Consider the following 51,229-nt stretch of genomic DNA (forward strand, 5'->3'; position numbering starts at 1 on the left):
AACTTTGTGCATGACGTTGTAGATTTTGAGGCGATACGCGATCGCATTTTATTTGAATTGAAGTTGGGACGGCAAGCTTCAGCTTACAAAGCAGCACAGAAAGCACTTAATCGATTTATTCAAGAAATAAAACATCTGGTTGACAGTTTCTGATTGCTGCCAAAACTGCTGCAAGAAGTCACGATTTCTCCAAATTGCCAAATTGATTGGTTTTTATCACTTTTTAATGTTAAGCAATATTTCGCCAACAGTGTCTTCTCTATATCTACCCCGACAAGCCGCTATGCTTTTACGCACCACTCAAGTAGCTGACTCTACCTGAGAATTAGCTTTTAAACCAGATAATACACTTTCCATTTTTGATAAAGGCACAGCACCCGAAAAAGTCTCGCCATTAATAAAAAAGAAAGGAGTACCTCGAAGTCCCAACTTTTGGGCCAACTGTTTATCTTTTGCGATCGCAGCATTGGCTTCTGCTGAATTGCGTTGTTGGTTGAACTGTGACAAATCTAGTTTCAGATTTTTAGCGATATCAACATATAATTTCTCGCCTAATTTGTCTTGCTTGACAAATAAAGCATCTTGATATTGCCAAAACTTTCCTTGTTTAGATGCAGCCCAGGCAGCTTTAGCCGCCGGCATTGCTTCAGGGTGAATCGCAGTCAAAGGAAAATGTTTGTACACTAATGTGACTTCATCTTGATGTTTTGCCATGAACTGCTTTAGAGTCTTATGAGCCTTAGCGCAAAAAGGACATTGAAAATCAGAGAATTCTATCAACACAATCTTTTGTTCTGTTGCGCCAGTCAGAGGAGATTCACCAATCACGCTGCTAGGATTTTCTTTAATTTCCTGCTTGATTAATTGTAGACCTTGTTGCTGTTTTTTTTGTTGCTGCTGCTGATAAGCTTCTAAAGCTTCCTTAACTATTTCTGGATGATTGCGGATAGCCTGCAAAACTTCAGCTTCAAATTTGGGATTAATGAGATTACTATTCTCGACTTCAGGAATATTAGTGTTGGCTTGTACGGGCATTGACCAACTAAGTAATATAATACAAAAAAATAAAATTCCTACTAAGTCGAACAAGCGTCTCCAGTAACGACGCAAAGCACAATGTATATTCATCATATTTATCATTCTTGAAAGATTTTTTATAATATTTCCCTAATTCAAAATTTTCGTCACAAACCCATCATTATCATTACTCCCACCAGCTAAACTTGGTTGAAAGGGCTTCTGGGTTGGAAAGTTACTAGAACTAGTAACCCCTGTAATATAAGCAGCATTACCCAAAAGGTTTAAAGGCTTGAAAGCGATGCCTTTACCGCGATCGCTTTCGCTACCTCCCAGATAAGTAGAATAAACTAACTCATTACCTAAAAAGCTTAGTGCTGTGACAAAGGCATCACCTTTGCCACCATAGGTATTTTGCAAAGCATTCTTGACGGGAAAGTTACTAGAAGTAGTATCACCTGTGATGTATGCGTTGCCAAAATTGTCCACAGCTATATCTAGGCCAAGTTCGCTATTACTACCTCCTAAATAGGTGGAGTAAACTAAACCATTACCTTGTAAATCGACCTTTGTGACAAACGCATCACTCTGACCACCTGCCCAATTTTGCAAGGGATTATTGAGAGGAAAGTTAGTAGAACTAGTGGTTCCTGCTACATACGCAAAACCAAGACTATCCACAGCTAAGGAAAAGCCATAGTCGTTGTCACTACCTCCTAAATAGGTAGAGTAAACTAAACCATCAGCATATTGATTTAATTTTGTAACAAACACATCATATCTACCAGGCGCTTTCCCCAGTAACGCATTATATAGAGGGAAATTAGCAGAGTTGGTATTCCCTGTGATGTAGGCATTGCCGAAAGTGTCGATATCTATATCCGTCGCACCATCACCATTACTGCCTCCCACGTAGGTAGAATACAGCAGAGCGTTACCTGTTGGGTTTAACTTCGTGACAAAGGCATCAAAACCCCCACCAATCTTACTTTGAAAAGCTTTGTAGAGTGGGAAATTATTAGAGTTAGTCAGACCTGCTACGTAAGTACAACCCAGAGAATCTACAGCTATGCCATAACTACCATCCGTGCCACTACCTCCCAGGAAAGTGGAGTAAAATAGTTTGCCGTCTGGCTTCAGCTTGGTGACAAAGGCATCAAAACCCCCACCAATCTTACTTTGAAAAGCTTTGTAGAGTGGGAAGTTAGCAGAAAAAGCGCTTCCTGTCACATAAGCATCACCCAAAGCGTCTACAGCTATGGAGCCAGCATAGTCTCTATTACTACCGCCCAGATAAGTAGAATAGACTAAACCATTGCCTAGTGGGTTCAGCTTAGTGACAAACACATTACCGAAGCCACCAATAGTACTTTGATAAGCGTTTTTGGTTGGGAAATTAACAGAACTAATTTCCCCAATAATGTAAGCATTGCCCAAAACGTCCACAGCTATCTGTCTGCCAGTGTCAAGTCTAGTACCTCCTAATTAAGTGGAATAGACTAGTACAGGGTCGATGACTAATGGCTCGTGGCTGTCATAGCTTGCCAGGGCTATCTCTACTGACTGCTGTTTTGACAGTACATACTTTGCTTCTACTAACTGTTTATGACCATTTATAACCTGATATACTATCGGCTTGTGCTGTTGTAGTACACCAGAGGATGTGTGTACCAATAACTGTCCTTGGTCATCGATTTCTAGCTGTTGCGCTCCCTCTAGCTTGAGCTTGATTAAATTCGGGTCTGCTCCTGGCGCAACCAGCAAGTCATATTCCAATTGCCCTTGATTACCGTAGTAAACTAGGTCGATGCCTGGATACAAGGAACTGTATTTTACTTGTGCATAAGTAGGTATATCCTGATGCCATTGCTGCGGGTTGCTACCAACAAAATAGTTAACTACTCCAGGCAAAGGCTGTACAGATGTTGGCTGAATATCAGGATTGCTACCTAGCCATTGCAGCTTAATTTGTGTACTTTTTACAGTCTTTTGGGACGAGGATGTTTGCTCTTTATTCTCTGGGTTAGAGAGTGCCAACACCGCTGATGATTGAGTCAGAAATAATGTATATCCATCACCACGGGAGAGAAATTTTACCTTATGGTCAGTTTGACCATAGTTTGGTTGAAAACTCAAAGGCAATTCACCATAAGCCTCAATGATTGGGCTTGTGTTTGTGGCCTTTTCAGTTGTTAATTGGCTATTGGCAAAAGCCTGTTGATTCCAACTAGTCAACAGCAACAGTAGTAAACAAAAACCAGTCAGAACTTTCTTAAAGATTTTCATCAGAATTTCCCAACAATTAATGTGATAACAATTAGTTAAGTACCCTTAGCCTACTTTTAGTGGAGACGCTGCACATAGATACGGCAAAGCTAACGCCCCCAGGACTAACGCAAAATTAAAAATCACTGTTTACGCAATGTCTGAACCTTGGTTGCTCAAACTCACCAAGAGTTAATATCGAGCCAGCCTACTGTACGCCAGAATTAGCAGAACAAGTACCCGGCTGACCTGCATAATCACATTCTTTTTTGATGTCATTCCACTCCAGAGGAGGGGTAGCAGGAGCGCAGGGCATCACAACAGGTGTACCTGTGACACCATTAGTATCTACTGTACACTGGATAAAAGTAGTACAATCGTCTGGATTTGGATATAAACAATCTTCTGGCCCTTTACATTGGGTTGCTGCTATATCCTTGGTTGGGCATACGAAACCAGCGTCTTGTGCTTGTACTTTATCTATGGTGACTCTACCTATTAAAAATCCTGCAACTGTCACAGTGAGCAATAAGCTCATCACAAAAAGTCCAACTATTTTCTTCATAATAAGTTGCTTCCTGAGAAATGAATTATTTCTGGATATTTTAGATAGTTAGCAAATATATTTGATTTTGCAGCAATTCTATAATTAATTGATACTTTATATGTTTACTAGATACGTCATCAAAAATCAAGCAAAAATCAAGTATTTATATAAACAACCTATTTTTCCGACTTTTCCTACTTTCTATAAATAGTCAAAGCTACATTTCTCTAATTTGTTAGCGTACAAAATTCCCAATTTGGCACAGTCTAGCCTTATTGACAGTGCAATCAAGATTTTTGAGTCTTTGATTACTCCTAAGCCTACAAGGTATTGAGCCGAGATACGCCCGAAATAGTGCCACTTCGCTCAAAAAGCTTACCCTGTATACATTTACGCTGTACTACTTTTTAGGGGTTTCATGTCCGCTAATTGACATTAGCAGACGTAAATTGGCTCAAAAAGGGGTTTTTTGTCTGCTAATGTAAGTGGCACTATTTCGGGGACATCCCGACTGAACCCCTAATTGATTCTAAAAATCCCAAGTGCAGTAATCTAAATAAGTTCTATTACTAGCCCACTTTCACCCTCTTTAGAATTACCCTCACATAAATACCAGCCCCAAATTGAACTATTTAAACTAGTCCAAGCCTCTTTAATACCAGTTGTGATATATGCCATTGGGGCTCCTATTAAAATTTCGCCAAGATGTGCCCCAGGATCTTCCATTGTCTTAAAATCCTCTGTAAGTTTGGCCAGAGTCATATTGTTAGTTTTTCCACTGTTCGGAACATAAGAGTAAAAATTTCCAGATTGACTTCTCAAAATTCCTACACCATTAACAAGTTCTACATTGTAAGTTCTCTTGGAACCCCCATATACTCCAATGTACTCGTTACGACTTCTATCCCACCACTTAGATCCCCACTTGGGATAACTTATATTGACTTCAAAACTATAATTTTTTGTTGCTCTTTGACTTAAATTTGCTATATCTTCATCGTTTCCATGTAAGTCAAACACTGATGTATCATCTTTTTCATCAGTAAATTTTCCCCATCCATCGTTTGTAATATAAACATATTTTTTTTCGTACCATAACCTTGCACTCACATGAGCCATTGATTTATTCTCCTTTTAACTGATTATGCTTATCGGTTTTCTACCGTTTTTTAGTCCAAACCTTTGGCTCTCCCCTATTTAGTACAAAACCTCCTTATTACTGATAGCTTTACAAAGTACGTGCCTTTATAAAATTTTTCATACAAGGTTTTCTAGAATAAATAGTTTTGCTTATCGCACTAGGTATAGGAGAGCCAATTCTTGTTTCTGTTTCTCGTTAAGCAGCTTCTTTCTCTGCTTCACTTACTTCTGCTGCAACTGCTTTGAGTATATCTGCAACCCTCAGTAATAAAGCAAAACTAGGTGTTCCATAAATTACTTCCTTTATCCATCCCAGTAGTTTTTGTTCCCCTGGATCAATAACTCCATTATCTTGCAGAAAAACCCCTATAAAAAACCCCATATCTTGATTCACAAGGGCTTTCTGCACTTGAAACTCACTAGCCCCCACTTCTAACGCATCCTCGAGGAGTTGTTTGTAATTAGTTTTATCTTGTTCAGTATTCCACATTTAAAGATTACACCTTTGGTACAACTATTTGTTGGAAAAATAAAAGTCAAAAAGCAATTGTATTTTTGTCACTCTAAGGTAGTAAGAGTTTCAAACGTTGTGTAGCGAATAGCAGCAGCTTCGCTACTTCCGCGCTTAATCTAAAACACTACAAAGTTATGTTTTAGGCAACCTTCATGTGTCTCGTTTGACAAATGCTTTAAGTAAATTGTTTGAAACTCATATCAACATACTTTTACTTTCATAATAAAAATGCAAGGACAGTTAAGAAAGTTAAGTAAATATTTACTTAAACTTCATATAACCGCTCAATTGCTTGATACAAGATTTATAATACCTGCTACGGGCATCCGTAAGAGGTTAAAAGAGGCAGGAATGTATGAAGAACCCGATTAATGCACCCATTCCCACACATCCGCAATTGTTGGGGAGAGGGCATCAGTGAGAGGTTGCAGTGGGGGATTGCGATTGTTGATGGGGTGTTGGTGAATTGGGAGGCGTAGCAATTGCTCATGTAACAGTGCCTTTCTGACTCCTGAATTCTTCAAAAAGTAACTATATATTTACTTTAGTTAAGTGGGAAAAGTGGGTTTAGTAGGATATTTTGTACTAACCCTTGATTATGCTGTTCTGTATAAATGCAATGGAGGTGATTAAACTTGGTTGAATCTCGGCAGCATCAGCAGTTAAAACATCTAGGCCAGAAAGTAACCGTGCAAATAGTGCCATCTGGTGTACCAGAAGAGGTCGCTGATTTTGACTTATTGCTGAAAAATACAACAGCTAAAATACTAAACTTATCTAGAATCCCTAATCAAGGAGAATGGATTGTTTGGCGTGACGAAAATTTTCGGATTACAAAGGTAATTCACTTGCTCGAAGGTAATATTGACGCACGAGTTGAGATGGAATGGCATGAAAGCCATTAAGTATTAAGTTGTTGATTGCCTCCACTGCTTTTAAACACTTCCTGCTCAAGGGTTCCTTCTCTACAAAACGCTTTTCTACCTTGGGTTACGCCAACTGTATCGCCCCCATAGAATCAGGAAACAATCGCCATCAAGGAGGTATTGGGGAAAAGAGGGTTTTCTTTATTCCTTTCCCCTTTAACATGAACCCAGGATTGTTTCTCAGTTCATATTGCGAAACTTAGCAGCACGCAAAGATTGAGTTTTCGCTGCAACCATAGGACTGCTAGCCCGTCGTGCGGTGGATGCCCAACCCTGCATACGCTCAACTGCCGCAGCGTCCTGAATTGCAAGTGGGGTAATGGTTTGACGACAGGTTTCGAGGTCAGCAAGCGTTATCTGCTGCGGTCTATCCTCATCGAATGCCAGCAGAGCAGCTTCTGAAGCAAGGGTTTCCAGTTCTGCCCCTGAAAATTTCGCGGTGTTGGCAGCGATCGCTTCGAGGTACTCCGATTCCAGATGAATGCCAAAGCGTTGTAGATGAATCCCTAGAATCTGTACACGCTCCGGTTCTGTGGGTAGATCAACAAAGAAAGATTCGTCAAATCTTCCTTTCCTCTTAAATTCACTTGGTAGTGCTGATGGGTCATTGCAGGTTGCAACGGGAGCAATGCGATTTTGTGAGATTGGCTAAAAAAGGTGCGATCGCTAATCATCTCTTACGTACTAGTTAAATATTTAATACAATAATAGTGGTAATATTAACTAGAAAATATAACCTGTACCAAAAACGAGGTTTCTGTAGATTGTTGCGACTAGAAAAAAGGTAAAATTTCCTTTCAGGAATAGTTTTGAAATAGGAAGTATCTACCTTTATGGAAAAAAACATATCTGCGAATCTAAATTTCGCCGATTCATTATCAGATTTCCAAGAGGATGTTACAAAACTTTTAGATTTTAAAAATATCGAGGAATGGTCTGGAAGAATAGTTAAAGAAAGAGAAGAAAAAATTAGACAGGCTGCGTTAGTTTTAGCGGGTCAATGTATTGCCATATTATTGCATAAGCTTTCTCAATCAGAGTCAGCTCATAAAACAGCAATTAATCAAACCAAAGGTTGGTGGCATACCGATACGCGAAGACACGGTTATACGAAGAGGGAAATATTAACCGTAGGTAATGTTGTGGTAACTCTCAAATTACCATACGTTGTTCAAAAAACAGAAAAAAAAGCGAAGAAAAAATCTACTAATGTTGGGTTCTGTCCCTTGTTAAAATGGTTAGGAATGTCAGAGGGCTTGACTCCATTAGTTTGGTCAGATATTGCCAAATATGGTGCCATAGCTAGTTCTTTTGAAGCTGCACATACAATCCTGGACGATTGGGGAATTAATATTAGTGTTAAACGAATTGAACGACTGACATATAAATTTGGTCAAATCGGCATTGATTTACGTCAAACTAAAATATCTAACTTGCAACAAGGTAAATTACCTGATGGGAATATACTTAAAGACCAAAGAGTTGTAATTGCTGTAGATGGTGGCAGGAGTAGAATTAGGATTAATAAAAAAGGTAGAAAAAATCCCAAAACAAACAAGCATGGCTTTATAGGGGAATGGGTTGAGCCAAAATTATTAACAATTTATGTGGTTGATGAACAAGGAAAAAAATTTAAAAATAACGAAATAAAGATTGTAAATGATGGCACTTATGAAGACTATAAAGGCTTTTTACCAATTTTAGAAATGCATCTGATTAGTTTGGGAATTAGTCAAGCAAAACAAGTTTTACTAATTGCTGACGGTGCTGAATGGATTTGGAAACATATCCCTCCTCTTTTAAAGAAATTGAAATCTCCCGATGCCACTTATCAATTATTTGATTTTTACCATGTTACTGAACGACTACATAAATTTGCTGATGTAGCTTTTAGTGATGATAAGGAGCGGAATCATTGGTTTAAAAAAGCACGGAAAACTTTAAAAAAAAGTAATGCCATGACCATAATTAGGCAGATGGATGAATTTATCTCTGAAGCCACGGGAGAATGTTGTAAAACTATGGTGATACAGAGAAATTACCTTTTACGTGCCTATCGTGAAAGGCGTTTAAATTACGCTAAAGTCATAACTCAAAAGCTACCTATTGGCAGTGGTGCAATTGAGAGTTTAATCCGCCAAGTTGTCAATTTAAGAATCAAAGGAAACAGTAAATTTTGGTTGAAAGACAATGCAGAAATTATATTACATCTGCGTTGTCAATGGATAGCTGGAAGTTGGGATAATTTTTGTGGTTCTATCTTTAATTCCTTTATTAAACCTCAAACTGCTTGATTAATTTTATACTTCAATTCTGACTTTACTTGATTTTCTGCCGTAATTGATACTAAGTATCAAAGACTGATTGTAGATATTTTTAAGAATAATCGTCAAAATACTTGCTAGTAATCTTTTTGAGATATCTCATCAAGATGAATTTTTGTGTAAACCAGTATTTTATTTGCAAATAAAATCACCTTGTACCTAAATATAATTTTTAGCGATCGCTTGTTTTTGACCAGACCTCACAAAATCGCATTGCTCCCATCGGGGATTTAGATGGTGTTTTAATTGAGGAAGCTGCCAAATACCAAAGCGATTGCCATTTCTGAAAGCTGGCTTTGAATGGCTCTGTATCATCTCCTCTGGGCAAGGAAGCCCAACCCAATCGCCGTCAATAATCCAAAGCTCAAAAGGACATTTTCCCACAACGATGATAAAGTCCTCACATGATTGACGTAAAGGATATCTTCGATCACACCTGGAATGCTAAAGCCAACAATAACCGAATACGCCCAGAACCACCAACGACCTGGGCCATCTCCACGACGGTAATAGTTACTAATCCACACCAAAATGTATCCTAACAAAATCGTGCCATGCAGTCCGAGACTCCGCCAGGGATTAGTGTAGGGAAGAGGACGAAAGTATATCCACCACACCCACCAGAACACCGCTAATACTGCAACTAGACCCCAACTCAACCACGAAAACCACCGATTATTGTTATTCACGGTCTGCACCCCAATTTCTTTATTCTCCCATCTTGCATGTAGAGAAATGAATGTCATTTGGATATTTGAATATAGTGTTGAAGCATTATATAGATTCACAACTCCAACACCAAATTCCTGAAAAATCTATAATCAGTTAAAAGGAAGTAACAGAGCATTCAGGATGATTCCGAATTTTTCTAGAACCAATTACTGCTCAAGAGAAATATTGTCCGAGTAACAATACCTTTGCCAAAAACAGAGGTAGTCTAACTTTTGCCGAAACAGCCCAACACAAAGGTGTGCTTAATTATTAGGCAAAACCTATAACCCTCACCCAGACGTACAAAAAAGTCAAAATTACTTCCGCAAAAACCATACAGGATTTTATTGACTCAGTTTTTTCTTAATGGCAAAAAGAAGCCTGTAAAATCTTAAGTTTGTTCTATATCAAGCCTCGTAAATTGGCAAAAGTATTGAAACAAAGACGGCAGTATTACCTTTGAAGAGTTAAAGTCAGCAGTTGAGAAAGCAAATAATTTAACCTAGCAGCCTAATCCCTAACACCCAATACCCAAAAATCCTAAAGCTGAAATTGCAGCAAGGTTTGGACAGCGCTGGTCAGTTCTACCAACGGCTAGTCTCCACAATAGGCTCGGCTGTCGGTGTTGCTGATGGGGAGCCTTACTGGAATGGCTATCTGGGGCAGTGGCAAGTTTGGGTTAAGTTTGCTTCGGGGTATAGGTCTGTGGTCTGTGATTGGTTGGTGACGGTGTAGATCGATAAAGCTTTGGTAAAGAGTTGAGTAATTCATGCTTGAGATTTCGTCTTCCCAGCTTTTTTAGAGACAGCAATTGCACCAACTCCAAACAATAGACCTAGTAGGGAAGTCGGTTCAGGTATTGATGTAGATAAAGAACTCAGGGTAATATTGGCAGCAGAATCTTGATAGATGTATGTTCCAGCCCGTCCCACTTCACCCGTCAAGGTAATTTCAGAGCTTGAAGTTTTTTCTAAGGTATATCTTGGAGCATCAAAAGCAATGCCAAAATCAACTACTAAATTCCAATTCGACCCAGAATCAAGCTCAAAGTCAACATCTGGGGTTAAGTTACCGCCATTACTAGATCCTGGATTCAAATTCAAGTCTAGATTGTTGACGGATAGCTCCCAATCGCTCAAAGTCCCGGACTCTGAGTAAACCACGAATCCTGAATATTCGCTCTTGAATGGCAAAGAGTTCATAAGGAATAGGCTAGTAGCATCGACTAAGGTAAAATCACCTGAAAATTCTTGTCTAGTTAGAATCGCTCCCAGTACGGGAGCAGTATGAAATACGCTTGCAACTACCAAACCAATCACGGCGACGCTAACTTTGGGGAGTCGAACTTGATTCATGGATTGGGTATGCTATCTAAAATTGTTGAAGGTATGCTATCACATCCTTGGCAACTTAAGATACATTCGGTACACCAAAAAGTTCTGCGATGCCTGCACCTCAAGAATTGGTGATGCAATCGGCGTGGGTGACGGTAAACTGTTTTGTCACAGATACCATAGCCTTAACTTCTCACTGATAGAAAAAGAAAGATTTGAACTCAGATTAATTAGAACATTCTCGACTCAATAGTAACTGCCCATTATTCAGCCGATATAAACCAGTTGGTTCGATAATCGGATCACCTTTTTTCCAGGGACGGGATGTAGTCTCTACACCTCTCACCTCACCAGTTGTATAGTTAGAAACCAAAACACCAGGACGATTAGTGGTCAAAGCACCAGAACCTGTAATGGTAAAAGAGTTTTCTTGTCGCTTGGTACCACGTGAAATGCAACTATTGGCGATGAGTGCATTGGTGTCGATGACTGGGGGTAATTCGGTGAAGCTGTTTTTGATGGAACTGGTATCAGGTGCGTTAATGTTGATTACACCTGCAACACCTTGTTCAGAACTTGCAGTAATATCACTTTTCTCGGTTGGTTTTGGGCGTGACTCAATACCGAAGATACCTTGTGAGTTAATTTCGACGTTTCCACCTGTTCCTGTGAAGGCATTGGCTGTGATGTCGCTGTTTTCTTCGGGGATAGCAATGATATATTTTGAATCGATCTTGATGTTACCACCATTGCCACCTGATTGCGCTGTACCTGCGGTAGTTGAAATTCCGCTCCCGCCACGCAATAGTAAAAGGTCATCGACAGTTAAATTGATATTCCCACCATCACCAGAGTTGCTTGCTGCTGCAATAAATCCTTGGTTATCAAGTGTCGCGGAACCAGAATTAATATTAATATCTCCGGCTTTCCCTTGTCCCTCGCTGCTGGTACTTACTCGCCCACCATTACTTAAAAAGAAATAATTTGTGTTCAGGTTAATATTACCGCCATAGCCTATTGAACCTTTTTCCGTGTTAGCAAATAATCCGGTATCTGTTCCAGATAATGTGATATCGTCACGGATTTGTAAGTTAATATTTCCGGCTTGGGCATTGCCGGAGGTTGCAGTTAATAATTGTGCGCCATTATTAGCTATTAAGTTATTAGCATTGACCTGAATATTGCCCCCTTTACCAATATTATTAGTAGAAGCTGATATTTTCACGCCATCATTAATGTTTAACTTTTGAGTGGTAATTTGAATATTGCCTGCATCACCTATACCTGTACTTTCTACTGTTAATTTACCAAGACCTGCAATGTTAATAGTTTCTGGTGCTGCGAGAATTAAGTCACCACCTTTACCACTGGCAGAAGTGGAAGCGGAAATAATGGAATTAGGGAAGAGGGTAATGTCTAAATCGGGCTGGTTTTCGTAAGGATTAAGTTTTAATGTGCCTGCGGGTGCTTCTCCTTGGGTTTCAGCAAAAACACCAACAATACCCGCTAGGTCTATTTTTGAGGCGTTTAAGGTGATGCTGCCACCACCTTGGGTATTAGTTGCTGTTTTTGTCGCTGTTGCAGTGATCCGGGCAGTATCGGATACGGTGAGGTTAGGAGTATTAACAATGATATCCCCGGCTTTCCCTGCACCACTGGTTTCCACGGACAGGATGGGGGAAAAGTCTTGGACACCAATACCGAGATTAACTTTATTGGGTGCGTTGACGGTTATTGTCCCGCCATCACCGATGCCTGTGGTTGTGGCGAAGATTTTTCCACCATTAGCTACTGTTAAGGTAGGAGTATTAAGGGTGATGTCTCCGGCTTTTCCATCTGCTGTCGTCGAAGCTGATATTTCTGATTCATCTGTTAGGACTAAGTTATTAGCATTGACCTGAATATTGCCAGCTTGACCTTGACTGCTAGTGTTGCTTGTAATTTTACTAGTATTATTGTTATTGAAGGTGACAGTACCAGGACTGGTGATAGTTATGTTTCCTGCGGGGTCGCTGCCTTTAGTGTCACTTTCAATGCGACTATTGTTAAAGGTGAGATTACCTATACTACTAACAGTTACATTCCCTGATTGACCTACTCCTCCGACATCTAGGGTAATGATGCCTTGTTCTAAAGATGGATTCCTGATAGTTACCTGTTTACTGGTAATAATGTCAGTATTTGTCAACGATAAATTCCCAAAACCCTTAATTTGAACATCTCCAGATTTGGAGCCAGAAGACAGAGTTAAGATTTCTAAATCTGTGATTTGATTTTTAGCCGCTAAAATAACGTTACCACCTTGTCCTGAAACTCTGGTTTCGGAAACAGAAAATGAATAAAAAACTGGGACATCATTAGTATCTTCATCTCTGATGCCCTTAATATCGCCCTGTGCAGTGAGTATAATCCTCCCAGCATTTCCTGCTGTGCCATAACCTGAAAATGAGTAAGAGTTGAGGGAATGAGTAGAGATATTGCCCTGTGCAGTCAGAGTAATATCTCCACCATTCCCTGCTGTGCCTGAATTTGAAGACGAGTAGGAATTAAGTTCATTAGTAAAGATATCGCCCTGTGCAGTCAGAGTAATATCCCCACCATTTCCCCCTGTGCCTGAATTTGAAGATGAGTAGGAATTAAGTTCGAGAGTAGAAATATTGCCCTGTGCAGTCAGAGTAATATCCCCACCATTTCCCGTTGTGTCACTAGAAGATAAGGAGGAGTTGAGGAGTTGAGTAGAAATATTGCCCTGTGCAGTCAGAGTAATATCCCCACCATTTCCCCCTGTGCCTACATCTGAGTAGGAGTTGAGGGAATGAGTAGAAATATTGCCCTGTGCAGTTAAATTAATATCTCCACCATTTGCCGTTCCTGTTTCATAAATTGAAGATGAGTAGGAGTTGAGGGAATGAGTAGAAATATTGCCCTGTGCAGTTAAATTAATATCCCCGCCATTCCTTGCTACTTTGCCATCACCTGAAAATGAGGAAGAGCTAAAGTTGAGACGTGAAAATGAGGAAGAGCTAAGTTCATTAGTAAAGATATCACCCTGTGCAGTCAGAGTAATATCCCCACCATTTCCTGCCGTGCCATAAATAGATGATGAAATGGAGTCGAGGTCTTGAGTAGAAATATTACCCTGTGCAGTCAGAGTAATATCCCCACCATTTCCCACTATACCATTTTCCACTGTGCCATGATTTGAATATGAATATGAGGAGGAGTCGAGGTCTTGAGTAGAGATATTACCCTGTGCAGTCAGAGTAATATACCCGCCATTTCCTACACGATTTCCTGCTTCTACTTCATTAGATGATGAGCTAGATTTAAGTTCATTAGTAAAGATATCGCCGTGTGCAGTCAGAATAATATCCCCACCATTTCCTGCTGTGCCATTTCCTTCTGTGCCATTAGATGATGAGGAGGATTCAAGTTCATTAGTAAAGATATCGCCGTGTGCAGTCAGAGTAATATCCCCACCATTTCCCGATGTGCCTAAAGAGGAAAACGAGTAGGAGTTGAGGTCTTGAGTAGAGATATTGCCCTGTGCGGTCAGAGTAATATCCCCACCATTTCCTGCTGCTACATCATCAAATGAAGATGAGGAGGAGTCGAGGTCTTGAGTAGAGATATCGCCCTGTGCAGCAGTTAAAGTTATATTGCCTCCCCACAAATAGAAACTAGTGTCAATATTACCTAATGTCAAACTCGCTCCCGAAATGCTAAGATCCCTACCGTTGGTTTTGATGGTATCGGCGGTTTGCATTTGAAAATTACCAATTCCATCTCCATCAACATCAGCATTAAAAGTCACTTTACCTCTGCCATTAGCTAAATTTAAACTATTATTAGTTAAACCATTAACTGTAATATCATTTGTTCCCTGGAGAATAAGATTAGTATCTCCAGACAGCCCTTCTAACGTAGATTTATAAATTGTCGCCTGACTATTATCTGGTGTATTGTCAGCAATACTTATATTTTTAGCATTTAGCACTAATGTATTTGTATCTAAATTACCTCTAACTACTAAATCTTCTGCACCTGTTAAATTAATTGTTCCTTTCTGTGCTGTTAATATACCTGTATTGGAAACATTAGCTCCAAATAGAGTTATATTCTTTCCCTCCCCAACAGTTAAATTAGCTTGATTATTTATTTGGGCTTGCTGATTTTTTAAAGCATTAACAAACAACGCATCTGGTTGTACACTTAGCAAACTACTTTTTGCTGGCTCTGTAGCACTAAATAACCCTTTCTCTCCCAACTTTATCTCATCCGCAGTTGTCGCAGTAAACGCTCCCTGAATATCTAACGAGGCATTCTTACCAAAAAAAATCCCATTCGGATTAATTAAAAATAAATTTGCTGTTCCCTTTACTCCTAATTTCCCTAAAATATTAGAAGGATTACTACCAGTAATGCGAGTTAATATATTCTCAATTCCTACAGGGTTAGCAAAATAAACACTTCTTCCTGAATCTATATTAAATTCTTGGAAACTATGAAATAAATTTGCACCTCTGATTGCTCCCTTTTCTATACGGTCACTGACTGCATCAATCGGGGCCACAACTGAGCTTTCTTTACCTAATGTATTATCCGGGGTAAGTTGGGCATTACTTTGCTGTGCCTGGGTTTTGCTGGTCAAGCCAATGACAATTAGCCAACCCAGCAATCCTACCAACCCGAACTGCAAACACCTGTGTAATCTGTAGTTTTTCGTCATCTGGTGCTATTTATCCGATTTGCTTAAGTATCCAACAGAACTGCACCTTTGGATCATATATAAGCAAGTATTTGTTAATTATGCAGTTTTCTGCAATCAGGCGATCATGTTCCTGCATTCTCCAGGTATGAAAACTGCACGCAAACAAGCATAAAAGGTAGATGTGTAGCATGAAGATGTCGGATATTGTGTAACTCATAGGCATCGGCAACAGTAAAACTACTTACCGATAATTAGTTCCTTGATTTTGAAGTTTTTAAAAATGCACTTAATGTTTGACAAATTCATTACCAAAATGTCAATGTTATCACCATACAAATTTACGTTAATTTGATAGCTTATTTGATCTTAAAGTTTTTATCTATTCTTGCACAATGGGGACATACACTATTAGATGAATTGCGCTATTTACAATCATATATGTCTCAGAAAATCAGTTATTTTCACAGGTTTTAGGAGATGATGTTATGTTGGCTATTTTAGGCTTTTTAGAGTTACTCTAACTAAAAATTTCAAGTTGTATACCAATATTCAACATTTCTACTTCATGTATATATTCTGCGAAAAAATAATACAAACTCATGGCAAACTCTCAGCTAAATACAATCTTCCACTTTCTCTCGTTCTCTATCAAGAGTGCGGTCACTGCATCTGTAATTGGTACAGCGTTTATCCCAGCAGCTTATGCTCAGACAACCAAGCCAATACCAGATATCCAAATTAGATTTAGCAACAGTAAATTTCAGAGACCTACGCTGTTAGGGGAAGCAGTTAAACAAGGTCGATTTAACCTGATTGTTACTAATAACGGCACGGCAATTTTTCAAGGAGCTTTAAATCTCAATATATACGTATCCCCGGATTCAATCCTCGATAAAAACCCCCTCAGTACCCCTAGAGTCATCACTTCAGTATCGACTTTGGGTACCACATCAAATTCCCCTTTGGTAGGCACAGATGAACTGCTCGGAACTCAAAGTCTTCCAAGTGTTAGTTTATCTCCTGGTGCTTCCCAAACCGTCACCGTGGACTTTACTAGTTCTGCCTTCCGTAGTCCAAGTGTTGTAGCACCTGGAGCATACCAGCTGATTGCTGAGGTTGACACCACCATCCCCCAAGCGACTACAAACGGTAAAGTAGTCAGTCGGTTGGTTAATGCTGGTGATCCTGTAATTGTTTGGAATGCAGCTCTTCTGAATTCCATCCTTGTTTCAGGAATTTCCCGTGATGCAAATGGCGTTCTTACAGCCAGAGGTGGGACTGCACCCCCAATAGGAGCGCGCAATCAGGCGATCGTTCACTTGGCAGTTTATGATGCTGTAAACGCCATTAACCGGATTGGTCGGCCTTACGCTGTGAGGATAAGTCCCTCTGATCCTCGGCTTATGGGCGGTGCGTCGGCATCAGCAGCATCTGTCCAAGCAGCGTATACAACGCTACTTAATCTATTTACTGTTGCAACACCACAAGATTCAGCACAAACTCAAGCAGCTAAAACAGCTATAAGAAATCTACTCGACCAACAGCTAAAAACGTCTTTGGCAGCAATACCGAATGGTACGGCTAAGAGCAACGGTAGGTCTATAGGAAAGGAAGTTGCTGGGATAATACTAGCCTTGCGGAGAAACGATGGTTTGGCTCAGGCGCAGATACCTTATACGGGAGGAAATAGCGCAGGCGAATGGCGACCAACTTTCCCCGATTTTACACCTGCATTATTGCCAGGGTGGGGATCAGTTCTTCCCTTTTCACCTGATATACCCGATCGCAATCCAGCAAATCCTAGAGCTCGCCTGCTACAGTTCGGACTGTCTGGCCCAATACCATTTGGTAGCCAACAGTTGGCAGACCAAGAGAATCTTATCCGGCAGGTAGGAGCCTTCTCGAACACTAGCGTTACTACAATTACTCGCACTTCTAACCAAACGAAAAATGCTATGTTCTGGGCACTTGATCGTCCAAATACCTTCAGACCTCCCGGTCAGTGGAACCAGTATGCAGAACAAATCTCTTTGAATAGGGGCAATAATCTATCTCAGAACGCCCTCTTGTTTGCTCAACTAAACCTTGCACAAGCTGATGTGGGTATTTTGACGTGGGATTCTAAGTATTTTTACAATCAATTGCGACCAATTCAAGCAATCCGCCAAAACAATAGCTTCGATGTGTCAGCCGGAGTAGTTCGTGATGTGAACTGGCTACCCCTGCTATCGTATCATCAGCCTGAAAACTTCTTTAATACTCCTTTAACCCCACCGTTCCCAGACTACAACTCAGGACATGCTGCATTTGGTTCGGCAGCAGGTCAAGTATTGATTAACTTCTTCGGGGACAACACACCTTTTACAGTTCCTTCGCAAGACTTACCAGGTCAGGCTTTGACGTACAACACCATTTCTGAGGCAATAGAGGACAATGCTGCAAGCCGCATTTTTGGCGGGGTTCATGTCCCATCCTCTGGAGTAACTCAGATACCAGTAACAAGCAAAACACCTACAACTCAAGATGTTATAATAATAGACAGTAAAGTAAGGCGCAATACTGTCACTACTTCTCAAGGTACTTTTGCTATAGACCTCACAAAAGATCCCGATATCCAATTAGGTAGACAAGTGGGGAACAGCGTAATTAAATCGTTCGCTCAAGAGGTAGATCAGACAATAGACCGACCTTTGATTTTGATAGACCAATCTTCGCTCAAGCAATCTTTGATAAATGAACCTTTGTTAGTTGAACCTTCATCAGATGAAGCTGAACCTTCGTTATAGCAACGCACTGGTTCTCGTACCTGACTTTTCCCGTTAAGTCTTGAAAGACTTGCTGGCAAAGGGTTTAAGAAACAGCACAGCAAATACGGTACAGTAATTGAAATGGGGTGCTAACCCTCGTATCAATAACCAACAGTGATCGCCCAATCACAAATTTATTGTGTGGATGCCTTAATTTAACAAGATTCTTACTGTCTAGTTTTTTTGCGTGACTTCATGCACCAGATAACCCCAATAGCAATTAATGAACTACAAATGGTTGAACTTTCAGGTACAGATTACCTAATTTAGGATGATTGCATTTACGGACTTACAGGTAGTGATGCTTTTGGCCTTTCGCACACATTTGATGCAGGTACTTCGTTAATTGAAAAAGGGCCTGCAACTAATGTGACGCTTTCATGGGACATATTCTCGGATGCCGCAGAGGAGGCAGGTCTATCTCGGCTCTACGGTGGCATTCACTTTGAAGATGGGCATGTAGTGGGTGAAGCTATAGGGTGATTAGTTGGGACAGAAGTTTGGGAAAAGACACAAAGCTATGTCTCACCAAAAGCCGTTCCTGAGCCTTCATCTATACTTTCATTATTAGGTCTTGGGGCTTTAGGTTTAGGTTCAGCGCTCAAACGCAAGCAAGCACAGAAGTTTTCTTTGAACTGTAAACAATAACAGAAAATTTTAGGACTAGTAGTCTGTCAAGAACTAATTGACAAATAAATTTTTTGTAGAGACGGCGATTTATCGCATCTGTCTAACGTCAAAATGAATTTGACAGACCACTAACCCTAATTTTATGCAGTAACAGGAAATAAAAATAGACAAAGCTGCGATTAACTTAGGTAGCATTTTATGAATATGAAGACAAGTTTCGATATCACACTGATTAAGACACAGGCACCTGTGGAGCATTCCACCTTAATCGAAATTCTGAGTTGGAGAGCAAGTTACCAGGGAGATCAGAAGGCTTATACATTCTTAGTCGATGGTGAGACACAAGAGGTTCATCTGACTTACAGACAGCTAGAGCAGCAAGCTAAAGCGATCGCTTCAACACTACAGTCTCTAGGAGATGTTGGCTCTCGTGCCTTGTTACTATATCCACCTGGTCTGGAATTCATCGTTGGTTTTTTTGGATGTTTGTATGCTGGCTTTGTGGCTGTTCCTGCTTATCCACCCCGAGCTAATCAGTCAATGTTAAGGCTACAGGCGATTATAGCTGATGCTCAAGCAACCATTGTACTCACTACTACATCTGTATTAAGTAACGTGGAGCATCAGGTTGCTCAAAATCCGGTATTGCAAAAGTTGCATTGGCTTGCCACCGATACAATTACTAATGAGCGAGCATCAGATTGGCGAAAATTGTCATTTAGCAAAAATACATTAGCTTTTCTACAATACACTTCTGGTTCTACAGGTACACCGAAAGGCGTAATCGTAAGTCATGGCAATTTGCTACACAATGAGCGAATGGTCAAGATGGCATTTGGACATACAGAGAAAACTATCTTTGTAGGTTGGTTGCCCTTATTTCATGACATGGGATTAATTGGAAATGTACTGCAACCCCTGTATTTGGGTATACCTTGCATTCTCATGTCGCCAATTGCTTTTCTTCAGAAGCCTTTTCGCTGGCTACAGGCTATTTCCTCCTATAAAGCGACTACTAGTGGTGGCCCTAATTTTGCTTATGATATGTGCGTTCGCAAGATTACGCCAGAGCAATGTGAGAGTCTTGACCTCAGTAAATGGGAAGTAGCTTTTAACGGGGCTGAAACTATTCGTGCTCAGACACTAAAGGAGTTTGCAACTACTTTTAAGCCTTATGGCTTTCGAGAAGAGGCATTTTATCCCTGCTATGGCATGGCTGAGGCAACTTTATTTGTTTCTGGACAGTTAAAAACACATTCTCCCGTACTTCAACATCTTGAAAGCACAGCACTTGAGCAAAATCAGGTGGTTGTAAAAGCTGCTGAACAAGAAAACACCACAACAATTGTCGGCTGTGGTCAAACATGGTTAGATCAAAAAATTGCGATCGCTAACCCAGAATTGTTAACCCGATGTTCACCTGAACAGGTTGGAGAAATTTGGGTTTCCGGTTCAAGTCTGGCTCAAGGTTATTGGAATCGACCAGAAGATACAGAACGTACTTTCCATGAATATCTAGCAGATACTGGTGAAGGTCCGTTTCTGCGTACTGGCGACTTAGGATTTTTACATAATGGTGAGTTATTTATCACCGGTCGGATTAAGGATCTGATCATCATTCGAGGTCGTAACCATTATCCTCAAGATATTGAAATCACAGTAGAACAGAGCAATCCCTTATTAAGACCTGGTGCTTGTGCTGCGTTTTCTGTAGATGTTTTTGGTGAAGAGCGTTTAGTTGTTGCTGTTGAAGTTGACCGTAGTTACATAACACAACGCCGTAAGCAAAAAAAGAGTAACCCAGAAAATCAAGGTCAAATAGGAGTTGAACCAAACGTTAATCCTAAAAGCCATCAGCCTATGGTTAAAGAAACGCCAATTGAGGCAATTCGCCAAGCTGTGGCTGAATATCATGAACTACAAATTTATGCCGTTTTACTATTAAAGCCTGGTAGCATTCTGAAAACTTCTAGCGGAAAAATTCAGCGTCATGCGTGCCGAAATGCTTTTCTGGCTGGAAGCTTAGATGTGGTAGAGGATTGGCTTGAAAATCCTCCACCTCAAGTAAAATTACAACATTTGCTGGCACAAGTAGAATCTTTGGAACAACAAATTAAAGCTCCCAAAGAGCTACTTCCCAATTTGTGTATTGACAACACCAACGAACTAGTAAATTCACAAAAACAGCTTCACACTGAAGAGTTTATTCAAGCCTGGTTAGCTTCCCAATTAGCGAAGTATCTGAAAGTCGAGCCTGGTGATATAGATGTTGGGCAGCCTTTCGCTCGCTATGGTATGGATTCAGTGATCGCAGTCAGCCTCACAAATGACTTAGCAGTTTTACTTGGACTTAAACTGGAAGCCACCTTGTTATGGGATTATCCCAGCATTGAGGCTCTTACCAAGTACTTAGCTAAGGAATGCCGTCTCTCGGACTCAGAATCCAAAATCATTGAAAAAAAAGTTTAAATAAATGGAGTCATTAGTAATTCAATGCAAGACGTTATCAGCACGAGTGGTACTAACAAAAATGGTTTCATAGGAACAGCCCTGTTTAATCCCTTTTTGCCCGAATTTCGCTCTGATCCTTATCCATTCTACCACCGACTCCGTTCCAAAGATCCAATACACTGGAGCTATTTAGGCTTTTGGGTGATTACTCGCTACGCTGACAACCTCACTCTTCTTCGTGATTCTCGTTTCAGCTCCGATCTTCGTAATTGGAGTGGCTATGAGCAACGATATATTCGGCGGGAGCATGTAGAATTCAGCCCTCTGGCACAACTAGTCAGTAAATGGATAACTAACCAAGATCCGCCTTATCACACCCGGTTGCGGGGGCTAGTGAGCAAGGCATTCACCCCTCGAAGTATCGAGGCGATGCGTCCGCATATCCAAGACATTGTGAATCAACTGCTGGATCGAGTACAGGATGCTGGAGTCATGGATGTGATTGCTGATCTTGCTTACCCACTACCCATTACTGTCATCACCCAGATGCTAGGAGTGCCTGTTGAGGATAGCGATCGGCTCAAGCAGTGGTCGTTCGATATCTCGCGTACCCTCGATCCCGTGATGACACTGGATCTTTTCAAGCAAGTCAATAGCAGTATTATGACGTTCATTGAGTACTTGCGTCATTTGATTACAGAACGAAGGAATCATCCCCAGCAAGACCTTCTCAGCGCCATGATTGTCGCTAGAGAACAAAGTGATATGCTCAGTGAAGACGAATTGATAGCGACTTGCATTTTTTTGTTTGCCGCAGGTCACGAGACCACATCGAATCTAATTGGTAATGGTTTGTTGGCTTTGCTACGTCATCCCGACGAGCTTAACAAACTCAAACAGAATCCGACGCTGATTCAAAGCGCCATTGAAGAACTACTACGCTACGAAAGCCCAGTCCAATTATGGTGGCGGACAGCGCTGGAAGATATTGAGTTTGGTAACAGCATAATCCGTAAAGGTCAGATGGTAATAGTTCACTTGGGGGCAGCTAATAGAGATCCAGATCAGTTCCCCGACCCCGACCGGCTCGACATTACCAGACGTGAGAATCGGCACATCGCTTTTAGCAATGGCATTCACACTTGCTTAGGTGCTGCACTAGCCCGGCTTGAGACGGAGATTGTCTTTAACACTCTCCTGGAACGGATGCCCAATTTGAAGCTCCAAAGTAACGCAGTAGAGTGGGACGAGATCATGAGCTTACGCTCCTTAAAAGCTCTGCCCATAGCCTTCAATTAATAAACAATTGCTACTCAGATTGGGAGTTGATAGTTAACTAAACATAGATGAGAAAAAATCATATTGCTATGGAACCTATTGCCATCATCGGCATCGGATGCCGTTTCCCTGGCGCTAACAACCCAGAGGACTTTTGGAAACTTCTGAAAAACGGGATCGATGCGATCACCGAAGTTCAAGCAAATCGTTGGGATATAAACACCTTATACGATCCAAATCCAGAGACACTAGGTAAAATAAATAACCGTTGGGGCGGTTTTTTAGAGCAAGTAGATCAGTTCGATCCTCTCTTTTTTGGAATTACTCCCAAGGAAGCAAACTTTATAGATCCCCAACAGCGATTGTTGCTGGAAGTAGCTTGGGAGGCCTTAGAGAATGCGGGGATTGTGCCCGATCGTCTAACAGATACATCTACTGGTGTATTTGTAGGTGTCGGTTCTCATGATTACTATTTACAAGCATGGCGAAATTTTAATAGCATTGGTGCTTATACCAGTAGCGGCACATCGTCATCGATCGTGGCTAACCGCATTTCTTATTTCTTTGGACTACGCGGGCCCAGTATGGCCATTGATACAGCTTGTTCCTCCTCACTTGTTGCGGTACATCTTGCCTGTCAAAGTTTGTGGAATCAGGAATCTACTCTGGCGATCACTGGGGGTGTCAATTTAATTCTTTCGCCAGAAGGAAACATTGGGATGACAAAAGCAGGTGCTTTGTCTCCTGATGGTCGTTGCAAAACCTTTGATGCTAAAGCAAATGGTTATGTTCGAGGTGAGGGAGCTGGTGTGGTTATTCTCAAGCCTTTATCACAGGCGAAAGCAGACGGCGATCTGATTTATGCTGTCATCCGTGGCAGTGCAATTAATCAAGATGGTCGTACCAATGGGCTGATGGCTCCTAATCGATGGGCCCAAGAAGCAGTGCTGCGAGAAGCTTACCGACGTTCTGGGGTTTCGCCAGGGCAAGTCCAGTATGTTGAGGCTCATGGTACAGGTACTCTGTTAGGCGATCCAATTGAGATGAAAGCTCTAGGATCGGTTCTGGCAAATGAACGTACCCCTGGGAATTACTGCGCTGTTGGTTCACTCAAGACAAACATTGGACATTTAGAGGCAGCAGCAGGTATTGCTAGTTTAATCAAAGTTGCATTGTCACTCAAACATCGGCAAATTCCTCCAAGTCTGCATTTTCAGGAACCAAATCCTTATATTCCTTTTGACGAGATTCCTTTAAAAGTTCAGCAAACTCTGGGTACATGGTCTGAGGTTGCGGGTGCAGCGATCGCTGGAGTAAGTTCCTTTGGCTTTGGCGGTACCAATGTTCATGTGGTTGTGGAAGAAATAACAGTACAACCACTTAGAAGCCATGAATTTGAACGCTCCCAGCACTTGCTTACTCTATCGGCAAAAAGCGAAACGGCTTTACAGGCACTGGCGCAAAGTTATAAAACTTATTTAACATGCGATCATTCAGTTTCACTAGCCGATGTTTGTTTTACGGCTAATACAGGGCGCTCTCATTTTACCCACCGCCTTGCAGTTGTTGCTGAATCTCACATACAGTTAGCTGAACAACTAGGCGCTTTTGCAACCGGAAAAGAGACTTCTGGACTAGTGAGTAGAAAAGCCAACAACAGCAAGCATTCGAGAATAGTCTTCCTCTTCACAGGTCAGGGATCTCATTATGTAAATATGGGACGCCATCTCTATAATACTCAGCCCAAATTCCGTCAGATATTAGATCAGTGTGATAAACTGTTGCGCTCTTATTTACCGCAGCCACTTTTGTCTGTACTTTATCCAGTAGCTGATGCCCCAAATCTTTTAGATGAAGCTGCATACACTCAACCTGCATTATTTGCTTTGCAATATGCTTTAGCTGAATTATGGCGCTCTTGGGGGATTGTACCAGATTTGGTCATGGGCTATAGTCTGGGTGAATATGCGGCTGCTTGTGTTGCAGGTGTTTTCAGTTTCAAAGATGGGCTTAAGCTATTAGTCGAGCGGGGACGACTGATGCAAGCTTTGCCTCAAAATGGAATTATGGCGATGGTATTCGCCGATGAAGTGCAGGTAGCGGATGCGATCGCTCCTTTCAAAGATCGTGTTGCAATTGCTACTTTAAATGCTCCGAAAAATATCACGATCGCAGGGAAAAAAGAGGCTGTACAGTCCGTACTGCAAAAGTTAAAATCAGAAAATATTGGCTTCCAGTATTTGAGTATTCCTCATGCCTTCCACTCATCATTGATGGAACCAATGCTTGATAGTTTTGAACAGTCCTTGCGGTCAGTACAGTTTCAAGCTCCTTGTATTCCCCTGATTTCCAACTTGACGGGGAAATCTCTCCAACCAGGAGAAATACCTGATGCAACTTACTGGTGCCGTCATGTTCGAGAGCCAGTGCAATTTGAGAGGGGAATGCAAACTATTTTTGAGCAGGGCTATGACCTATTTATTGAGTTAGGTTCGCATTCTATATTGTTGAGCATGGGCAAACGCTGTTTACCAAAGGGTTTTGGTACTTGGTTGCCTTCGCTGAAGAAAGGTCAAGATGACTGGCAGATACTCTTGAACAGTCTAGGTGCATTATATGCCACAGGCGTAAATGTAGACTGGGTTGGATTTGACCATGACTACCCCCGCACTCGTCTGCCATTACCAACTTATCCCTGGCAAAGAGAACGGTTTTGGTTAGAAGAAATTCAATCAAATCAGCCTACGCCTACAAAATCAGAAAATCAACCTTTTTGGGAATCACTAGTAGAAGCTGGTCGTCAACAGTCCCTGATGGGGCCGTTAGATTTGGACTTAAATACATACGACGTCAAATCCCAATTTATGGATCGCTTGGTCACTGCTTACATTGTCAGCGCTTTCCACGATCTAGGCGTTGACATTAAACCCAGTTCTAGTTATTCTGCAGATACCTTGCTGCATCAATTCAAAATTTTACCTATTTATCGAAAACTTCTGCATCGTTGGCTAGAGAGGTTGGCAAAAGAAGGGTTTTTACAGCAACAAGAAGAAGTTTTTGTTGGTCTTCTCCCACTACCGATAATATCGCTTGATTCTCTTGCAACTGAAGCAAAAAAGCAGTGGTTTGATTCTACTTATGCATTTGACTTCATGCAGCGCTGTGGTCAAAACCTTGCAGCTATACTTGTTGGTGAGGTAAAGCCAGTAAATTTGCTATTTCCTGGCGGTTCTTTTGAAACAGCAGAAGGTATTTATCAGTACTCACCTGAAGCTCGCTACTTCAATGGTATCGCTAAGGCAGTATTGGAATCAGTAGTGAAAAGCTTTTCCAACGAGAAAAATCTGCGGATTCTTGAAGTTGGTAGTGGAACGGGAGGCACTACTGCATCTTTGTTACCAGTTTTACCACCCGATAAAACGAGCTACTATTATACAGATCTCTTTGAGTTTTTCTTTACTCGCTCTCAGCAGAAGTTTCAGGATTATCCATTTATCCATTATGGGCTGCTAGACATTGAACAGAATCCTCAAGAGCAAGGCTATGATCGCCACAGCTTTGATGTAATTGTCGCAGCTAATGTCTTACACGCAACTCAAAATTTAGGAGAAACCTTACAACATATTCAGTCTCTCCTCGCCCCCAATGGTATCCTATTGATTTCGGAGATCACTGAGCATCAATCTTGGCTTGATATTACATCCAGTTTATTTGAAGGTTGGCAGCGCTATGAAGATGAGTACCGACAGGATCAACCACTGCTATCAGTGCCGCAGTGGAAAAAGACTCTACTAACTCATGGGTTTGAGGAGGTAATAGTTTTACCTGAACTTAATTGTGCAGCAGCCATTTTAGGACAACATATTTTGGTGGCTCGTTTGTCAATGTCAGTAACTAGCCCAGAAAGTTGTACATCAGCTGATTTGTCTGTGCAGCATCTCAATCAGCATTTAAACAATAACTTTGAGCAAGTCCAGCATCATAACTCGCTACCAATTGATAGCTCACTCACAAACTTGCATTTTAGCCAAAATTTAGTCTTTTCTACACAACTAGAAGAACGCCAGTTATGGATTGAGGGTTATCTGCGTGAACAAGTATGCAAAGTGGTGAGACTTTCTCCACACGAACTGGATATGCAGCAATCTCTCAATAACTTAGGGGTTGATTCCTTAATGGCTCTTGATCTAAAAAACCAAATTGAAATCAATTTAGGGATACCTGTAAGCATTACTGATTTACCAAGTAACAGTGTATCTCGTCTTGCAATGCTGGTACTTGAACAACTAACACTAATAACAACTGGTGACAACTGGGAGGAAGGAGAACTATGACGACAACTAATATTTTGACGGAAATTTCTAAACTAGGTGTGCAGGTATGGGTTGATGGTGAACAATTACGATACCGTTCTCCCAAGGGAGCGCTAACACCTACACTACGTGCCTACTTTGCCGAACACAAAGCGGAAATTCTGACACTGCTGCGTCAAAGCAATAATCAAGATTCTGTTTCTTCTGTATCTCCATCTATAGTATATGCACCAGATGAACAGTATTTACCCTTTCCACTTAACGATATGCAACAGGCATACTGGTTGGGTCAAAGTGATAGCTTTGAACTGGGTAATGTTGCGGCTCATTACTATACAGAGTTTGAATTTGTAGATTTTAACCTGGAAAAATTTAACCTGGCTTGGCAGCGCTTGATTAAACGGCACAGTATGTTGAGAGCTATTGTCCTACCAGATGGCCAGCAAAAAATTCTGGAGCAAGTGCCTCCTTTGGAAATTGAAGTTCGAGATTTGCGGGGACAAAAAACTCTGTTCGTAGAATCTGTATTAGAGAGTGTCCGTCAGCAGATGTCTCATCAAGGCCCAAGCACAGATCGGTGGCCGTTGTTTAAAGTTTTAGCTCACCAACTCGACAATCAACAAGTCCGACTTCATTTCAACTTTAGCCTCTTGATTATAGATGGATGGAGTTTTAATATTCTGCTACAAGAACTGGCAGCACTATATCAAAATCCCGATTATTCTCTACCACCACTGGATATCTCATATCGGGACTATACTTTAGCATTAGGTGCATTACAAAATTCGGAAATATATCGGAAATCTCAAAACTATTGGTGGAATCGTTTAACAACTTTACCTCCTGCCCCAGAAATACCTCTAGCCAAGCATCCAAGTACAGTAACTCATCCTCAATTTGTTCACCGCAAAGCAATATTAGAGCCAGAAACCTGGCTAAAGTTGAAGAATAGAGCCTCAGAAGAAAATCTTACACCCACATCTGTATTATGTGCTGCCTATGCCGAAGTTCTTACTATTTGGAGTAAGGAACCGATTTTTAGCATCAACCTCATGTTGTACAATCGTCGTCCTTTGCATCCACAAGTCAAGGACATTCTCGGCTCTTTTGTCAACACAAACTTGCTGGAGGTGGACAATTCTCTACAGGATAGCTTTGTCTCTCGAGTTCAGCGCCTTCAAAAACAACTTTGGGATGATCTGGAGAACAGTTATGTCAGTGGTGTAAGAGTTCTGCGGGAATTAAACCGAACTCATGGTGGAACTTTGAAAGCTACAATGCCTGTAGTCTTTGCCAGCGGCCTGAATTTGCGGGAAGAACAAGCTGCTTCTACAGAATGGGTATCTAAAGTAATATACACTTGCGTACAGACTCCCCAAGTTTGGCTAGATCATCAAGTTGTAGAGAAAGGTGGGGCTTTAGTCTTGATTTGGGATGCCTTAGAGGAAATTTTTCCTCCGGGTCTTTTGGATAATATGTTCAGCACATATTGTAGTTTCCTACATCGTTTGGCAGATGAGAAAGATGCTTGGCAAAAAACTGCGCGACAGCTGATGCAACTAGCACGACTTGAGCAGCAAACGGATGTCAATATTACCCAAGCACCTATACCAACAGGGATGCTTCACACCTTGTTTGCGACACAGGTGGCTCTGCGATCGCAACAATCAGCAGTTATTTCTTCCCACCGGACTTTGACCTATGAGCAATTGTCCAGTCGCTCCAATCAGGTAGGGCGATGCTTGCAACAGTTGGGAACCCGTGCCAATGTTTTGGTGGCAGTAGTCATGGAGAAAGGTTGGGAGCAAGTTGTGGCCGTTTTGGGGGTTCTCCAGTCGGGAGCAGCTTATTTGCCTATCGACCCAGCGCTTCCTAAAGAGCGACTTTGGTATCTAATCGGGCAAAGTGAGGTCGGGCTGGTTCTGACTCAATCTTGGCTTGACAAAAAATTGGAGTGGCCTGATGGCATCCAGAGGCTTTGTGTAGACAGCGCAGACTTAGAGAAAATAGACGACCGACCCTTAAAACCAGTTCAGAAACCAGAGGACTTAGCCTACGTTATTTTCACATCCGGCTCTACAGGGCTGCCTAAAGGTGTGATGATCGATCATTGCGGTGCTGTTAATACTATTTATGACATCAACCATCGCTTTGGTGTTGGGCCCGAAGATCGGGTACTTGCTATATCTTCATTAAGTTTTGATCTATCAGTTTACGACATCTTTGGCACGCTGGCAGCTGGAGGAACAATCGTCATTCCCCAGGCTGAGGCAGTGCGAGATCCTGCTCATTGGGCAGAATTGCTGGTAAGAGAAAAAGTGACGATCTGGAATTCAGTGCCAGCCCTAATGCAGATGTTGGTAGAATATGCAGACGGCAGGCTAGAAAAAATCCCTTCCAATTTGCGTCTGGTGCTTCTAAGTGGAGATTGGATACCAGTTAGTTTACCAAATCAGATCACATCCCTAGTTCCAGGCATCCAAGTAATTAGTCTAGGAGGTGCTACTGAAGCTTCTATTTGGTCTATCCTTTATCCAATTGAAGATATCGATCCGGCTTGGAAAAGCATCCCTTATGGTCGACCGATGCTAAACCAAAGTTTTTATGTACTCAATGAGATGCTGGAAGCTTGCCCAGTCTGGGTGACAGGTGAACTCTATATTGGGGGAAGAGGGGTAGCAAAAGGTTACTGGCAAGATGAGGAAAAGACCCGCGCCCGTTTTATTAAGCATCCCCAAACAGGAGAATATTTGTACCAGACCGGAGATTTAGGGCGCTACCTTTCTGATGGCAATATCGAGTTTCTCGGAAGGGAGGATTTTCAAGTTAAGGTTCAGGGGCACCGTATTGAATTGGGAGAGATTGAAACTGCTTTGGAGCAGCACCCAGCAGTGCGTGCTGTAGTAGTAACGGCATTGGGTGAATTTCAGGATAGCAAGCGATTGGTAGCTTATGTTGTTTCTATTCCTGATACAGCCCTAGATGTTAATCAGCTACGTGGTTTCTTGGAAGGGAAGTTGCCTGAGTATATGATGCCTTCCGCCTTTATTTTGTTAGATACTTTGCCTCTAACATTTAACGGTAAGGTAGATCGCAAAGCACTTCCTACACCTGAAGCAAATAGTTCTGAACGGGAAAAAGCATTTGTCTCGCCTCGTAACACCCTGGAATTTCAACTTGCACAGATATGGGAAGATTTGTTAGATAAGCGTGCTATTAGCGTCAATGACAACTTCTTCGATCTTGGAGGTCATTCCCTTCTAGCTGTACGCCTCATGACTCAAATTCAAAAACTGTTTGGGCGGGAGCTGTCTCTATCTACACTCTTACAAGCACCAACTATAGAAGATTTAGCTAGTCGGTTAAACCAGCAAACTGCCCCTGAGACTCAATCTCCATTAGTAAAGATTCATCCTGCTGGTTCAAAGCGACCTTTATTCTTTGTACATCCAGTTGGTGGAAATGTTCTGTGCTACCTTGATTTAGCTCGCCATCTTGGACCTGAACAACCATTCTATGGGCTGGAAGCAGCTGGTATTCAGGGGGAAACAAAACCTTTTAAGCAAATTCAGGATATGGCAACTTATTACATCGACGCGATCCGGGACATACAGCCTGAGGGTCCGTACCTTTTAGCTGGCTGGTCTATGGGAGGCTTTGTAGCTTTTGAAATGGCCCAGCAACTGCATAAGCAGTGTCAAGAGGTTGCGTTACTCGCTTTGCTAGATAGTCGAGTACCAGTTAACAAAGTAAAGGTTGATGATGCGACACTTATGGCTTGGTTTGTTAAGGATCTAGGAGGTAGGTTTGGGAAGACACTCACTTTATCGCCTAAGGAAATTCGGCGGCTCAGACCCGATGAGCAATTAGACTACGTTTTGGAACAGGCGAGGACGATCAACCTTGTACCTCCAGATGTTGGATTAACACAGATTCAGCGTCTTCTAGAGGTTTTTAAAGCCAATATGGAATCTATGCTTAATTATAAACCTCAGGTTTATGGAAACCAAGTTACTCTCATTCGTCCAAGTGAGTCTTTTTCTGACGATTTCGAGTATCCTATTTCTGAGTTTGGGTTAGGTTGGGAAAAGTTTGTTTCTGGCTTAATAGAGATCCATACTGTCCCAGGAGATCATTACACAATGCTTGCAAAACCACATGTTTATACCTTGGCAGAACAATTAAAATGCTGCCTTGATAAGCTTGCTCGCTGAGTGACGAATTGAGTGAGATACTGGCAATGGTCAAAGGTACTCAATATCGTCAACTGAGATGAAAAGATTAATTTATCAAACTTATGACTGGACAATCTTCTCCTGTACCCCCACAAAAGCGATCACCTAAGACAGCAGCAAAAGTTAATAAGTGGCTGATCACTTTCACTATCATGATTAGCACCTCGCTCGCTGTTATTGATACGAGCATTGTCAACGTGGCAATTCCCAAAATTCAGGCGAGTTTTGAAGCCTCGATAGATCAAGTTGGTGCTGTAACAACGTTTTATATCATCAGCAATGTGATTGTTATGCCTCTAGCTGGCTATCTAAATAACTTATTAGGGCGTAAACAATTTTTTGCTGGTGCCATTATATTATTTACAATTGCATCCTTATTGTGCGGCCTATCCTGGAACCTATCATCTCTTATATGCTTTCGTATCCTTCAGGGAATAGGCGGAGGTGTCCTAATACCAACTGCTCAGGCAATTTTGTTGGAGACTTTTCCCAAGGAAGAACATGGCAAAGCTATGGGCATTTTCGGCTTAGGGGTAATTGTTAATCCCGCTATTGGTCCTGTTTTAGGAGGGTATCTTACTGATACAGTTGGCTGGCGCTCAATCTTTGCTGTCAATCTGCTGCCTGGAATTTTTGCTGCGGTAATGGTACTTTTATTCATTCACAATCCACCTTTTTTGAAAAAACCCGAAGGTAAATTCGATTGGCAGGGTTTAACTACTTTGATGATTGGCTTATCCACCTTACAGTATCTTCTAGAAAACGGGCAGAGATTAGGCTGGTTTAGTTCTAAGTTGGTTATTTTTCTGACTCTGATTGCACTTGTCAATTTAGTTTATTTGGTACGACGAGAACGGATAATTCACTATCCTATTATTGATTTATCGGCGTTTGGCAATAGCACTTTTGTCGCAGGCAATATTATCAGTTTTTTGACTGGATTCAGCCTTTATGGACTGCTATTTGTATTACCTATTTTCATGAGTCATATCTTACATTTCAATACAACTCAGATGGGTCTAGCACTTATGCCAGGTGCATTATCTATGGCTGTAATGATGCCAGTTGCTGGTCGACTAGCAGATCACTTAGATCCCCGTATTTCTCTAGGATTAGGGATTGGTATATTTGTGGGAGCTACGTGGCAGTTCAGCTATTTAACTGTGCATTCAGGCTACTGGGATTTGTTCTGGCCTCAAATCGGGCGTGGGATTGGATTGGGGTTAGTCTTTGTACCTCTATCTACGGCTACTTTAGGCAGCATTAGTACAGCTAAAAGGGTCTCAGCATCTGGATTGTACAATTTGATACGGCAGTTAGGGGGTAGTCTGGGCATTGCCATGTTGACAGTGATGCTTCAGCGCTTGCAAGCATTTCATTTTTATAAGCTAAACCAAGGGGTTACGGCTCAGGCTCTCATCACGTTACCCGATTTGCATCAAACAGCAGCAATCTTAGCCTACAATGACTTGTTTCGATACAGTGCCCTTATATTCACCGCTAGCTATTTGCCTCTACTGTTTTTGAAAGTTAAGAGAACTTCCCGATAAAATTAAACGTAAGTACCGGGTGAAAATGTCGTTACCTTGGGGTTAGTGTTAAGGGTATTGGTAACAGCTGCTAATGTCACAGAGCGAGAAGGGGGCAAACAAGTTGTCCAAGTGATGTTGCGTCCCAAACGGTAGTAGGATACTGGCGATTTCAACTGGTATTGTTGTATTCATGGGAAGATACAGACAATTGTCTTGCAGTCTTAGTGTATTGTGCAAGTAACTAGTATTCACCAAGGCTTTGATCAAGTGAAGAAGAAAATATTAACAATATTGCAGTTTTTTGAAAGTTTATTAGATCATCGTCCGTACTTTGGTGGTGAAAATATAACTCTTGCTGAGGCTGTAGCTGGAACTGTAGTACTATTTTTACCTTTAGTGGGCGTTCCCTTAAATGACTATCAAAAACTGAATGCTTGGGTTGATCGCTTAAAAGAGCGTCCCGCTTGGATTAAAACTCAATATACTCCAGAGCAGTTAGAAGATTTAAAGACTCGGACAATTGCAAATTATACAGCAGCAAAAAGCCACCCAAATTAAATATTATGGCTCTCCCAGACTTGGGTTGATAAATTAACACTAAAAAATGGCTCAAACGCTTTATATAACAGGGTTTCGGTAAAATAAAATCAAGAGTTGAATAAAAATTCACTTTATTACTCTTGAATCCCAGACTATGTAAGGATTTAACCTGATATTAAGTATTAATTTGTTATAGCTAGTCTAGGAGAGCCAATATTATTCAGGATAAATTAGTGGGGTTTTTCCTGACTATCAAAATACTCAAGTTTATTTTGTAGTGGATCAAAACCCTATTTGAGTTATGAAAATTATCAAGTTTCCTAGTGGAACAACAGAAAAGTTCATAAATCATTTAGGACTGTTATATCTAACAAAAATTCAAACTCTCACTTCAAATTGATCAAGTTCTTTACAAGTGATAACTATTGAATGGAGATTTTATGAAAATCAACGTATCGCTGGGAATAGCGCTAACAGGTGTAACTCTAATCGCCTCTCCAGTGCAAGCTGCAACTTTTGATCAGTCGATTGTTAAGGATTGGAATAACGTTACTCTAGAGGCGATACAAAACTCTATACCAGGTACACGGTCGGCACGTTCTTTCTATATTGTGAATACTGGAATTTTTGATGCGTGGGCTGCATACGATCCAGTAGCCATTGGTACTCGGTTTCCAGATTTACAACGCCCTCTTTTAGAAAATACTCTTAATAATAAAGCTGAGGCTATCAGCTATGCTGCCTACACCACTCTTTTAAACCAATTTCCCACGCAGAAAGCCTTATTTGATAGCGAAATGGGCAAACTAGGTTTAGATCCTACCAATATCACCAGTATACCTGCAACAATTGGGCTACAAACTGCACAATCAGTAATAAATTCTCGGCAAAACGACGGTTCTAATGAGTCAGGTAGTTTAGGCCCTTCAGGAAAACCATTCTCTGATTACACAGGATATACCCCCGTAAACTTTCCTGATACTATTACCAACACAAATCCAAGTACCATTATTGATCCCAATCGCTGGCAGCCAGTAAAATTGCCGAATGGTAGTGTGCAAGAGTTCCTCACTCCTTATTGGAATCAAGTGACCCCCTTTGCACTGAAATCAAGCGATCAGTTGCGACCGACAGAAGGCCCTAAGAATTACTTTAAAGACCCAAATGGTTACATAGAACAGGCTGAAAAAATTATTAAAATCAGTGCTGACCTCACTGATGAGCAAAAAGCGATCGCTGAATTCTGGGCGGCGGGAAGATTGACAACATCTGGGTTGTGGAACCAACTTGCTCAAGAAGTTTCCACTAACAAGAACTATACCGTTGATGATGATGTCAAATTGTTCTTTCTTTTAAATAATGCCGCTTTCGATGCCAGCATTGCCGGTTGGGATGCTAAAATTGCATTCGATTCGGAACGTCCCCAGACAGCTATTCACTATTTGGCAAGTAAAGGTCTATTTCCAAACGATGGTGTGAACTTCCGCATCAATCCAGAAACTGGTGAACAAGAAATTTTTGCGTGGGCAGGCCCAGGTCAGGGTAACAAATGGATACCCGGTAAAGACTGGCAACCTTATCTTGGTGCTGGTGCTGCTCCTCCTTTTACTGCCACTCCTCCTTTTAGCGAATTCGTCTCAGGACACAGCATTTATAGTGGTTCTATGGGGGAAATTTTGAAGCTGTACACTGGCAGCGATGCTTTTGGTGTATCGCGTAAAGTATCAAAAAACTCTGGTATTGAACCCGGAGGATTTGCCAACGATATCACCTTACACTGGGATACTTTCTCAGATGCTGTAGCGCAAGCTGGAAATTCTCGTATCTACGGTGGTATTCATTTTGATGATGCAAATTTAGTCGGACAGAAAATGGGGAGAGAAACTGCTGATATTGTCTGGCAAAAGTCACAATACTACATCCAGGGTCGAGTAGTCCCTGAGCCTTCAACTGTCCTGGGGTTATTCACAATGCTGAGTTTGTTCGGTATTGGAAAAATGCAACGGTTTCGTAATAAAGTACAAAGTCAACCAAGAATCTAGTACAGCACGGCGTAAATAAACCGAGTATTAAACAGCCAAAACTTTACCCTTATAGAACCCATTTGACATCTTATGAGGTTTTGAATTAAGGTACTCTTCAGCATCTGAAATCCAATACTAATGGCGTATTCTAGCGACCTCACTGATGCAGAATGGGAAATTTTTGAACCCTTATTGCAAGAGATATTACCGAATAAGAAGCAGACTCGACCAAGCAACTGGACAAAACGAGATATCTTCAATGGAATTCTTTATCAACTGAAAAATGGGTGCAATTGGCAAGACTTACCTAAAGATTTCCCCCCTTATTCCACCGTCTATTGGCACTACAAACAGTGGCGAGCTGCTGGAGTATTCGAGGAACTAATGAGTGTCCTGCATGGACAAGTCCGTGAACAGGTAAAAAAAAACCGCACTGGACGACGTTGATCATCATTGACTCCCAAGCGGTAAAAAATACTTGCAATGCCAATGTGGAGTCGAAAGGTTTTTGTTTCTACAAAGCCACCAATGGTATTAAAAGGCATCTGGCTATTGATACCCTTGGGTTTCCCTTCTTTACGCACTGCACTCGCGCCAATGTCTCAGATGATGCCGGATTAAAAGAGAAGTTTACTCTCAACATCGACTACTTCAAGTCAAAACCAATCGATATTCCCAAGATCACCATCCTACTAGACCACGGGTATCATCCAGAATATTTGACTCAGGAGTTAGAGCAGATTTACCCAGAGATCATGACCAAAATCCAGTTTCAACTTTCTACGAAACCCTCAAAACAAGAGAAAGCAGCACAAGGAAAATGTGGATTTGTTCCGGCAGTAGCCAGATGGGTAATCGAGCGCTCCAATGCTTGGATGGAGCGTTGTAAAATTCTGGTTAAGAACTTTGAACGAACACTAACTGGTGCCACTACCAAACTCAACCTCTGCTTCATCAGGCTAATGATTAAGAGGCTTGCAGACCCTTCCTAAGATGTCAAATGGGTTCTATAGATAGGCTAATAGCCTCTGGAGCCAAGCTGGAGTGGCTGAATGTCCAAAAATATAAAATACTATTAGTGGTAAATGAAGTATATCGGCAACAGTTATTCATGTATGAAAATAGTCTTTCTCGTGTTGACGTCACTGGCCAACTTAGAGGTCCGACCCAAACTAAAATTTTGCTCCAGTGCTGATTCCGTTGATCGATGTTTCGGTTGGTCATAGCAGCTCATTGATGCCAGTAGGTTTGTCCATCCGGTTGATCCGTTATAGTAATGCCAAGATTGTAATTCATTGCAGATGCGATCGCTCTACGCAGAGGACTTACCTGATCAGCGATAAGGTGGAAAACAAAGTGACACCATCTGAGGTAGGGTAAGATTTAATTCATCGAACTGCCATATCAAAGTAATGTCAACTTTCCTTTGAGAAGAAGAAGCGTAAAACTAAAACATCTTTTGCAGCCAGCGTAGATAGCTTTGACATTACCAGTAGGTTTCAGGAATATTTCACAGAAGTGAAAGACCCCAGAGTGGAAAGAACGAGATATCATTTACTCACAGATATCATCACCATTGATGCGATGGGCACTCAGAAATCCATTGCCCACTAAGATTGTGCCTTTCTCACCTGATAAGTTTCTCAACGCTGTTCCTAATGAGCGAGAACTCTCAACCATCCATTATCTGCTTATTAGGAGTCAAAAACGCAAAACAGTCTTGAGTTACAGTCATGAGGAAAGAAGCGATGCCTGCGGCGAGCTACGCTTACGCTTAATACTTGCATCTGTGCAACAGATTATGCTGGAACATCTACCCAAAAACAGATTTGTACACAATTAATAAATTATTCAGCAAGGGACTCGTATTTTCCATCGATTTGGTGTACCTTGTTAATTCTGTGCAATTATTAATACCTAAATTCTTGCAACTTTACTCAGACAAATTTTAAACCAATGCCTTCGAGGGAATACTCAATGAATACTTCTAATGAGATACATACAAAGAAAATCATCAAAAAATCCGACAAGCTTACCCTGAGACAGATGAAATTAATCGAGGAGGCTGAAGACCAACTTCTTCAAGCTAATACTGACAATTCTACTGCCCCTGTGGTTGAGGTTGAGGAGCAACCAGTAACAATTTCTGAGCCTAGAGTTCCTGACTATATTCCGCTCCTTGACAACCCTCCAGTACAATCAGTGGGTAATTCCGGCTGGCAAGTGTCTGATGTCTGGCGGGATATTCGGGTAGATAATTTTTGTGGGTAGACGACCCCCATGATTACAGAGCGCTTATACATCTATACCCGAATGGCACTAAGAAAAGCCGAAACGCTTGTGGATTAAGCAGTTTGCAACTGCTTTCGTAATTCGTGCCGGGGTTTGGTCATTAAGGGATAAGCTTTCGGGCGGCGTTTACGGACTCGTGGTTCATTTCTAGCAGGACGGTCAGGAATAGCTTTGTGAGCAATAACTTTGAGTAAAGTGCGATAAATCGTAAGACGCTTTGTTGAAGTTGCGGCTAATAATTCGGGAATAAAGTTAATTAAATGATGGCGAGTACCTTGCAGTGATAGGCGTAACGGAGGAGTAGTGTAAGTAGTACCTGCCGACCACATCAAACCGCGAAGTAGATTGTAAGCTAGCAAATAGGCATAAATTTCTTTACGTACCATTGAAGGAGTTTTACATCGTAAAATGTCCATCCCTAAAGTAGTTTTAAGATGTCTTAAATCCAGTTCAACGTCCCAGCGTTGACCATAAAGCCCAACAATATCTAAAGTAGAATAAGTTGTTGTATCTAAGAGAGTAGTAATTAAGCTAACTCGTTCAGTGCGAAAGCCAGGAACAACAATGTAATAATAAATCTCTCGTACAGTTATAGTTGAAGGTAAAGCATCAAATTCATCTTTACTCAATCCATGTGGGCATTTTTTAGGCTTATACCAAGTTACTAACTTGTCACTTGATCCAATTATTTTACCTTTTCGCATCGTGGTTTTTCGGGACTGGTGTTTCCTAAAAAGTGCATCACAATTTCTATTTTTGATAGAAACCAAATCAGCATAAGCGCAAAATGCTCTATCTCCTAAAAGGATATCCAATGGATTAAGAAACTGATATAAATTTCTGGCTAATTTAATATCATGCGTGTTTAGAACATCTATGCATAGAGCAATAGCGGCTCCAGTAGCTAAACTGAATATCACACCGATTTTCGCAATTGGGAATCCACATCCAGATGCTTGAGTAGAGGGCTGAGGGTAGCATGATTGATTATCTGGAGTATCTGGCATCGATACCGTAGACCCATCTATTACCAATACATTTCTTCCACACCATAAATGCTCTATCTCTACCTTTTGTTCTAAGCTTTTCCCAACCTGACTAAAAAGGGTTTCTAAAAATTCTTCTGGTAATCTAGACCTAGCTTGACAATAAGCGCTCGTGTCAGATGATGGAATTTCTACACCAATTTCAGCCAAATAAGCAATGACTTTGCTTACTGCATTATGACAACTCTTGTCAGCATCTAAAACTTGAGATAAAAACGCCCAAAGCGTTACTATTGGATCAAATAATCGCCTATAATATCTAATTTTTAGCTCCGAGAGTGCTTGTTCAATTACAGATGATGGTAATAGTTCTTTAAAGGGTAGCCCCAAACTTTGGCTGAATTTATCCTTGAGGATTTGTACTCGTAGTGTCACAGTAGTATTTATGATGTTGGCTTGCTCGTATCAAGGAAAGTATTTCATGAACGAGTAAGCTTTTCCTACCTAAAAAAATTTTTTGGACAATCAGTACATCTAACTCCACTGTCTTTGTCAGGCACAGCGATGGCGTACCCACTCTTCTCGCTGGCGATCGCAGTATTACATCAAGGACAATTGCCTATCCCCTCCCTGAACCTTCACTGTTCAATAGCTTTAAAATCTGTAGTGCCTATTCCGCATAGCTTAGAGCTTTTCTTAGTGCCATTCCATCTATACCCTCTGTACCCCTTTCAATTGCATTGGTTGAATTTATGCATGACTCCTGATTTGATAATCATTTTTTATTAGCCCAAATCTTTACCAAGCTTACTTATGCAAGGACATATTCATATTCATCCCGTTTCTTATGGTGTTGAACCCTAGTAATTTGATATTTTCTTAACTAAGATAATCTACAATTTGCTTTGATGCTTGAAGATACAATAATTACTCTGCTAATTTGCAGTACAGAAGAAGAAAAGCTTTACTTCGAGGTGTCCCTCTCACTTTTAAAAAAAGCTTCCACCTGGAATCCTGAATTGTCAGCAGTGCCTTTATCAATGAGCGAGGCTATTCAAATTGGTCGGGCTGAAGCTTATCGAAAGCGACCTCAATTCAACTCTTATGTATGTATAGCTGCCTCAATTAAATCTCTGCAACCTCATCCAAAGCCATTTCTATGGTATTGGCATATTGTGTTTGTTCCAGTAATTGATAAGCATATTTATTATTTAGATCGCAGTGAGATCGTTTTGCTTCTGGACGGTACAGTAATTGAGCCAAAAGTTCTTAATATTTCAAATTAGTTCCTACTTTTTTAACAAATTCGGCGAAATTCTCCGTCCCTGTTCTGTAAGCGCTCAGGGACAGTCAAAACAATTTACGCACGATCAATCTCATGAAATATGAAAGGGTTTTAGGAATCCCATTATCTTTGGGTTTTAAATTGAGAATAAACGGAACGGCTTTCAATACACAATCAGACACAGGTCTATAATTAGCAGCTTCTTCTCCAAAGCTAATAGAAAGCATATCTGTATGAATAATCCCTGGATTGAGGGGTATGGTTGCTATACCATTCGGTCTTGTGCCAAAGAACGAGTTAATCCTTCGATTGCCCACTTGGAAGCACAGTATGGTGCAACGCCTGGCTGAAGTCGAATCTCCCCAGGCAGCAATAGTGTATTTTAGAGAACATCGGAATAGCTGAAAAATACTTAGGTAAAGAGTACCTAAAGATGGGCTACTCTCGCCGCAGGCGATTACACTTTGTGGGTTAATCTGAAATGGTAGCAAATATTGGTGTCAGAGAAACTTTAATGCTTTCAGGAACAATTCAACCTTACAGTCAAAGACAGACCGTTTTACGAACCGATGACGGTGATTTCCTGATTCCTGGGCAAGAAATTCACCGCTTGGGTTTGTGGCGAATGCGACGGTTAGGGCTATTGTGGGGACAAAAGGCAACTGCCCAAGCCGACCAATCGTTTATGAATGATACTCAATTCAAAGGAATTATTGGAATTATCAAGTTTAATACGCTGCAACTTGAAAACTTCTCAGCACTCATTGAAGCAAGCAATTACAGCACCAGACATAATTATCAATCAGTTTATGCCCCTGGCTGCTAGCCATTATCGCGCAAGGAAATTGTGAAGTTGTGGGTCTTAAATTTCTTTGTCTGTCCCGCTTTCATCCTCAAAGTAAGAAACAGCATCACCTGGGTTGCTTAAACGACAAAAGTTGCTATTTCTCAGACTTGAGTAGAGGATTAATGATTGGGAGGAGCGATCGCAGCAATGACAAATGACATCTCAGCCTATCCCCTGACTTGGACAACCATCTACCCCAGAACGCCGCAGCACAAGCGAGAAGCTGCGCGATTTGAGGTTAATTTCTCAACTGCACGAAATGACCTACTTAACGAGCTTCGGCTGTTGGGAGCAAAGAATATCATCATTTCTAGCAATGTACCAACGCGCCAAGACGGTTTACCCTATGCAAGGCCCAAAGAACCAGACGATCCAGGCGTTGCTGTTTATTTCAAAATTAAAGATAAAAGTTATGCTCTGTGTTGCGATCGCTGGCGTAAGGTAAAACATAATCTCAGAGCAATTGGCTTGCACATTGCAGCTATGCGCGGAATGGAGAGATGGGGAGTAGGGAGTTTAGAGCAAGCATTTGCGGGGTATCAAGCACTACCACCTCAGCAAGAAAAAAAATGGTGGGATGTGCTTGGTATTAGCCCCCGTGCTTCCGACGAAGAGGTAAAAGAGGCATACAGAAAGCTGGCACGACAACATCATCCAGATAACGGCGGTTCTGCTGATCAGATGGCTGCAATCAACGCCGCTTATGAACAGGCAAAGCAGGTTGACTATAAGGTGCAACTATGAACATTAATCCTGATAAAGAATTTGAACAGTATTTAAAAGATCCTGGTGATCCAGAACTCAAGGCACTATTTGAAGAGGCTGAAGATTGTTTGCAAAGTTATGATGCAAAGTCAGAAGAAGTAAAGCAACTCAGTCAGCAGGTACAAGATATGGCATTTTCGCTTGACCTAGAGTGTGCTGAATGGATATATGAAATATATGCAGATAATCGCAACGACTTAGAGGACAACTCAAACTAGCGATGCCTGCGGCAACCCCAAGGGGGAACGCGATTAAGTTATGATTTGGGTAGACAAAGCTACCCAAGTCTAGCCATGAGCCGACCACAATTAAACATCAAGTTTGATGGTGAGGGGGAGAAAGAATTACTTGAGACTGTCAAGACACGGGCGCAGGATGAACGTATTTCTCTCAAAGAGTTTGTTTTAGATGCCTTGAAAAATCGCCTGACAGTTCCCCAATCTACCCAATCTACCCAACCTAAACCAGCTGTCACTAAGTCAGAGGTAGACGAACTGAAGCGGCGAATAGTTGAGATTCAGATAAGTTTGATGGGTGAGGTTAGGAAGGATAGAAAACAAATTGCCGCACTAGCAGAAGCGATCGCTCTGATTGAGTCACGCCTGGATGTCCTCGACCCTCCCAACATAGTGATAGTTGAAGAAGATAGTCAGGCTAGACAGTCTAGACAGCGAGAAACCTGGGAGAATGATGCTGTTGAGTTTTTAGATGCAATCAGCTGGGGTGATGATAATGGGTGAGATTAACGATTTACGATTCACTGCGCCACCTGAAGACTTGGAGCGTTGGGAATGGTTTTTTAAGGAGATGGAGAAACGGGAACTAATAACTATTTTTGAAAGCTCCAAACAGTACGCCAACCGGGGCGACTCGAAACTAAAGCGGCAGTATTTCAAGGTCAAGTTAAATGCACAAAACTCTGATTAGTTTCTTTGACTAGTCTAGGGTATTGGCTGCCTCAAGTAAAAGTTCCACAGTTGTTGCCAAGAGCGTTCGTACACGAGTTAACTGATTTCGGCGCTCAATCCCCAGCCGTGCTTCAGTGTTTCGCGGATCGTCATCATGGCTTAAATGAACAACTTTCACTTTCTGCTGTTTTTCGGATGGTTCAAATATTGGCTCAGGAGCAGTGAGTTTGTTGTATCCATAAACTCCACTTGGGCGCTTCACATTATAATGATGTACTTCACAGCCGCCAGGAGCAATGTAGCATCCTTCTAGATTATTTAAGTTGTGATGCAATTGTTCAACACAGGCGGCGATCGCTTCCATTTGTGCAGCAACGCCCAGCGATTGTGCACTTTGAGGACAACCTCTCGACATCAGCATCATCACTGCCGCTTCGCGGCGCGTGGTTCTAAAGGTTTCCTCTGTGCGTTCCCACTCCTGTTGCCGTTGGTAAGACGCAATCTCCCGCACGCGAATTAGTTCGATCTCCTCATCTGGAGTCAACTTAAGAGCTGCTCCACAGGTTGTATAATTGAAGCATTCTCCAGGGTCAATACCCGGTTGCAACATCATTGAGGCACAGTCAAAGCCAAGTCCACATATCTTACGTGGCATAATTTCCAATTAGTTCTAGCTTAATAAAATTATTTTAACAGCTAGAACAAAAGGCTATATAAAAACAAGTATTTTTTATCGTAGTTTATGTCGGATAAAAGATAAGGGTATCTTATTTTGTATTTCCCTTTTTTGTAGTACAGTGTAGCATCATGTCACTGTAAGGATAAGATGAGCAACTTGCTTGCTTTATGGTTTCAAACTGGGTTGCTCAAGTTATGAGCTTGGGACATTGAGGCGATCGCCGATCTTATGGAGCGATTATTCCAGCTTGTAGTAAAAGCTGACGCTCCTCAACTCTGTCACGACGGTTTAACTGCAATAACCCAACCGTAACCCGACCTATGGGGCTTAAAGGCACAAATTCAGACCCACTCAGGCGAAAATGTTCATGCCAGATGTCTTGGCGAGGATGATACAAGGGTACGATTTTTCCGGTTTCTGAATCGACAGAGGCGAGATCACTTCCTTTGTGCTTATTGCACAGAGTACAGGATAGTGCTAAATTTTCCGCTTCAGTCCGTCCACTATGTTTTTCAGCAATAATGTGGTCAATCTCATGAGGCGCAAAGGTAGCGACATCAGGAATCAGACAATACTCACAACAAGCTTTTGCCCGTTCATAAACCTGTCTTCGGAGAGCTACAGGAATATAGGTTTTGCTGATTCTGCGTCAGCTTCTTTGATCTTCAAGAAGGCTCTAGCCTTAGCCATTCTGACAATATGCTCTAAATATTGATACCCTTGCCATTGCTGCTCTTCTGTTGCGGTTAAACCTACCGTCCGATTTTTTTCTACCAGAGTGTTAATTTGAGCTTGCAGGGATTCAGAAGGACGCAGGGCAATAATGGCTTCAGCAGTGGGTAGGCTTGCCAGAAATTCTACGACTTCAGCCATACCTGAAAATCCTGACTGAGTGATCGCATTCAATTCTCGTAACCCCAACTCTAGGATTTGAGGCAGTTTGTCTGCAAAGGGTTGAAGCTGATTGACAACTTCATCAGGTAAGTCAAATGTAACTTGCATAGACGTTTGCTTTTACTACAAGGATACACTTTCTGGATTTTAGCTGACAGAATATTCCACAATTGCGATGGCTACGCGTACCTTTGGTCGGCGTAGCCATCGCAATTGTAATTAATCGTTTGGTTCTAAAAGCTTGCCCAGAGCTTCAACGGACTGCCGCCAGCCGCTTTCCATGCCGCTAGCAACCATGCCATCACGGTCTGACTGGCTCATTGCTGTGCTATGGGTACGAATCTCAGTTGTATGTTCGTCAATTGCTACAAACTCAGCTTTTTCGAGCATGACATGCCCACGTTCCGGCATCCCCAAGAATTCAAATGTCTGCACGATTCGTTTATCTAGAGCGACTTCATGAAAACAGCCAGTAAACTCATACTCGTGACCGTCTTCTGATTGTTCAGCAATGTGCCAACTGCCGCCGTCTTGACAATCGAAGTGATACACTTTCATTGGATTACCGCGACACCACCAACTAGCAAACAGTTCCTCTTTGGTATATGCTTCAAATACCTTTTCTAACGAAGCCTTGATTGTGACAGTACCGAAGATATTTTGTGAATTTTCTCTCCCCTGTTACTGTAAGATTTGCCATACTACCCTCCTGCTACTCTGTTATCGATCTTCTAGTAGTTTTTCCAGAGCATCAAAGCGGGCACTCCAGATTTTTTCATACTCGCCCAGATACGCTGCGGCTACTTTGAGAGTTTTCGGCTGAATCTGAATAACTTTCTCCTTACCACTTCGACGCTTTATAATCAGTCCGGCTTTCTCCAACACACTGATATGCTTTGCGATCGCTGCAAAAGACATCGCATAGGGTTGTGCTAATTCGCCGATAGTATGTTCTGCTGTTGATACCCGCTTCAGAATGTCTCGCCGCGTCACATCAGCCAAAGCAGCAAAAATTTTATCAAGGGCTATATTTGATTCAACCATATAGTTGAATGATATCCAAAGATACAGATCGTGTCAAGTGACGAGGCGGACAACTTTTACCTTCTGTCTTGGGCGAATTCTACCTGAAGTCACATACAATTTTAGGTGTTACTTCCACTGTGCTTCCAATATAAGCAAAAGGAACGGGGCGGAAGTTTGAGTCAAAGTTTTTCATTATGTGTAGAGATCGCTTGCAAATGTAGTCAAGTTATGAATAACTTAAGAGTATGACTAATACTCCTCATCAAGGCAATAAGTAACTAAACTGAACAGTTTAGTATTGTCACTGGAACGATAACTTGTGCGAGGAGAGAGGTTTTTGTGTCTTGATTGAGAAATCCGGGAGAAATTGTTTCCAAAAGGCCACCTACGACTTTAGAGTTTTGAAATAACTATCTATCTGAAGGCGAGGTATGACAACAAGCTTTAGTCGGCGTGAATTTATCTTGTTTGGTTCAGCGGCGTTTGCTACTAGCTTAGTGGTGCAAGCTTGCAGTAATAAGCCGACAACACCAACAGCAACGGGTGGTACTGAAGGGTTTAAAATAGCGATCGCTCTCCCTGGAATGATTACTGACAAAGGCTGGAATCAATCTGGTTATGAAGGAATTAATCTAACAAAACAAAAGCTAGGTGCAGAAACCGCCTATGTAGAAAAAGTAGCACAAGCAGATCAAACAGAAGTACTAACAGATTTTGCTCGTAAAGGCTACAATCTCATCTTCGCGCATGGCGGACAATTTGATGCCGCAATTGAACAAGTGGCCTCACAGTTCCCAAACACCTTTTTTGTGGGTGTGAATGGTAATCTTAAGGCTGAGAATATTGCTTCTTTACGAATAGATCACCTACAAGCTAGTTATTTGTGTGGCATTATCGGTGCTTCTGTCACTAAATCTAATAAATTATCTTATATTGCTGGAGAGAAGTTCCCTGCTACCGAGGGAGAACTCCGGGGATTTGAATTAGGAGCAAAGTCTGTTAAACCAAATATCCAAATTACCTCTACTTTTACAGGTGATTGGAATGATGTTGCCAAAGCCAAGGAAGCGACGCTCGCATTAATTTCTTCTGGTGCTGATGTGATCTATCAATGGTTAGATAATGCCTCAGCCGCAGTCTTACAAACAGCAGGTGAAAAAGGAGTATATGCTTTTGGCAACACCAAGGATCAATTAGATGTTGCACCAAAAGCTGTTTTAACCAGCGCTGTAAAACGCTTAGATTTAGCCATCGCTTATATAGCAGAATTAGCTAAACAAAAACAAATCAAAGGACAAATATATACAATTGGCTTAGAAAGAACAGATATCTTATCTTTAGGAAAATTTGGAGGAATTATACCAGAAGTAGTAAAGCAAAAGGTATTGAATGCAAAGCAAGATATTGTTAATAAAAAAATCGTTTTTGAAGACTGTAAAGAGGCTGGAAAAGATACGCGCTGCCTAAAAAAAGCAACAGTATAGTACCGCAGAGCGGAAGTTAAAAAGCTTAGAGAGCAGATTTTTTGGCGATTTGGAATGGGCGGCTTATTACGCTGTACTGCAATAGGTTTAGTAGACTAGATTAAAAAAATTTTGTAGTGAGGACTTTACTCCAAATTTTGAGGAATAAAGTCCTCATTACGAGCTATCATTTTAGTGAATATGAACTATTTACGCTTAAACAAGATTACCAAATGCTTTGGGTCTTTTATTGCTAACGACAATATCAACCTCTCTGTTGCATCTGGAACCATTCATGCAATACTAGGCGAAAATGGTGCAGGTAAGAGTACTTTAATGAATATTATTAGTGGACTCTATCAACCTGATGCTGGGGAGATTTATCTTCAAGAACAACCAATAAAAATTAATTCACCAAATGAGGCAATTAAATTAGGGATTGGCATGATTTACCAACACTTCATGCTTGTACCGAAATTGACTGTCACCGAAAATATCATCTTAGGGATGGAGAAAACTTGGCGGCTAAATTTACAAGATAAACAGCAAGAAATTGCCGCATTATCCCAAGTTTATGGATTAGAAATTGACCCCACTGCCAAAGTTGAAAATCTATCTGTTGGGGCACAACAACGGGTAGAAATTCTCAAAGTTCTCTACCGTCGAGCAAAGTTGTTGATTCTTGATGAACCTACAGCAGTTTTGACCCCGCCAGAAGTAGAATCATTAATTGCTATCTTGCGACAATTGGCAGCCGCAGGTAACACAATCATTTTTATCAGTCATAAATTAGAAGAGGTCATGAATCTCTGTGATTCAGTAACAGTTTTGCGCCAGGGAAAGGTAGTAGCAACAATATCAACTTCAGCAGCTACACCTCAGCAGTTAGCAACATTAATGGTAGGACGGGAGGTAAGTTTACAGTTAAATAAAAGTTCTACATTACCAGGAGAAATCATCCTATCGGTGCAAAATTTGCAAGTTGCTGATGAAAGAAATATCCCTGCTGTAAATAATGTATCTTTTGAACTGCGGGCGGGAGAAATTTTAGGAATTGCTGGTGTCGATGGAAATGGACAGCGAGAATTAGCTGATGCCATTGCTCTTGTGCGGACTATTAAGCAGGGTAAAATTGAGTTTACGCCCAAGCATTCCTCAGTGGGCTACATTCCAGAAGATAGGCAGACAATGGGATTGGTGTTGCAATTTAGCATCGCCCAAAATTTGATTTTAAAAGCTTTTAAATATCTGCCATTTTGTCGCCATTTTTTGTTACAACCACAAGCGATCGTTAATCGTGCCCAAGCTGCAATGCAAGAGTTTGACATTCGGGCGAATGGGATTGATATCAAGGTAAGTCAGCTTTCGGGAGGAAATCAACAAAAAGTGGTGTTAGCGCGAGAACTGGCGCTAACACCAGCTTTAATTATCGCTATGCAACCCACAAGAGGGTTAGATGTCGGGGCGACAGTAGCCGTCCAGTCTCGAATTTTAACAGAACGCGATCGCGGTGCGGCAATTTTGTATATTTCTAATGAGTTAGAAGAAGTGATGGCAATGAGCGATCGCATTGCTGTAATCTACAGAGGTGAGTTTTTGGCTATTTTGGATGCAGCCACGGCGAAGGTTGAAGAAATTGGTTTTTTGATGGCTGGTGGGGTTAATCAATGATCGCAACTAATCGCATGAAATTCCTGTTACCAATCCTATCACCCCTAATTGCGATCACCTCCGCCCTTATCGTCGGTGCTATCCTCATGCTAATTGCTGGGGCAAATCCCATCGCCGCATACAGCATTTTATTTCAAGAATCTATCTCTACCTACTTTGGATTTGGTAACACCCTCACCAAAATGACACCGCTATTGTTCGCTAGTTTGGGCGTGTTAGTAGCATTGCGGGCTGGGCAATTTAATATTGGTGGAGAAGGACAAATTTATCTGGGTGCGTTGGGAAGTACTTTAATTGGGCTATACGTGCAAGGATTACCTGCGGTGATTCATATCCCCCTAGCACTTTTGGCAGGATTTTTCTTTGGTGCAGTTTGGGGTTGGATTCCTGGTTATCTCAAAGCAATGCGCGGAGTAAATGAGGTAATTACTACATTGTTGCTCAACTATATTGCGGTGAATTTAGTTAGCTACCTCGTCCAAAATCCATTAATGGCAACAGGTGCGCCTAGTCCTTATTCGCCATTAATTGCCAAAACATCCCGTTTGCCAATTATCTTACCCCAAAGCCTTGCCCATGCTGGGATTTTATTCGGTTTAATTGCCGCAGGTATTTTATGGGTATTGTTAGTGCGATCGCCGCTAGGTTATCAAATTACAGCAGTGGGATTTAACCCTACTGCTGCCCGTTATGCCCACATATCTGTTGAACGTACCATTATGCTGGTGATGGCTTTTTCAGGTGGTTTAGCTGGGTTGGCTGGGAGTTGTGAGGTGATGGGGTTGAAATATCGGCTATTTGAACAAGTTTCACCAGGTTACGGATTTGATGCCATTGCGATCGCTTTTTTAAGTCGTGGTAGTGTTGTCGGTGTAGTCTTAACTTCTTTGTTTTTTGCAGCGCTTCGCAGTGGTGCAAATGTGATGCAGCGTAGTGCGGGTGTGCCTATAACAGTAGTTTACGCGATTCAGGGGTTTATGGTGTTATTTATTGCTATCAGTCTCGCGGTGGAAAGAGAAATAAGAGTAAAAACGCTTTGGAGCGCTAAGGTTTAACGCAGAGGAACACAAAGAAAACTCTGCGATACTTTGCGCTTCCCTCGTGCGTTCCTCTGCGTTTAATAAATAACTCCATGAATAATCTCAACTTCTTCTCCGATTACTTAATCGCTTCCTTACGCCTAGCCGTCCCCCTAGCATTTGCAGCCCTTGGAGGATTGTACTCGGAACGATCGGGCGTGTTAAATATCGCCTTAGAAGGAATGTTGCTTACAGGCGCTTTTACTGCTGCTGCTGCCACTTTCTACACAGGTAATCCCTGGCTTGGTATCCTCGCTTCCTTAATTGCAGGTGGATTAGTCGGACTACTCCATGCTGTTTTGTGTGTCACTTTGCGTGTCGATCAATTGGTATCTGGGCTAGCAATTAATCTCGTCGCAGCTGGATTAACATCGTTTTTAGCCCGGTTAGTGTTTGGTGGCAGTAGTACGCAGCAGTTACCTGGAATTGGGGCAATTACTATTCCTGGTTTAGCCAATATTCCCCTAATCGGACCGCTACTATTTCAGCAAGATTTTTTAGTATATTTGTTATTTATTTTAGTTATTTTAACTACATACATTTTATTTAAAACTAGCTTTGGGCTGACATTGCGGGCAGTGGGTGAATCTCCGAAAGCTGCTGGCACGGCTGGAATTTCAGTAACATTTGTTTGTTATATCGCTGTGGTGATTAGTGGCTGTCTTGCGAGTTTAGGAGGTGCTTATTTAACTCTGGTACAAGTAAGATTTTTTGCCGAAGGGATGAGTGCTGGTAAAGGATTTATTGCGATCGCAGCATTAATTTTTGGCAGATGGCATCCTATAGGTAGTGCTTTAGCTTGTTTGCTATTTGGGGCTACAGAAGCTTTACAACTGCGTATTCAGGCATTAGGGGCAAATATCCCTTACCAATTTTTAGTCATGCTACCTTATGCGATCGCTTTATTAGCATTAGTCGGATTAGCGGGGAAATCTACACCCCCTAAAGCTTTAGGTACTCCCTACTTTGCAGAAAATCACCACTCAGACTAACCCTCTTTTGTCACTTTGGTAGAACCCAATCGCTGAAAGCATTTCAGGGCTTACATCTCCGGGTTTTGGCTACAAACTTGAGTTACTGTTAGAAAATAAAAGCTCAAAGCTCGGCTACATAAAAGTTTCAGAATGTTGCTTCGATTATTATTTTCTGAAAGTGACAAAAGAGGGCTAATAAAACATTCCTTCGACGAACTCAAAAACAGCACTAAATTAATATATGTTTGAGATTACCTCAAGCTACTGCTCAGTGCGACCCTGCCCGTTACAGAACGAATCCTAGAGATGACCACATACCGCCAATTAACAATCTGGGATGTGCTTGATGAGTTGTCCGAATCTCCAGCGACATCAACACTAGCACCGATGTGGGAATGTTTAGATGCCGAACTGGAAAAATTACCCTTGGAGGCACAGTTATTAACCGCAGCGCTTGCCTTCAGTCAAATTGCAGATATTCTTAAGTCTCGCGCCGAAGTGCTGTTGCAAGATACCCGCGATCGCAATAGTCTTTTGGGGCCAATTGTTAGCACCGATCTCTTTGCTGGGTTAGTGCGGACAACAATGCACCTAGATTTAGATGATTTGATTGAACCACAGACACCACAAACCTTTAAACCACATGGCCCACACCAATTTTCATCTCCTAACCAGGAGGGTGATTCTGTAGCAGCACCTGCTGAAAAAGCGAATGTTTTGGCAATGCTTGATGAGGTAACAACTTTAGAAGATGTCCGCAATTTGGCATCAGACGAAAATGTGGAAAAATGGCAGAGCGCGATCGCTAACTACCTAATAAATGTCAAAGATGAGATTTCTTTAGTTAAACTGCAACGTGTGTTGCAAATGCCGATGGTAGAAGTCTGGTTGGGATTATTGCTGGGTGGGTTTACACTAGAACAGCGTGGTGATTTTTATCACAACCATAATGTCTGGGTGAAAAGCTCTCCTTCTTACTACCAGAAGTAAATCAGGGAAACAATTTGAAGGGTTTTTACTAAAGCGACCTCTTGCAGATATCTTGAAGCGATCGCCCATAT

The 51,229-nt window shown here is 41.5% G+C and carries 44 protein-coding genes and 5 pseudogenes; 29 read left to right on the top strand and 20 right to left on the bottom strand.

The window, feature by feature from the left end; translation table 11 throughout:
• Positions 1-300: 300 nt before the first annotated feature.
• The 7 genes from GNF10_RS09615 to GNF10_RS09645 form a co-directional block, all read right to left on the bottom strand.
• The gene (locus GNF10_RS09615; protein ID WP_185587161.1) at positions 301-1,131 is read right to left on the bottom strand and encodes a thioredoxin domain-containing protein; all 831 of its coding nucleotides are present in this window, start codon (positions 1,129-1,131) and stop codon (positions 301-303) included.
• Between the two features lie 36 nt (positions 1,132-1,167).
• Complete coding sequence (locus GNF10_RS09620; RefSeq protein WP_185587163.1) at positions 1,168-2,463, bottom strand: SBBP repeat-containing protein; 1,296 nt, start codon at positions 2,461-2,463, stop codon at positions 1,168-1,170.
• A gap of 39 nt (positions 2,464-2,502) precedes the next feature.
• Positions 2,503-3,303 (bottom strand): hypothetical protein, encoded by an 801-nt coding sequence (locus tag GNF10_RS09625; RefSeq protein ID WP_185587166.1) that lies wholly within the window; start codon positions 3,301-3,303, stop codon positions 2,503-2,505.
• A 187-nt stretch (positions 3,304-3,490) separates the two neighbouring features.
• Complete coding sequence (locus GNF10_RS09630; RefSeq protein WP_185587167.1) at positions 3,491-3,847, bottom strand: carbohydrate-binding module family 14 protein; 357 nt, start codon at positions 3,845-3,847, stop codon at positions 3,491-3,493.
• A gap of 534 nt (positions 3,848-4,381) precedes the next feature.
• A complete protein-coding gene (locus tag GNF10_RS09635; RefSeq protein WP_185587616.1) occupies positions 4,382-4,948 on the bottom strand; it encodes a hypothetical protein in 567 nt (188 codons plus the stop codon).
• A gap of 217 nt (positions 4,949-5,165) precedes the next feature.
• The gene (locus GNF10_RS09640; protein WP_185587618.1) at positions 5,166-5,459 is read right to left on the bottom strand and encodes a hypothetical protein; all 294 of its coding nucleotides are present in this window, start codon (positions 5,457-5,459) and stop codon (positions 5,166-5,168) included.
• Between the two features lie 392 nt (positions 5,460-5,851).
• Positions 5,852-6,007: a hypothetical protein gene (locus GNF10_RS09645; RefSeq protein ID WP_185607146.1), complete on the bottom strand. Its 156-nt coding sequence runs from the start codon at positions 6,005-6,007 to the stop codon at positions 5,852-5,854.
• Between the two features lie 111 nt (positions 6,008-6,118).
• On the opposite strand from GNF10_RS09645, the gene GNF10_RS09650 reads away from it, so the two are divergent.
• Positions 6,119-6,388 (top strand): hypothetical protein, encoded by a 270-nt coding sequence (locus GNF10_RS09650; RefSeq protein ID WP_185587620.1) that lies wholly within the window; start codon positions 6,119-6,121, stop codon positions 6,386-6,388.
• Between the two features lie 201 nt (positions 6,389-6,589).
• Here the strand turns inward: GNF10_RS09650 and GNF10_RS39270 are convergent.
• Positions 6,590-7,030: pseudogene (locus GNF10_RS39270) on the bottom strand (ATPase); the annotation flags it as partial.
• A 212-nt stretch (positions 7,031-7,242) separates the two neighbouring features.
• On the opposite strand from GNF10_RS39270, the gene GNF10_RS09660 reads away from it, so the two are divergent.
• Complete coding sequence (locus tag GNF10_RS09660) at positions 7,243-8,703, top strand: ISLre2 family transposase (RefSeq protein WP_185582095.1); 1,461 nt, start codon at positions 7,243-7,245, stop codon at positions 8,701-8,703.
• Between the two features lie 189 nt (positions 8,704-8,892).
• On the opposite strand, the gene GNF10_RS09665 is transcribed toward GNF10_RS09660, so the two are convergent.
• Both GNF10_RS09665 and GNF10_RS09670 read right to left on the bottom strand, forming a co-directional pair.
• The gene (locus tag GNF10_RS09665) at positions 8,893-9,048 is read right to left on the bottom strand and encodes a hypothetical protein (protein WP_185586835.1); all 156 of its coding nucleotides are present in this window, start codon (positions 9,046-9,048) and stop codon (positions 8,893-8,895) included.
• Positions 9,045-9,422: a hypothetical protein gene (locus tag GNF10_RS09670; protein WP_185586838.1), complete on the bottom strand. Its 378-nt coding sequence runs from the start codon at positions 9,420-9,422 to the stop codon at positions 9,045-9,047. Before GNF10_RS09670 ends, GNF10_RS09665 begins: the two co-directional genes overlap by 4 nt.
• A 574-nt stretch (positions 9,423-9,996) precedes the next feature.
• Here GNF10_RS09670 and GNF10_RS09675 point away from each other — a divergent pair.
• Entirely contained in the window at positions 9,997-10,179 is a 183-nt protein-coding gene (locus tag GNF10_RS09675; protein ID WP_185586840.1) for a hypothetical protein, read from the top strand.
• Between the two features lie 32 nt (positions 10,180-10,211).
• Here the strand turns inward: GNF10_RS09675 and GNF10_RS09680 are convergent, their stop codons facing one another.
• Positions 10,212-10,799, bottom strand: a complete 588-nt coding sequence (locus GNF10_RS09680; protein ID WP_185586842.1) for a PEP-CTERM sorting domain-containing protein — start codon at positions 10,797-10,799, stop codon at positions 10,212-10,214.
• A 205-nt stretch (positions 10,800-11,004) separates the two neighbouring features.
• Positions 11,005-15,507, bottom strand: a complete 4,503-nt coding sequence (locus tag GNF10_RS09685; RefSeq protein WP_185592246.1) for an S-layer family protein — start codon at positions 15,505-15,507, stop codon at positions 11,005-11,007.
• Positions 15,508-15,748: 241 nt separating this feature from the next.
• Here GNF10_RS09685 and GNF10_RS09690 point away from each other — a divergent pair.
• The 14 genes and pseudogenes from GNF10_RS09690 to GNF10_RS09755 form a co-directional block, all read left to right on the top strand.
• Positions 15,749-15,963, top strand: a pseudogene (locus tag GNF10_RS09690) (IS4 family transposase); the annotation flags it as partial.
• Positions 15,964-16,088: 125 nt separating this feature from the next.
• Positions 16,089-18,275, top strand: a complete 2,187-nt coding sequence (locus GNF10_RS09695; RefSeq protein WP_185586846.1) for a vanadium-dependent haloperoxidase — start codon at positions 16,089-16,091, stop codon at positions 18,273-18,275.
• A 561-nt stretch (positions 18,276-18,836) separates the two neighbouring features.
• Positions 18,837-18,944, top strand: a pseudogene (locus tag GNF10_RS09700) (PEP-CTERM sorting domain-containing protein); the annotation flags it as partial.
• A 180-nt stretch (positions 18,945-19,124) separates the two neighbouring features.
• Positions 19,125-21,395 carry an AMP-binding protein gene (locus GNF10_RS09705; RefSeq protein ID WP_260445972.1) on the top strand — a complete coding sequence of 757 codons (2,271 nt, stop codon included), beginning with the start codon at positions 19,125-19,127 and terminating at the stop codon, positions 21,393-21,395.
• A 24-nt stretch (positions 21,396-21,419) separates the two neighbouring features.
• Positions 21,420-22,676, top strand: a complete 1,257-nt coding sequence (locus tag GNF10_RS09710; RefSeq protein WP_185586848.1) for a cytochrome P450 — start codon at positions 21,420-21,422, stop codon at positions 22,674-22,676.
• A gap of 47 nt (positions 22,677-22,723) precedes the next feature.
• Entirely contained in the window at positions 22,724-26,989 is a 4,266-nt protein-coding gene (locus GNF10_RS09715) for a type I polyketide synthase (RefSeq protein ID WP_185586850.1), read from the top strand.
• A complete protein-coding gene (locus GNF10_RS09720; protein ID WP_185586853.1) occupies positions 26,986-31,182 on the top strand; it encodes a non-ribosomal peptide synthetase in 4,197 nt (1,398 codons plus the stop codon). Before GNF10_RS09715 ends, GNF10_RS09720 begins: the two co-directional genes overlap by 4 nt.
• Positions 31,183-31,265: 83 nt before the next feature.
• Positions 31,266-32,753, top strand: a complete 1,488-nt coding sequence (locus GNF10_RS09725) for a DHA2 family efflux MFS transporter permease subunit (protein ID WP_185586855.1) — start codon at positions 31,266-31,268, stop codon at positions 32,751-32,753.
• A 27-nt stretch (positions 32,754-32,780) separates the two neighbouring features.
• Positions 32,781-32,861, top strand: a pseudogene (locus tag GNF10_RS09730) (IS5/IS1182 family transposase); the annotation flags it as partial.
• A gap of 141 nt (positions 32,862-33,002) precedes the next feature.
• Positions 33,003-33,293 (top strand): glutathione S-transferase family protein, encoded by a 291-nt coding sequence (locus GNF10_RS09735; protein ID WP_311774144.1) that lies wholly within the window; start codon positions 33,003-33,005, stop codon positions 33,291-33,293.
• Between the two features lie 422 nt (positions 33,294-33,715).
• Complete coding sequence (locus tag GNF10_RS09740; protein ID WP_185586857.1) at positions 33,716-35,317, top strand: vanadium-dependent haloperoxidase; 1,602 nt, start codon at positions 33,716-33,718, stop codon at positions 35,315-35,317.
• 120 nt (positions 35,318-35,437) lie between these two features.
• Positions 35,438-35,746 (top strand): transposase, encoded by a 309-nt coding sequence (locus GNF10_RS09745; protein ID WP_185586859.1) that lies wholly within the window; start codon positions 35,438-35,440, stop codon positions 35,744-35,746.
• On the top strand, positions 35,743-36,291 hold the full coding sequence (locus GNF10_RS09750; protein ID WP_185586861.1) for a transposase: 549 nt from the start codon (positions 35,743-35,745) through the stop codon (positions 36,289-36,291). Before GNF10_RS09745 ends, GNF10_RS09750 begins: the two co-directional genes overlap by 4 nt.
• A 196-nt stretch (positions 36,292-36,487) precedes the next feature.
• The gene (locus GNF10_RS09755) at positions 36,488-36,679 is read left to right on the top strand and encodes a hypothetical protein (RefSeq protein WP_185592060.1); all 192 of its coding nucleotides are present in this window, start codon (positions 36,488-36,490) and stop codon (positions 36,677-36,679) included.
• Between the two features lie 174 nt (positions 36,680-36,853).
• Here GNF10_RS09755 and GNF10_RS38475 read toward each other — a convergent pair whose 3' ends face one another.
• The gene (locus GNF10_RS38475) at positions 36,854-36,979 is read right to left on the bottom strand and encodes a hypothetical protein (RefSeq protein WP_260445874.1); all 126 of its coding nucleotides are present in this window, start codon (positions 36,977-36,979) and stop codon (positions 36,854-36,856) included.
• 297 nt (positions 36,980-37,276) lie between these two features.
• Between GNF10_RS38475 and GNF10_RS09760 the strand changes: the two genes are divergently transcribed.
• Positions 37,277-37,570 carry a hypothetical protein gene (locus GNF10_RS09760; RefSeq protein ID WP_185587777.1) on the top strand — a complete coding sequence of 98 codons (294 nt, stop codon included), beginning with the start codon at positions 37,277-37,279 and terminating at the stop codon, positions 37,568-37,570.
• Positions 37,571-37,644: 74 nt separating this feature from the next.
• Here GNF10_RS09760 and GNF10_RS09765 read toward each other — a convergent pair whose 3' ends face one another.
• The gene (locus tag GNF10_RS09765; protein ID WP_185587774.1) at positions 37,645-39,012 is read right to left on the bottom strand and encodes an IS4 family transposase; all 1,368 of its coding nucleotides are present in this window, start codon (positions 39,010-39,012) and stop codon (positions 37,645-37,647) included.
• Between the two features lie 473 nt (positions 39,013-39,485).
• Between GNF10_RS09765 and GNF10_RS09770 the strand changes: the two genes are divergently transcribed.
• The 6 genes from GNF10_RS09770 (at position 39,486) to GNF10_RS09795 (ending at position 42,401) form a co-directional block, all read left to right on the top strand.
• On the top strand, positions 39,486-39,863 hold the full coding sequence (locus GNF10_RS09770; protein ID WP_185587772.1) for a hypothetical protein: 378 nt from the start codon (positions 39,486-39,488) through the stop codon (positions 39,861-39,863).
• Between the two features lie 480 nt (positions 39,864-40,343).
• The gene (locus tag GNF10_RS09775; protein WP_185587770.1) at positions 40,344-40,688 is read left to right on the top strand and encodes a hypothetical protein; all 345 of its coding nucleotides are present in this window, start codon (positions 40,344-40,346) and stop codon (positions 40,686-40,688) included.
• Between the two features lie 168 nt (positions 40,689-40,856).
• Positions 40,857-41,453 (top strand): J domain-containing protein, encoded by a 597-nt coding sequence (locus GNF10_RS38480; protein WP_185587769.1) that lies wholly within the window; start codon positions 40,857-40,859, stop codon positions 41,451-41,453.
• Complete coding sequence (locus GNF10_RS09785; protein WP_185587767.1) at positions 41,450-41,692, top strand: hypothetical protein; 243 nt, start codon at positions 41,450-41,452, stop codon at positions 41,690-41,692. The genes GNF10_RS38480 and GNF10_RS09785 overlap by 4 nt, the downstream gene beginning before the upstream one ends.
• Positions 41,693-41,767: 75 nt before the next feature.
• Complete coding sequence (locus GNF10_RS09790; RefSeq protein ID WP_185587765.1) at positions 41,768-42,214, top strand: hypothetical protein; 447 nt, start codon at positions 41,768-41,770, stop codon at positions 42,212-42,214.
• Entirely contained in the window at positions 42,207-42,401 is a 195-nt protein-coding gene (locus GNF10_RS09795) for a hypothetical protein (RefSeq protein ID WP_221643407.1), read from the top strand. Before GNF10_RS09790 ends, GNF10_RS09795 begins: the two co-directional genes overlap by 8 nt.
• A 9-nt stretch (positions 42,402-42,410) precedes the next feature.
• Here GNF10_RS09795 and GNF10_RS09800 read toward each other — a convergent pair whose 3' ends face one another.
• The 6 genes and pseudogenes from GNF10_RS09800 to GNF10_RS09820 form a co-directional block, all read right to left on the bottom strand.
• Positions 42,411-43,037 (bottom strand): hypothetical protein, encoded by a 627-nt coding sequence (locus GNF10_RS09800; RefSeq protein ID WP_185587763.1) that lies wholly within the window; start codon positions 43,035-43,037, stop codon positions 42,411-42,413.
• A 250-nt stretch (positions 43,038-43,287) separates the two neighbouring features.
• Positions 43,288-43,458 carry a hypothetical protein gene (locus GNF10_RS39275; protein WP_311774145.1) on the bottom strand — a complete coding sequence of 57 codons (171 nt, stop codon included), beginning with the start codon at positions 43,456-43,458 and terminating at the stop codon, positions 43,288-43,290.
• A 54-nt stretch (positions 43,459-43,512) separates the two neighbouring features.
• Positions 43,513-43,704 (bottom strand): annotated as a pseudogene (locus tag GNF10_RS39280) (HNH endonuclease); the annotation flags it as partial.
• Positions 43,680-44,063: a hypothetical protein gene (locus tag GNF10_RS09810; protein WP_185587760.1), complete on the bottom strand. Its 384-nt coding sequence runs from the start codon at positions 44,061-44,063 to the stop codon at positions 43,680-43,682. The gene GNF10_RS09810 and the pseudogene GNF10_RS39280, both read right to left, overlap by 25 nt.
• A gap of 111 nt (positions 44,064-44,174) precedes the next feature.
• Complete coding sequence (locus GNF10_RS09815; protein WP_311774146.1) at positions 44,175-44,612, bottom strand: SRPBCC domain-containing protein; 438 nt, start codon at positions 44,610-44,612, stop codon at positions 44,175-44,177.
• A 63-nt stretch (positions 44,613-44,675) separates the two neighbouring features.
• A complete protein-coding gene (locus GNF10_RS09820; RefSeq protein WP_185587758.1) occupies positions 44,676-44,999 on the bottom strand; it encodes a metalloregulator ArsR/SmtB family transcription factor in 324 nt (107 codons plus the stop codon).
• Between the two features lie 413 nt (positions 45,000-45,412).
• Here GNF10_RS09820 and GNF10_RS09825 point away from each other — a divergent pair, with 413 nt between their 5' ends.
• From GNF10_RS09825 to GNF10_RS09845, 5 genes are all read left to right on the top strand, one after another.
• Complete coding sequence (locus tag GNF10_RS09825; protein ID WP_185587756.1) at positions 45,413-46,465, top strand: BMP family protein; 1,053 nt, start codon at positions 45,413-45,415, stop codon at positions 46,463-46,465.
• 180 nt (positions 46,466-46,645) lie between these two features.
• A complete protein-coding gene (locus tag GNF10_RS09830) occupies positions 46,646-48,115 on the top strand; it encodes an ABC transporter ATP-binding protein (RefSeq protein ID WP_185587754.1) in 1,470 nt (489 codons plus the stop codon).
• Entirely contained in the window at positions 48,112-49,170 is a 1,059-nt protein-coding gene (locus tag GNF10_RS09835) for an ABC transporter permease (protein ID WP_185587752.1), read from the top strand. The genes GNF10_RS09830 and GNF10_RS09835 overlap by 4 nt, the downstream gene beginning before the upstream one ends.
• A 77-nt stretch (positions 49,171-49,247) precedes the next feature.
• Positions 49,248-50,186 (top strand): ABC transporter permease, encoded by a 939-nt coding sequence (locus GNF10_RS09840; protein ID WP_185607147.1) that lies wholly within the window; start codon positions 49,248-49,250, stop codon positions 50,184-50,186.
• Between the two features lie 288 nt (positions 50,187-50,474).
• Positions 50,475-51,158: a hypothetical protein gene (locus GNF10_RS09845; RefSeq protein ID WP_185586699.1), complete on the top strand. Its 684-nt coding sequence runs from the start codon at positions 50,475-50,477 to the stop codon at positions 51,156-51,158.
• Positions 51,159-51,229 lie beyond the last annotated feature (71 nt).

The sequence above is a fragment of the Nostoc sp. UCD121 genome, assembly GCF_014222285.1.
GTDB lineage: Bacteria > Cyanobacteriota > Cyanobacteriia > Cyanobacteriales > Nostocaceae > Nostoc.

What these genes read in the sequence shown, in the direction of transcription:
- GNF10_RS09615 (WP_185587161.1), bottom strand. Translation starts at nt 1,131, where the DNA reads ATGATGAATATACATTGTGCTTTGCGTCGTTACTGGAGACGCTTGTTC.
- GNF10_RS09625 (WP_185587166.1), bottom strand. Translation starts at nt 3,303, where the DNA reads ATGAAAATCTTTAAGAAAGTTCTGACTGGTTTTTGTTTACTACTGTTG.
- GNF10_RS09630 (WP_185587167.1), bottom strand. Translation starts at nt 3,847, where the DNA reads ATGAAGAAAATAGTTGGACTTTTTGTGATGAGCTTATTGCTCACTGTG.
- GNF10_RS09635 (WP_185587616.1), bottom strand. Translation starts at nt 4,948, where the DNA reads ATGGCTCATGTGAGTGCAAGGTTATGGTACGAAAAAAAATATGTTTAT.
- GNF10_RS09640 (WP_185587618.1), bottom strand. Translation starts at nt 5,459, where the DNA reads ATGTGGAATACTGAACAAGATAAAACTAATTACAAACAACTCCTCGAG.
- GNF10_RS09660 (WP_185582095.1), top strand. Translation starts at nt 7,243, where the DNA reads ATGGAAAAAAACATATCTGCGAATCTAAATTTCGCCGATTCATTATCA.
- GNF10_RS09665 (WP_185586835.1), bottom strand. Translation starts at nt 9,048, where the DNA reads ATGATACAGAGCCATTCAAAGCCAGCTTTCAGAAATGGCAATCGCTTT.
- GNF10_RS09680 (WP_185586842.1), bottom strand. Translation starts at nt 10,799, where the DNA reads ATGAATCAAGTTCGACTCCCCAAAGTTAGCGTCGCCGTGATTGGTTTG.
- GNF10_RS09685 (WP_185592246.1), bottom strand. Translation starts at nt 15,507, where the DNA reads ATGACGAAAAACTACAGATTACACAGGTGTTTGCAGTTCGGGTTGGTA.
- GNF10_RS09695 (WP_185586846.1), top strand. Translation starts at nt 16,089, where the DNA reads ATGGCAAACTCTCAGCTAAATACAATCTTCCACTTTCTCTCGTTCTCT.
- GNF10_RS09705 (WP_260445972.1), top strand. Translation starts at nt 19,125, where the DNA reads ATGAATATGAAGACAAGTTTCGATATCACACTGATTAAGACACAGGCA.
- GNF10_RS09710 (WP_185586848.1), top strand. Translation starts at nt 21,420, where the DNA reads ATGCAAGACGTTATCAGCACGAGTGGTACTAACAAAAATGGTTTCATA.
- GNF10_RS09715 (WP_185586850.1), top strand. Translation starts at nt 22,724, where the DNA reads ATGAGAAAAAATCATATTGCTATGGAACCTATTGCCATCATCGGCATC.
- GNF10_RS09720 (WP_185586853.1), top strand. Translation starts at nt 26,986, where the DNA reads ATGACGACAACTAATATTTTGACGGAAATTTCTAAACTAGGTGTGCAG.
- GNF10_RS09725 (WP_185586855.1), top strand. Translation starts at nt 31,266, where the DNA reads ATGACTGGACAATCTTCTCCTGTACCCCCACAAAAGCGATCACCTAAG.
- GNF10_RS09740 (WP_185586857.1), top strand. Translation starts at nt 33,716, where the DNA reads ATGAAAATCAACGTATCGCTGGGAATAGCGCTAACAGGTGTAACTCTA.
- GNF10_RS09745 (WP_185586859.1), top strand. Translation starts at nt 35,438, where the DNA reads ATGGCGTATTCTAGCGACCTCACTGATGCAGAATGGGAAATTTTTGAA.
- GNF10_RS38475 (WP_260445874.1), bottom strand. Translation starts at nt 36,979, where the DNA reads ATGGTTGAGAGTTCTCGCTCATTAGGAACAGCGTTGAGAAACTTATCA.
- GNF10_RS09760 (WP_185587777.1), top strand. Translation starts at nt 37,277, where the DNA reads ATGAATACTTCTAATGAGATACATACAAAGAAAATCATCAAAAAATCC.
- GNF10_RS09770 (WP_185587772.1), top strand. Translation starts at nt 39,486, where the DNA reads ATGCTTGAAGATACAATAATTACTCTGCTAATTTGCAGTACAGAAGAA.
- GNF10_RS09775 (WP_185587770.1), top strand. Translation starts at nt 40,344, where the DNA reads ATGGTAGCAAATATTGGTGTCAGAGAAACTTTAATGCTTTCAGGAACA.
- GNF10_RS38480 (WP_185587769.1), top strand. Translation starts at nt 40,857, where the DNA reads ATGACAAATGACATCTCAGCCTATCCCCTGACTTGGACAACCATCTAC.
- GNF10_RS09785 (WP_185587767.1), top strand. Translation starts at nt 41,450, where the DNA reads ATGAACATTAATCCTGATAAAGAATTTGAACAGTATTTAAAAGATCCT.
- GNF10_RS09790 (WP_185587765.1), top strand. Translation starts at nt 41,768, where the DNA reads ATGAGCCGACCACAATTAAACATCAAGTTTGATGGTGAGGGGGAGAAA.
- GNF10_RS09795 (WP_221643407.1), top strand. Translation starts at nt 42,207, where the DNA reads ATGGGTGAGATTAACGATTTACGATTCACTGCGCCACCTGAAGACTTG.
- GNF10_RS09800 (WP_185587763.1), bottom strand. Translation starts at nt 43,037, where the DNA reads ATGCCACGTAAGATATGTGGACTTGGCTTTGACTGTGCCTCAATGATG.
- GNF10_RS09810 (WP_185587760.1), bottom strand. Translation starts at nt 44,063, where the DNA reads ATGCAAGTTACATTTGACTTACCTGATGAAGTTGTCAATCAGCTTCAA.
- GNF10_RS09820 (WP_185587758.1), bottom strand. Translation starts at nt 44,999, where the DNA reads ATGGTTGAATCAAATATAGCCCTTGATAAAATTTTTGCTGCTTTGGCT.
- GNF10_RS09825 (WP_185587756.1), top strand. Translation starts at nt 45,413, where the DNA reads ATGACAACAAGCTTTAGTCGGCGTGAATTTATCTTGTTTGGTTCAGCG.
- GNF10_RS09830 (WP_185587754.1), top strand. Translation starts at nt 46,646, where the DNA reads ATGAACTATTTACGCTTAAACAAGATTACCAAATGCTTTGGGTCTTTT.
- GNF10_RS09835 (WP_185587752.1), top strand. Translation starts at nt 48,112, where the DNA reads ATGATCGCAACTAATCGCATGAAATTCCTGTTACCAATCCTATCACCC.
- GNF10_RS09840 (WP_185607147.1), top strand. Translation starts at nt 49,248, where the DNA reads ATGAATAATCTCAACTTCTTCTCCGATTACTTAATCGCTTCCTTACGC.
- GNF10_RS09845 (WP_185586699.1), top strand. Translation starts at nt 50,475, where the DNA reads ATGACCACATACCGCCAATTAACAATCTGGGATGTGCTTGATGAGTTG.